Annotated in this window: 57 protein-coding genes, 2 pseudogenes and 1 riboswitch (2 of these 60 cut by a window edge); of the genes and pseudogenes, 34 read left to right on the top strand and 25 right to left on the bottom strand. The window is 72.1% G+C overall.

The window, feature by feature from the left end; translation table 11 throughout:
• From BJ965_RS33625 to BJ965_RS33615, 3 genes are all read left to right on the top strand, one after another.
• On the top strand, window positions 1–190 hold the 3' end of the coding sequence (locus BJ965_RS33625; protein ID WP_184914110.1) for a luciferase domain-containing protein. The gene continues 209 nt to the left of window position 1, outside the view; 190 of the gene's 399 nt are visible here — the last part of the coding sequence; the start codon falls outside the window, past its left edge; it ends in the stop codon at window positions 188–190.
• 3 nt (window positions 191–193) lie between these two features.
• A complete protein-coding gene (locus BJ965_RS33620; RefSeq protein ID WP_184914108.1) occupies window positions 194–1,366 on the top strand; it encodes a bifunctional class I SAM-dependent methyltransferase/NUDIX hydrolase in 1,173 nt (390 codons plus the stop codon).
• A gap of 176 nt (window positions 1,367–1,542) precedes the next feature.
• Entirely contained in the window at window positions 1,543–2,736 is a 1,194-nt protein-coding gene (locus tag BJ965_RS33615) for a phosphodiester glycosidase family protein (protein WP_184917790.1), read from the top strand.
• Between the two features lies 1 nt (window position 2,737).
• Here BJ965_RS33615 and BJ965_RS33610 read toward each other — a convergent pair whose 3' ends face one another.
• The 6 genes from BJ965_RS33610 to BJ965_RS33585 all read right to left on the bottom strand — a co-directional run bounded on the left by BJ965_RS33610 (window position 2,738) and on the right by BJ965_RS33585 (window position 8,043).
• Complete coding sequence (locus tag BJ965_RS33610; RefSeq protein ID WP_030835311.1) at window positions 2,738–2,932, bottom strand: hypothetical protein; 195 nt, start codon at window positions 2,930–2,932, stop codon at window positions 2,738–2,740.
• Window positions 2,933–3,072: 140 nt separating this feature from the next.
• Complete coding sequence (locus tag BJ965_RS33605) at window positions 3,073–3,936, bottom strand: phosphatidylinositol-specific phospholipase C/glycerophosphodiester phosphodiesterase family protein (RefSeq protein WP_184914106.1); 864 nt, start codon at window positions 3,934–3,936, stop codon at window positions 3,073–3,075.
• A 203-nt stretch (window positions 3,937–4,139) separates the two neighbouring features.
• The gene (locus BJ965_RS33600; RefSeq protein ID WP_184914103.1) at window positions 4,140–5,213 is read right to left on the bottom strand and encodes an acyl-CoA dehydrogenase family protein; all 1,074 of its coding nucleotides are present in this window, start codon (window positions 5,211–5,213) and stop codon (window positions 4,140–4,142) included.
• Complete coding sequence (locus BJ965_RS33595; protein ID WP_184914101.1) at window positions 5,210–6,391, bottom strand: acyl-CoA dehydrogenase family protein; 1,182 nt, start codon at window positions 6,389–6,391, stop codon at window positions 5,210–5,212. The genes BJ965_RS33600 and BJ965_RS33595 overlap by 4 nt, the downstream gene beginning before the upstream one ends.
• Window positions 6,388–7,353 (bottom strand): NADPH:quinone oxidoreductase family protein, encoded by a 966-nt coding sequence (locus BJ965_RS33590; protein ID WP_184914099.1) that lies wholly within the window; start codon window positions 7,351–7,353, stop codon window positions 6,388–6,390. The genes BJ965_RS33595 and BJ965_RS33590 overlap by 4 nt, the downstream gene beginning before the upstream one ends.
• 117 nt (window positions 7,354–7,470) lie before the next feature.
• Window positions 7,471–8,043: a helix-turn-helix domain-containing protein gene (locus tag BJ965_RS33585; protein WP_184914096.1), complete on the bottom strand. Its 573-nt coding sequence runs from the start codon at window positions 8,041–8,043 to the stop codon at window positions 7,471–7,473.
• A 76-nt stretch (window positions 8,044–8,119) separates the two neighbouring features.
• Here BJ965_RS33585 and BJ965_RS33580 point away from each other — a divergent pair, with 76 nt between their 5' ends.
• From BJ965_RS33580 to BJ965_RS33560, 5 genes are all read left to right on the top strand, one after another.
• Window positions 8,120–9,145 (top strand): NAD(P)/FAD-dependent oxidoreductase, encoded by a 1,026-nt coding sequence (locus BJ965_RS33580; RefSeq protein WP_184914094.1) that lies wholly within the window; start codon window positions 8,120–8,122, stop codon window positions 9,143–9,145.
• 29 nt (window positions 9,146–9,174) lie between these two features.
• Window positions 9,175–10,713 (top strand): ATP-dependent DNA ligase, encoded by a 1,539-nt coding sequence (locus BJ965_RS33575; protein WP_184914092.1) that lies wholly within the window; start codon window positions 9,175–9,177, stop codon window positions 10,711–10,713.
• Window positions 10,710–11,168, top strand: coding sequence for an NUDIX domain-containing protein (locus tag BJ965_RS33570; protein ID WP_184914090.1), 459 nt, complete (start codon window positions 10,710–10,712; stop codon window positions 11,166–11,168). The genes BJ965_RS33575 and BJ965_RS33570 overlap by 4 nt, the downstream gene beginning before the upstream one ends.
• A 76-nt stretch (window positions 11,169–11,244) precedes the next feature.
• On the top strand, window positions 11,245–12,630 hold the full coding sequence (locus BJ965_RS33565) for an NADP-dependent succinic semialdehyde dehydrogenase (protein WP_184914087.1): 1,386 nt from the start codon (window positions 11,245–11,247) through the stop codon (window positions 12,628–12,630).
• 25 nt (window positions 12,631–12,655) lie between these two features.
• Complete coding sequence (locus BJ965_RS33560) at window positions 12,656–12,892, top strand: DUF6213 family protein (protein WP_030835344.1); 237 nt, start codon at window positions 12,656–12,658, stop codon at window positions 12,890–12,892.
• Here the strand turns inward: BJ965_RS33560 and BJ965_RS33555 are convergent, their stop codons facing one another.
• The gene (locus tag BJ965_RS33555; protein ID WP_184914085.1) at window positions 12,893–13,558 is read right to left on the bottom strand and encodes a thiaminase II/PqqC family protein; all 666 of its coding nucleotides are present in this window, start codon (window positions 13,556–13,558) and stop codon (window positions 12,893–12,895) included.
• Between the two features lie 170 nt (window positions 13,559–13,728).
• Here BJ965_RS33555 and BJ965_RS33550 point away from each other — a divergent pair.
• The 3 genes and pseudogenes from BJ965_RS33550 to BJ965_RS33540 form a co-directional block, all read left to right on the top strand.
• Window positions 13,729–14,796 (top strand): annotated as a pseudogene (locus BJ965_RS33550) (type III polyketide synthase); the annotation flags it as partial.
• Between the two features lie 76 nt (window positions 14,797–14,872).
• Window positions 14,873–15,047 (top strand): annotated as a pseudogene (locus BJ965_RS33545) (cytochrome P450); the annotation flags it as partial.
• Window positions 15,048–15,054: 7 nt separating this feature from the next.
• On the top strand, window positions 15,055–15,576 hold the full coding sequence (locus tag BJ965_RS33540) for a cupin domain-containing protein (RefSeq protein WP_184914080.1): 522 nt from the start codon (window positions 15,055–15,057) through the stop codon (window positions 15,574–15,576).
• Here the strand turns inward: BJ965_RS33540 and BJ965_RS33535 are convergent.
• Window positions 15,573–16,799, bottom strand: coding sequence for an acyl-CoA dehydrogenase family protein (locus BJ965_RS33535; RefSeq protein WP_184914078.1), 1,227 nt, complete (start codon window positions 16,797–16,799; stop codon window positions 15,573–15,575). The genes BJ965_RS33540 and BJ965_RS33535 overlap by 4 nt on opposite strands.
• Before the next feature lie 172 nt (window positions 16,800–16,971).
• Here BJ965_RS33535 and BJ965_RS33530 point away from each other — a divergent pair, with 172 nt between their 5' ends.
• Window positions 16,972–17,616 (top strand): TetR family transcriptional regulator, encoded by a 645-nt coding sequence (locus tag BJ965_RS33530; RefSeq protein ID WP_030835357.1) that lies wholly within the window; start codon window positions 16,972–16,974, stop codon window positions 17,614–17,616.
• A 69-nt stretch (window positions 17,617–17,685) separates the two neighbouring features.
• On the opposite strand, the gene def is transcribed toward BJ965_RS33530, so the two are convergent.
• Complete coding sequence (gene def / locus BJ965_RS33525; protein ID WP_184914075.1) at window positions 17,686–18,225, bottom strand: peptide deformylase; 540 nt, start codon at window positions 18,223–18,225, stop codon at window positions 17,686–17,688.
• A gap of 158 nt (window positions 18,226–18,383) precedes the next feature.
• On the opposite strand from def, the gene BJ965_RS33520 reads away from it, so the two are divergent.
• The 5 genes from BJ965_RS33520 to BJ965_RS33500 all read left to right on the top strand — a co-directional run bounded on the left by BJ965_RS33520 (window position 18,384) and on the right by BJ965_RS33500 (window position 22,998).
• Window positions 18,384–19,622: a MurT ligase domain-containing protein gene (locus tag BJ965_RS33520; protein WP_184914073.1), complete on the top strand. Its 1,239-nt coding sequence runs from the start codon at window positions 18,384–18,386 to the stop codon at window positions 19,620–19,622.
• Between the two features lie 23 nt (window positions 19,623–19,645).
• A complete protein-coding gene (locus BJ965_RS33515) occupies window positions 19,646–20,374 on the top strand; it encodes a type 1 glutamine amidotransferase (RefSeq protein ID WP_184914071.1) in 729 nt (242 codons plus the stop codon).
• A 203-nt stretch (window positions 20,375–20,577) separates the two neighbouring features.
• Window positions 20,578–21,603: a 6-phosphofructokinase gene (locus BJ965_RS33510; protein WP_184914069.1), complete on the top strand. Its 1,026-nt coding sequence runs from the start codon at window positions 20,578–20,580 to the stop codon at window positions 21,601–21,603.
• 184 nt (window positions 21,604–21,787) lie between these two features.
• Complete coding sequence (locus tag BJ965_RS33505) at window positions 21,788–22,738, top strand: cytochrome c oxidase assembly protein (protein ID WP_184914067.1); 951 nt, start codon at window positions 21,788–21,790, stop codon at window positions 22,736–22,738.
• Window positions 22,739–22,818: 80 nt separating this feature from the next.
• A complete protein-coding gene (locus tag BJ965_RS33500) occupies window positions 22,819–22,998 on the top strand; it encodes a hypothetical protein (protein ID WP_184914065.1) in 180 nt (59 codons plus the stop codon).
• 32 nt (window positions 22,999–23,030) lie between these two features.
• On the opposite strand, the gene BJ965_RS33495 is transcribed toward BJ965_RS33500, so the two are convergent.
• Genes BJ965_RS33495 through BJ965_RS33480 form a run of 4 tightly spaced genes read right to left on the bottom strand, consistent with a single transcriptional unit; the run spans window position 23,031 to window position 27,081 of the window.
• On the bottom strand, window positions 23,031–24,245 hold the full coding sequence (locus BJ965_RS33495) for a sensor histidine kinase (RefSeq protein ID WP_184914062.1): 1,215 nt from the start codon (window positions 24,243–24,245) through the stop codon (window positions 23,031–23,033).
• Window positions 24,242–25,957 (bottom strand): sodium/solute symporter, encoded by a 1,716-nt coding sequence (locus tag BJ965_RS33490; protein WP_184914060.1) that lies wholly within the window; start codon window positions 25,955–25,957, stop codon window positions 24,242–24,244. The genes BJ965_RS33495 and BJ965_RS33490 overlap by 4 nt, the downstream gene beginning before the upstream one ends.
• Window positions 25,958–25,967: 10 nt before the next feature.
• Complete coding sequence (locus BJ965_RS33485) at window positions 25,968–26,330, bottom strand: hypothetical protein (protein ID WP_097222873.1); 363 nt, start codon at window positions 26,328–26,330, stop codon at window positions 25,968–25,970.
• Between the two features lies 1 nt (window position 26,331).
• Window positions 26,332–27,081: a LytR/AlgR family response regulator transcription factor gene (locus tag BJ965_RS33480; RefSeq protein WP_184914058.1), complete on the bottom strand. Its 750-nt coding sequence runs from the start codon at window positions 27,079–27,081 to the stop codon at window positions 26,332–26,334.
• Between the two features lie 121 nt (window positions 27,082–27,202).
• On the opposite strand from BJ965_RS33480, the gene BJ965_RS33475 reads away from it, so the two are divergent.
• The 5 genes from BJ965_RS33475 (at window position 27,203) to BJ965_RS33455 (ending at window position 34,384) form a co-directional block, all read left to right on the top strand.
• Window positions 27,203–27,718 (top strand): Lrp/AsnC family transcriptional regulator, encoded by a 516-nt coding sequence (locus tag BJ965_RS33475; protein WP_030835389.1) that lies wholly within the window; start codon window positions 27,203–27,205, stop codon window positions 27,716–27,718.
• Between the two features lie 126 nt (window positions 27,719–27,844).
• Entirely contained in the window at window positions 27,845–28,675 is an 831-nt protein-coding gene (gene ddaH / locus BJ965_RS33470; protein ID WP_184914055.1) for a dimethylargininase, read from the top strand.
• Entirely contained in the window at window positions 28,672–29,925 is a 1,254-nt protein-coding gene (gene rocD / locus BJ965_RS33465) for an ornithine--oxo-acid transaminase (RefSeq protein WP_246546114.1), read from the top strand. Before ddaH ends, rocD begins: the two co-directional genes overlap by 4 nt.
• A 697-nt stretch (window positions 29,926–30,622) precedes the next feature.
• Window positions 30,623–33,079, top strand: a complete 2,457-nt coding sequence (locus BJ965_RS33460; RefSeq protein WP_184914053.1) for a SpoIIE family protein phosphatase — start codon at window positions 30,623–30,625, stop codon at window positions 33,077–33,079.
• Between the two features lie 66 nt (window positions 33,080–33,145).
• Window positions 33,146–34,384, top strand: coding sequence for a PP2C family protein-serine/threonine phosphatase (locus BJ965_RS33455; RefSeq protein WP_184917784.1), 1,239 nt, complete (start codon window positions 33,146–33,148; stop codon window positions 34,382–34,384).
• Here the strand turns inward: BJ965_RS33455 and BJ965_RS33450 are convergent, their stop codons facing one another.
• On the bottom strand, window positions 34,385–34,840 hold the full coding sequence (locus BJ965_RS33450) for an RpiB/LacA/LacB family sugar-phosphate isomerase (protein WP_184914051.1): 456 nt from the start codon (window positions 34,838–34,840) through the stop codon (window positions 34,385–34,387).
• A gap of 355 nt (window positions 34,841–35,195) precedes the next feature.
• On the opposite strand from BJ965_RS33450, the gene BJ965_RS33445 reads away from it, so the two are divergent.
• Entirely contained in the window at window positions 35,196–35,915 is a 720-nt protein-coding gene (locus BJ965_RS33445) for a lysophospholipid acyltransferase family protein (RefSeq protein ID WP_184914049.1), read from the top strand.
• Between the two features lie 58 nt (window positions 35,916–35,973).
• The gene (locus BJ965_RS33440; protein ID WP_184914047.1) at window positions 35,974–37,005 is read left to right on the top strand and encodes an NAD-dependent epimerase/dehydratase family protein; all 1,032 of its coding nucleotides are present in this window, start codon (window positions 35,974–35,976) and stop codon (window positions 37,003–37,005) included.
• Between the two features lie 56 nt (window positions 37,006–37,061).
• On the opposite strand, the gene BJ965_RS33435 is transcribed toward BJ965_RS33440, so the two are convergent.
• The 8 genes from BJ965_RS33435 to BJ965_RS33400 all read right to left on the bottom strand — a co-directional run bounded on the left by BJ965_RS33435 (window position 37,062) and on the right by BJ965_RS33400 (window position 44,143).
• Window positions 37,062–38,663 carry an alpha/beta hydrolase gene (locus tag BJ965_RS33435; RefSeq protein WP_184914045.1) on the bottom strand — a complete coding sequence of 534 codons (1,602 nt, stop codon included), beginning with the start codon at window positions 38,661–38,663 and terminating at the stop codon, window positions 37,062–37,064.
• A gap of 138 nt (window positions 38,664–38,801) precedes the next feature.
• On the bottom strand, window positions 38,802–39,575 hold the full coding sequence (locus BJ965_RS33430; protein WP_376777957.1) for an urease accessory protein UreD: 774 nt from the start codon (window positions 39,573–39,575) through the stop codon (window positions 38,802–38,804).
• Complete coding sequence (gene ureG, locus BJ965_RS33425) at window positions 39,572–40,249, bottom strand: urease accessory protein UreG (RefSeq protein ID WP_184914041.1); 678 nt, start codon at window positions 40,247–40,249, stop codon at window positions 39,572–39,574. Before ureG ends, BJ965_RS33430 begins: the two co-directional genes overlap by 4 nt.
• 114 nt (window positions 40,250–40,363) lie before the next feature.
• Window positions 40,364–41,038 (bottom strand): urease accessory protein UreF, encoded by a 675-nt coding sequence (locus BJ965_RS33420; RefSeq protein WP_184914039.1) that lies wholly within the window; start codon window positions 41,036–41,038, stop codon window positions 40,364–40,366.
• Window positions 41,039–41,048: 10 nt separating this feature from the next.
• Window positions 41,049–42,770: an urease subunit alpha gene (locus BJ965_RS33415; protein ID WP_184914037.1), complete on the bottom strand. Its 1,722-nt coding sequence runs from the start codon at window positions 42,768–42,770 to the stop codon at window positions 41,049–41,051.
• Window positions 42,763–43,074 (bottom strand): urease subunit beta, encoded by a 312-nt coding sequence (locus tag BJ965_RS33410; RefSeq protein ID WP_097215330.1) that lies wholly within the window; start codon window positions 43,072–43,074, stop codon window positions 42,763–42,765. Before BJ965_RS33410 ends, BJ965_RS33415 begins: the two co-directional genes overlap by 8 nt.
• 12 nt (window positions 43,075–43,086) lie before the next feature.
• Window positions 43,087–43,389 (bottom strand): urease subunit gamma, encoded by a 303-nt coding sequence (locus BJ965_RS33405; RefSeq protein ID WP_184917781.1) that lies wholly within the window; start codon window positions 43,387–43,389, stop codon window positions 43,087–43,089.
• 112 nt (window positions 43,390–43,501) lie between these two features.
• A complete protein-coding gene (locus tag BJ965_RS33400) occupies window positions 43,502–44,143 on the bottom strand; it encodes a TetR/AcrR family transcriptional regulator (RefSeq protein WP_184914034.1) in 642 nt (213 codons plus the stop codon).
• 125 nt (window positions 44,144–44,268) lie between these two features.
• Here BJ965_RS33400 and BJ965_RS33395 point away from each other — a divergent pair, with 125 nt between their 5' ends.
• Window positions 44,269–45,261 carry an ABC transporter permease gene (locus BJ965_RS33395; protein WP_184914032.1) on the top strand — a complete coding sequence of 331 codons (993 nt, stop codon included), beginning with the start codon at window positions 44,269–44,271 and terminating at the stop codon, window positions 45,259–45,261.
• Between the two features lie 94 nt (window positions 45,262–45,355).
• On the opposite strand, the gene BJ965_RS33390 is transcribed toward BJ965_RS33395, so the two are convergent.
• The gene (locus tag BJ965_RS33390; RefSeq protein ID WP_184914030.1) at window positions 45,356–45,643 is read right to left on the bottom strand and encodes a type II toxin-antitoxin system Phd/YefM family antitoxin; all 288 of its coding nucleotides are present in this window, start codon (window positions 45,641–45,643) and stop codon (window positions 45,356–45,358) included.
• 89 nt (window positions 45,644–45,732) lie between these two features.
• On the opposite strand from BJ965_RS33390, the gene BJ965_RS33385 reads away from it, so the two are divergent.
• From BJ965_RS33385 to BJ965_RS38785, 4 genes are all read left to right on the top strand, one after another.
• The gene (locus BJ965_RS33385; RefSeq protein WP_184914027.1) at window positions 45,733–46,368 is read left to right on the top strand and encodes an ATP-dependent Clp protease proteolytic subunit; all 636 of its coding nucleotides are present in this window, start codon (window positions 45,733–45,735) and stop codon (window positions 46,366–46,368) included.
• 8 nt (window positions 46,369–46,376) lie between these two features.
• Window positions 46,377–46,685 (top strand): hypothetical protein, encoded by a 309-nt coding sequence (locus tag BJ965_RS33380; RefSeq protein WP_184914025.1) that lies wholly within the window; start codon window positions 46,377–46,379, stop codon window positions 46,683–46,685.
• Window positions 46,686–47,032: 347 nt separating this feature from the next.
• Window positions 47,033–47,234, top strand: a riboswitch (cyclic di-AMP (ydaO/yuaA leader).
• A gap of 4 nt (window positions 47,235–47,238) precedes the next feature.
• Window positions 47,239–47,712 carry a C40 family peptidase gene (locus BJ965_RS33375; protein ID WP_184914023.1) on the top strand — a complete coding sequence of 158 codons (474 nt, stop codon included), beginning with the start codon at window positions 47,239–47,241 and terminating at the stop codon, window positions 47,710–47,712.
• Window positions 47,713–47,751: 39 nt separating this feature from the next.
• Window positions 47,752–48,243, top strand: coding sequence for a DUF6328 family protein (locus tag BJ965_RS38785; RefSeq protein WP_221513280.1), 492 nt, complete (start codon window positions 47,752–47,754; stop codon window positions 48,241–48,243).
• Here BJ965_RS38785 and BJ965_RS33365 read toward each other — a convergent pair whose 3' ends face one another.
• Window positions 48,244–48,702 carry an ATP-binding protein gene (locus BJ965_RS33365; RefSeq protein ID WP_030835447.1) on the bottom strand — a complete coding sequence of 153 codons (459 nt, stop codon included), beginning with the start codon at window positions 48,700–48,702 and terminating at the stop codon, window positions 48,244–48,246.
• A gap of 213 nt (window positions 48,703–48,915) precedes the next feature.
• Here BJ965_RS33365 and BJ965_RS33360 point away from each other — a divergent pair, with 213 nt between their 5' ends.
• Together BJ965_RS33360 and BJ965_RS33355 are read left to right on the top strand one after the other, a co-directional pair.
• Window positions 48,916–49,776, top strand: coding sequence for a helix-turn-helix domain-containing protein (locus BJ965_RS33360; RefSeq protein ID WP_184914020.1), 861 nt, complete (start codon window positions 48,916–48,918; stop codon window positions 49,774–49,776).
• Between the two features lie 9 nt (window positions 49,777–49,785).
• Window positions 49,786–50,016 carry a DUF397 domain-containing protein gene (locus BJ965_RS33355; RefSeq protein ID WP_184914018.1) on the top strand — a complete coding sequence of 77 codons (231 nt, stop codon included), beginning with the start codon at window positions 49,786–49,788 and terminating at the stop codon, window positions 50,014–50,016.
• A gap of 87 nt (window positions 50,017–50,103) precedes the next feature.
• Here the strand turns inward: BJ965_RS33355 and BJ965_RS33350 are convergent, their stop codons facing one another.
• Window positions 50,104–51,231 carry an 8-amino-7-oxononanoate synthase gene (locus tag BJ965_RS33350; protein ID WP_184914016.1) on the bottom strand — a complete coding sequence of 376 codons (1,128 nt, stop codon included), beginning with the start codon at window positions 51,229–51,231 and terminating at the stop codon, window positions 50,104–50,106.
• Window positions 51,232–51,381: 150 nt separating this feature from the next.
• Here BJ965_RS33350 and bioB point away from each other — a divergent pair, with 150 nt between their 5' ends.
• The 3 genes in view from bioB to bioD are tightly spaced (at most 1 nt apart) and all read left to right on the top strand, a layout consistent with a single transcriptional unit that may run on beyond the window.
• Window positions 51,382–52,554 (top strand): biotin synthase BioB, encoded by a 1,173-nt coding sequence (gene bioB / locus BJ965_RS33345; RefSeq protein ID WP_184914014.1) that lies wholly within the window; start codon window positions 51,382–51,384, stop codon window positions 52,552–52,554.
• The gene (locus BJ965_RS33340) at window positions 52,547–53,845 is read left to right on the top strand and encodes an adenosylmethionine--8-amino-7-oxononanoate transaminase (protein WP_184914011.1); all 1,299 of its coding nucleotides are present in this window, start codon (window positions 52,547–52,549) and stop codon (window positions 53,843–53,845) included. Before bioB ends, BJ965_RS33340 begins: the two co-directional genes overlap by 8 nt.
• A 1-nt stretch (window position 53,846) precedes the next feature.
• Window positions 53,847–54,216, top strand: partial view of a dethiobiotin synthase gene (gene bioD / locus BJ965_RS33335; protein ID WP_184914009.1) — the 5' portion only. It continues 356 nt past the right edge of the window; 370 of the gene's 726 nt are visible here — the first part of the coding sequence; the start codon lies at window positions 53,847–53,849; its stop codon lies off the right edge, out of view.

Genomic DNA, 54,216 nt, shown 5'->3' with positions numbered 1-54,216 from the left:
GCTGCCCGGATCGTGCTGGGTGACGGTCCACCTCGACTGCGAGGCGGACGTCGACCTGCTGCTGAGCCTGGTGAGCATCGCCCTCAAAGCCCACCAGACCCCGCCGGCCGACGAGGGCGAGCCGCGGCTCACCGGATGCAACTTCCACCGGGTCACGGTGCTGCCGCGTGACGCGGTGGCGGGCGGCTGAGCCGTGGCGGAGGAGCCGGAGGCGGTCAACGCCGAGGCCTGGGAGGCGTACGGGGCGCACCACGTACGACGGGGTACGGCGCTGCCCGAGGCGGTCCGGATCGACTGGGGGTTCGAGGGCGGCGGGCCGGGCAGCGAGGTGCTCGGGGAGCTGACGGGCCGACGGGTGCTGGACCTCGGCTGCGGTCCGGCCCGGCACGCGGCCCATCTGGTCCGGGCCCACGGTGCGCTGGTGGACGCGGTCGACGCCTCGGCGGGGCAGTACGAGCGGGCCCGCGCCCGGTACGGCTCGCTCCCCGGACTGCGGCTGGTCCTGGGCGACGCGGTGGACCATCTGCGCGCGGCCGAGCCGTACGACGTCGTCTACTCCGTCAACGGCGTTCCGTACATCGACCCGTACCGGCTGCTGCCCGCTCTCGCCGGGGCGCTGAAGCCGGGTGGGCGGCTCTGCTTCACGGTCCTGCACACGAACAGTCGTGGTGACGGGCCGTCGGACCGGGTCGTCGCCCGCCCGGAGATCCTGCGGCCGGCGGGCGGTGAGGAGGTCACCGTCCACATGTGGGTCCTCACTCCGGAGCTCTGGACGGCGTTGCTCACCGAGTCCGGGCTGCGCGTGGAGGGGGTCGACGTGATTGACGCCCCGGAGGACGGCAATAAGGCCTCCTACCGGCTCTTCCGGGTGACCCGGCCGGTCCGGGTCTCCTCCCGGCCGCGCGTCGGCAAGCCGCCGCCCGCGCACGCCGCGCTCGGGGTGGGCGCCATCCTGTACGGGCCTCGCGGGCTGCTTCTGGGCCGGCACCGGCGCGGAACGTGGGAGCTGCCGGGCGGGACGGTGGAGCCCGGGGAGTCGTTGCAGGAGACGGTCGTGCGGGAGCTCGGCGAGGAGACGGGGCTCGAGGCGCGGCCCGAGGACGTCCGGCTGCTCGGGACGCTGCTGGACGACGCGGGCGGTGTCGTCCGCATGACCGTGGCCGCCCGGGTCATCGCCTGGCGGGGCGAGCCCTCCGACCAGCCCGGGGAGAGCGTCGGGCGCTGGCGCTGGTTCGGTCTGGACCGGCTGCCGGAGCAGCTGTTCGTGTGCAGCGCGCAGGCCCTCACCGCCTGGCGGCCCGGCCTGCCCATCGACCACACTCCCGCGCACCGCACGCCGTACGCCACCGGAACGGGCGACGGGTGAAGCACCCAGAGGGGTGCGATTTTTCAGCCGTTCCCGCGTAGTCCGCGCTCAGCCACCCTGCCGGACCCCTGAGGTCTGGTGCACTGCCCCTGAGGATCCCGACAGTTGACGAGGCATCAGGGGGCACGGTGGCAGGTCGTCGCAGGCGACGGGGAGCAGGAGCAGGCAGAGCGGCACTGGCGTTCCTCACGGCGTTCGCCGCACTGACCGGTGCGGCCCTGGCGGGGGCGGCTCCGGCCGGCGCCGTCCAGAAGGGCGGACGGGTCGCGCCGGGCGTGACGTACGAGGAGTTCGACATTCAGGCGGCGAAGGGGGTGGCGCACGCGCATCTGCTGAGGGTCGACCTCGGCAACCCGAAGGTACGGGTCGATCTGCTGTATCCGGGGGCCGTCGCCTCACGGGCGCGGGTCTCGGCGATGGCGAACACCCAGGGCGCGGTCGCCGGTGTCAACGGTGACTTCTTCAACATCACCGAGACGCAGCACCCGGGCGTCGAGGCGACCGGAGCGAGTGTGGGTCCGGCGATCGCGGCCGGACGGGCGCTCAAGGCGGCTGTCCCGACGGGCCAGCGTTTCGGGCCGGCGCTGCCGCCAGGCACGACCACCGAGGACGTCTTCGGCGTCGGCACGGACGGACGGGCGCGTCTGGACCGGCTCGCGCTCGCCGGTTCCGTCCGTACGGCCGAGGAGCAGCTGCCCTTGGGCGGGCTCAACCAGTACGCGCTGCCGGTGGGTTCCGTCGGCGCGTTCACCTCCGAGTGGGGCAGTGTCTCCCGGGTGCGCTCCACATGCGGCACGGACACCGACCGGGCCGCTCCGTGCAGCACGGACACCTACGAGGTGACGGTCCGCGACGGCAAGGTCGTCTCCGCCGCCGACGCTCCGGGCAGTGGTCCCATCGCCGCGGGGACCACGGTGCTGGTCGGCCGGGAGGCGGGCGCCCAGCAGCTGCGCAAGTTCTCCACCGGTGAGCCGGTCGAGGTCGAGCACAGCCTCGTGGCGGCCACGGACGGCGTCGCGTACCGCCTTGCTCTCGGGGGCTACCCGGTGTTGTCGGGCGGGCAGCCGCTGCCGGGGCTCGACGACACGACGTCGGCCGTCCGCACGGCCGTGGGGATCGCCGACGGCGGGCGGCGCGTGCTGCTGCTCGCCCTCGACGGCGCCGCCGCCTACCGCAGCGGTCTGACGATCGCCGAAGTCGCCGGCACCATGCGGAAGCTGGGCTCGGAGGACGCCTTCAGCCTGGACGGCGGCGGGTCGTCGACCCTGGTCGCGCGGAAGGCGGGCGCGAGCACGGTCTCCGTGCGCAACCACCCCAGCGGCGGCGCCGAACGCCTCGTGCCGAACGGTATCGGCGTGTTCTCGGGGTGACTCAGGGGCGCAGACCGCTGACGATGTCCGCCGTCGCCGAGACGCCACTGTGGATGGTGGGGGCGATGCTGGTGCTGGCCAGGTAGAAGCCGAGCAGCAGGCAGACCAGCGCGTGGGAGACCTTCAGCCCGCCGTTGCGCAGGAAGATCACTGCCAGGATCACGAGCAGCAGCACCACAGAGATGGAAATGGCCATCGTCAACTCCTCCGCCACGCCGCCATGTCCGGTTCACGGCGTTCGCGCAAGTGTGGCGTAGCGGAGGGTTCGTCCGGGCGGCTGACCTGTCCGCCGAACGTGTGGTGTTCTCCCGTTCGCCCCGGCCTGCTCTCGTGCGCCTAAGCCGCCCGGCGGGCGTCGAGGAACGCCTCCAGTCCGGCGAGGTCGTCGGTGTTGAGGTGGTCGACGCCGGCGGCGAGCAGTTCGCCCCAGAGCGCTTCGCGGGCGGGGCCGGCCAGGTCCGGAGTCGCCCAGAACCGCATCTTCTGCCCCCGCCTGTGCGCGGTCGCCACGATGCCCCGCAGCTTCTGCCGCTCGGCGTCCGGGAAGGCGCCGACGCCCTGCCAGGTGAAGTTGAGTGTCCAGTTGTCGCTGATCAGCGGGATGAAGGAGGCCGGCGCCTGGCCGCCGAGGTCGGTGAGGCGGCCGTCGTAGAAGGCGCGCCGGACGGTCTGGGCCTCCATGGGCGCGCGGGCCGCGCGGTCGCCGGAGATCACGGCGGTGACCGGCCGGCGGTGAACGCGACCGTGGGCGTAGGTGGTGAACAGGTGCCGGTGACGCCGGAGGTGGCGGTCGAGTTCGAGATACGTCGAGGAGCCCTCGGTCTTGATGTCGATGAGCAGGTGCAGCGAGCCGCGGTACCCCCGGTACACGGAGCCGTGGTGGGCGCGCACACGGGCGGCGAGCGGATCGAGGTAGAGGGACTCGAGGGTGCGGGACGGGTCGAGGTCCTCCGGGTCGTGGGCGACGAGGAGTTGACCGTCGACGAGGTGGATGTCGGCCTCGACGCTTCCGAAGCGGTGGTCGAGAGCGTCGAGCAGCGGGCGCGGGTGCTCGTAGTCGTTGTGGGCGTGGGCCCGCCACAACGGGCGGGGCGTGGGTGTGCGTTCGCCCGCCGGTGCGGGGGCGGCGGGGAGGGCGATCGAGCCCGCGAGGGCTGCGCCGAGGGTGGTGAGGGCCGTGCGACGGGTGGTGAGGGCCATGCTCTGCCTCCCTGGAGGTGCCGTACGGGAACCCTGCGAGTATGGGGTCCCGGCAGGCCCAAGGAGCAGGTCCGTGAGCGGAGTTGGCCGGACCGCCGCCACGCGTTCACCTCTCGGGAGGGGGCCACGACAAGGCCCGCCCCTGGTGGGACGGGCCTTTCGGTCTTTTCCCGGGTGGCTTCCCGGAGTTGAGGAGGTGGACCTCAGGGGGCCCGGAGGTCCACCAGTGCGGCCAGTGCCTCCCGGTGGGCGCCCGGCGTGCCGTAGGCGATCGAGTCGGCCTTGGCACGCTTGAGGTACAGATGCGCGGGGTGCTCCCATGTCATGCCGATGCCGCCGTGCAGTTGAACGGCTTCCTCGGCGGCGTGCACGGCGACGGGCGCCGCGTAGGCCTGGGCGACGGTGACGGCGACGTCCACGTCCTCGCCGTTCGACAGCGCGTCGGCGGCGTTGCGGGCGGCCGCGCGGGTGTTGACGACCTCCAGCCACAGCTGGGCCAGCCGGTGCTTGATCGACTGGAAACCGCCGACGGGCCGGTTGAACTGCTTGCGTTCCTTCAGGTAGCGGACGGTCTCCGTCAGCGTCCACTCGGCCAGCCCGAACTGCTCGGAGGCGAGCAGCCCGGCACCGGCGCGCAGGGCTCGGCGTACGGCGGGTTCCGCGTCACCCAGCAGGCGGCCCCGCGCTCCGTCGAGGGTGACGGCCGCGAGCGGCCGCGTCAGGTCCAGGGAGGTCCGGGGGGTGACGGTCGCGGCGGTGGCGTCGACGGCGTACAGACCGCCGTCGTCGGCGGGCACGAGCAGGACGTCCGCGACGGCCGCGTCCGCGATGCCGGTGAGTTCGCCGTGCAGCAGCCCGTCCTCGTGCCGGACGACCCGGTAGGCGGCGCCCGGTGCGACGTTCAGGGCGACCGCGAGAGCGCCGATGGTCGCCCCGGTCGCGAGGTCGCGGAGCAGGTCGTCGGCGCCACAGGCCAGCAGGGCCTCGGTGGCGACGACCGCGCTCGTCAGATACGGCACGGGCGCGACCGCGCGGCCCAGTTCCTCCAGCACGACCGCGGCTTCGCGGTGGCTGGCGCCCTGACCGTCGAGTTCCTCGGGCACCAGCAGGCCGGCCAGGCCCATGCCCTCGGTGAGGGACTTCCACAGGGCCAGGTGGTGCGGGGTGTCCGACTCGGTGCGGGCGATGACGCCGGGTGCGTCGCAGTGGTCGGTGAGCAGGTCGCGGACGGCGGCGCGCAGCGCCTCTTCCTCTTCCGAGTACAACAGGTCGCTCATCGGGCGAGGTCCTTCCAGGCGACGTCCTTGTCGGTGCGCGGCTCGGCGGGCAGGCCCAGGACGCGCTCGGCGACGATGTTCAGCAGGACCTCGCTGGTCCCGCCCTCGATGCTGTTGCCCTTGGAGCGCAGGTAGCGGTAGCCGGCGTCGCGGCCGGTGAAGTCGACCAGCTCGGGGCGCCGCATGGCCCAGTCGTCGTACAGCAGGCCCTCCTCGCCGAGGAGTTCCACCTCCAGGCCGCTGATCTCCTGGTTGAGGCGAGCGAAGGCCAGTTTCATGCCGGCGCCCTCGGGGCCGGGCTGGCCCGCGACGAGCTGCTGGCGCAGCCGCTCCGCGGTGAGGCGGGAGACCTCGGACTCCACCCAGAGCTTGAGCAGCCGCTGGTGCAGGTCGTGGGTGCGCAGCTCGGGCCGCTCGCGCCAGGTCTTCGAGATCGGGCCGATCATGCCGCCCTCGCGGGGCAGCCGCATGCCGCCGATGGCCACGCGCTCGTTGTTCAGCGTGGTCTGCGCGACCTTCCAGCCCTCGCCGACCGCGCCGAGGCGCCGTGCGTCCGGGATGCGGACGTCGGTGAGGAACACCTCGTTGAACTCGGCCTCGCCGGTGATCTGCCGCAGCGGCCGCACCTCGACGCCCGGGTCGGTCATGTCGCAGACGAAGTAGGTGATGCCCCGGTGCTTGGCCACCTCGGGGTCGGTGCGGGCGATGAGGATCGCCCAGCGGGCGACATGGGCGCTGGACGTCCACACCTTCTGTCCGTTGACGACCCAGTCCTCGCCCTCGCGTACGGCCCGGGTGCCCAGCGCGGCGAGGTCTGACCCGGCCCCCGGCTCGCTGAACAGCTGGCACCAGACCTCCTCGCCGGTCCACAGGGGCCTGAGGAAGCGCCGCTTCTGCTCCTCGGTCCCGTACTGGAGGATCGTCGGCGCGGCCATGCCGAGGCCGATGCCGATGCGCCGCGGGTCGTTGTCGGGTGCTCCGGCGGCCTCCAGCTCGGCGTCCACCACGGCCTGGAGAGAGCGGGGAGCGCCGAGCCCGCCGAGGCCCTCCGGGTAGTGCACCCAGGCGAGTCCGGCGTCGAAGCGGGCCCGCAGGAAGTCCAGGCGGTCGGTGGAGGCCGGCGGATGGGCCGCCAGCAACTCCCGGGTGCGGGTGCGCAGTTCCTCGGCGTCGGTCATGCCGTCTCCTCCATGACGACCGCGATGCGGCCGGTGGTCAGGCCGTCCGCCACCTTCTGCACGGCGTCGGCCGCACCGCCGAGCGGCACCCGCTCGCTCACCAGCGGCTTGATGGCGCCCCGGGCGGCCAGCTCGGTGAGCTGCTCGTGGCAGTGCTGGACGAGCTTGGGGTTCTTGGTGTTGTACAGGCCCCAGTGCAGGCCGAGGATCGAGTAGTTCTTCACCAGGGCGTGGTTCAGGCCCGGGCTGGGGATCGTGCCGCTGGCGAAGCCGACGACCACGATGCGCCCCTCGAAGGCGACGGTCTTGGCGGACTGGGTGTAGGCCTCGCCGCCGACCGGGTCGTAGATCACGTCGGCGCCCCGGCCGCCGGTGGCCTCCTTGACGGCGGCGACGACGTCCTCGGAACGCCGGTCGATCACGACGTCGCAGCCCAGCTCCCGGGCGACGGCCGCCTTCCCGGAGCCGCCGACGACACCGATGACGGTGGCGCCGGCGGCCTTCCCGAGCTGCACGGCCGCGCTGCCGACCCCTCCGGCGGCAGCGTGGACGAGCAGAGTCTCGCCGGCCTCCAGACCGGCCCGGCGGTGCAGACCGAACCAGCCGGTCTGGTAGCCGATGTGCAGGGCCGCGGCCTCGGCGTCGTCGAGGGCGTCCGGCGCCGGCAGCAGCGCGGCGGCGTCCGCGACGGCGTACTCGGCGAAGCCGCCGTGGGGCAGCGCCGGGTTGGCGATCACCCGGCGGCCGTCCTCGGTCTCAGCGCAGATCTCCACGCCCGGGGTGAACGGCAGCGGCGGCCTGACCTGGTATTGACCGCGGCACAGGAGGGCGTCCGGGAAGTTGATGTTGGCCGCCCGTACCTTCAGCAGGACCTGGCCGTCACCGGGCGTGGGCGGCTCCACGTCCTCGAGCCGCATCACCTCGCCCGGCTCGCCGTTCTCGTGCACTTGCCATGCCTGCATGCGGGGCCTCCACGGGGGACTGCTTCGTCTGACCGGGGTCTGTCCGCATACTAAGCGGTCGCTTGCCTATCAGGGAACAGTCTCCGGGGAAAGTCCCGCACGGAGGCCTCCTGCCTGTCACGCGCGCTTCGGCCGGGCCCGCACGTGCATCCGCTCGCCCTGCGGTCCGAACAGGCTGAGAAACTCCACAGGCCCCTCCCCCGTCGACCCGAACCAGTGCGGCACCCGGGTGTCGAACTCGGCCGCCTCCCCCGCCGTGAGCACCACGTCGTGCTCGCCCAGCACCAGGCGCAGCTTCCCGGACAGCACGTACAGCCACTCGTAGCCCTCGTGCGTGCGCGGATCCGGCTCCTGCCTGCGCTTCGGTTCGAGGACCTTGTAGGCCTGCAGGCCGCCGGGCTGGCGGGTGAGGGGCCAGTGGGTGCGGCCGCCCATGACGATCGGCTTCGACCGCACACGCGGATCACCGGCGGACGGGGTGCCGACCAGCTCGTCCAGCGCCACCTGGTGGGCGCGCGCGATGGGCAGCAGCAGTTCCAGACTGGGTTTACGCAGGCCGGACTCCAGCCGCGAGAGGGTGCTGACGGAGATGCCGGTGGTCTCGGAGAGCGCCGCCAGGGTCACCTCCCGGTCCTTCCGCATCTGCCGCAGCCGGGGACCCACGCCCGCGAGTACTTCGTCCGTCGTCATGCCCGTATTGCAGGTTCGGCAAAGACGTTTGTCAATCCCGCAGGGCAGGGCGACGCTCGGCAGCGGAGGTGGTCACATGACCGAGAAGTACGCAGTGGTCGTCATCGGCGGGGGTGCGGCGGGCCTGTCCGCGGCGCTGGTGCTGGGACGCGCCCGGCACCGCACGCTGGTGGTCGACGCGGGCGAGCCGCGCAACGCGCCCGCCGCGCACATGCAGGGCTACCTGACGCGGGACGGCATGCCGCCCGCCGAGTTCCTGGCGCTCGGCCGGGAGGAGATCGCCCGCTACGGCGTGGAGCTCGTGCGGGACCGGGTGGTGGCGGTGACGCGCGGCGAGGGCCTCACCGGGGTGCCGGGCGGGGACCCCACCGGGGTACAGGACGAGGAGCTCTCCGGAGTACAGGACGAGAGCCTCTCCGGGGTGCCGGGCGAGGGCTTCACCGTGATGCTGGCCGGCGGCCGGACCGTACGGGCCCGGCGGCTGGTCGTCGCAACGGGGCTGAAGGACGAGCTGCCCGCGGTCGCCGGGGTCGCCGAGCGGTTCGGCCGGGACGTGCTGCACTGCCCGTTCTGCCACGGCTGGGAGGTGCGCGACCAGCCGTTCGGGGTGCTGGCGTCGAGCCCGGCGAGTGTGCACCAGGCGTTGATGGTGTCCCAGTGGTCGAAGGACGTGCGGCTCTTCCTGCACACGGTCGCCGAGGCGGAGCTGTCCGACGAGGATCTGCGCCGGCTCGCCGCGGCCGGGGTGGAGGTGGTGCCCGGCGAGGTCGCGGGGCTGGTGGTCGAGGACGACCGCCTCACCGGCGTCCGGCTCGCGGACGGCACGACCCACGCCCGCTCGGTGCTGTTCCTCGCACCCCGGGCCGTTCCGCAGACCGGCCTGCTGGAAGGGCTCGGCGCCGAGCTGCACGAGACGCCGTTCGGCGCGTACCCGGTGGTCGACGCGACCGGTCTGACGACGGTGCCGGGCGTGTGGGCCGCGGGCAACGCGATCGGCTTCGCCGAGCAGGTCGTGCACGCGGCCAGCGGCGGATACCGGGCCGCGTCGGCGATCGTCGGGGATCTGCTGATGTCCGACCTCGACGCGGCCGCCCAGGTGTAGAGGCACCGCCTCCGGTGCACCATGGCTGCATGCTGCTGCACCGGCTGGCCCGAGTGTCCCAGGAGGTCGCCGCCACCTCGGCGCGGTCCCGCAAGACGGCCCTGCTCGCGGAGCTCTTCCGGGACGCCGAGGCCGAGGACGTGCCGATCGTCATCCCGTACCTGGCGGGACGGCTGCCGCAAGGGCGGATCGGCGTCGGCTGGAAGGTGCTGGGCCGCCCGGTCGACCCGGCGGCCCAGCCGGGCCTGACCGTACGGGACGTGGACGCCCGGCTGGCGGAGCTCGCCAAGGTGTCCGGCCCCGGCTCGCAGGCGGAACGGGCCCGGCTGGTCGGGGAGTTGATGGGCGCGGCCACCGTGGACGAGCAGCGGTTCCTGCTCGGGCTGCTCACCGGCGAGGTGCGGCAGGGCGCCCTGGACGCCGTGGCCGTGGAAGGGCTGGCCCAGGCGACCGGGGCGCCGCCCGCGGACGTACGGCGGGCCGTGATGCTCGCGGGCTCCCTCCAGACGGTCGCGCAGGCCCTGCTCGCGGACGGGCCCGCCGCCCTGGACCGCTTCCGTCTCACCGTCGGACGTCCGGTCTGGCCGATGCTCGCGCACAGCGCCTCCTCCGTGGCCGAGGCGGTGGACAAGCTGGGCGCCTGCGCGGTCGAGGAGAAGCTGGACGGCATCCGCGTCCAGGTGCACCGGGACGGCGACACCGTGCGGCTCTACACCCGCACCCTCGACGACATCACCGACCGGCTGCCCGAAGTAAGCGCCGCCGCACTGGAGTTGCGGGGCGAGCGGTTCATCCTGGACGGCGAGGTGATCTCCTTCGACGAGGCCGGGCGCCCGCGGTCGTTCCAGGAGACCGCCGGCCGCGTCGGCTCCCGCACGGACGTGGCGACGGCCGCCCGGGCCGTACCGGTCTCCCCGGTCTTCTTCGACGCGCTGTCCGTCGACGGCCACGACCTGCTCGACCTGCCCTTCGCCGAGCGGCACGCCGAGCTGGCCCGGCTGGTGCCCGAGCCGATGCGGGTGCGGCGCACCCTGGTGTCCGGGCCGGACGACACGCCCGCCGCGGAGGAGTTCCTCGCCGAGACGCTGAAACGCGGCCACGAGGGCGTCGTCGCCAAGGCGCTCGACGCCTCCTACAGCGCGGGCCGACGCGGGGCCTCCTGGCTGAAGGTCAAGCCCGTCCACACCCTCGACCTGGTCGTCCTGGCCGCCGAGTGGGGCCACGGCCGCCGCACCGGCAAGCTCTCCAACCTCCACCTGGGCGCCCGCACCGCCGACGGCGGCCTCGCCATGCTCGGCAAGACGTTCAAGGGCATGACCGACGCGATGCTCACCTGGCAGACCGAGCGCCTCCAGCAGCTCGCCGTCGAGGACGACGGCCACGTCGTGACCGTCCGCCCCGAACTCGTCGTCGAGATCGCCTACGACGGGCTGCAGCGCTCCACCCGCTACCCGGCCGGCGTCACCCTCCGCTTCGCCCGCGTCGTCCGCTACCGGGAGGACAAGCGCCCCGAGGACGCCGACACGGTCGAGACACTGCTCGCCGCGCACCCGGAGGTGGCGCCGTGAAGCGCAGTGCCGGTCTGCTGCTCTTCCACCCCGGCGACGACGGCCTCGACGTGCTGCTCGGCCATATGGGCGGGCCGTTCTTCGTCCGGCGCGACGCCGGGGCGTGGACCGTGATCAAGGGCGAGTACGAGCCGGACGAGCCCGCCTGGGAGGCCGCGCGCCGCGAGTTCCAGGAGGAAGTGGGACTGCCCCCGCCCGACGGCGAGGCCATCGACCTCGGCGAGGTCCGTCAGACCAACGGCAAGATCGTCACGGCGTGGGCGATCCGGGCGGACCTCGACCCGGCGACCATCACGCCCGGCACCTTCCGGATGGAGTGGCCGCCGAAGTCGGGGCGGCTCCAGGAGTTCCCCGAGCTGGACCGGGTGGCCTGGTTCGGCCTCGACCGGGCTCGCGCCGTGATCGTCAAGGCGCAGGCGGCGTTTCTCGACCGGCTGGCGGAGCACTCGCCCTGAGGAGACGCTCCCGCGTTGCGGTCCCCTCCGCCACGCGGGAAGGTCGAGACACAGCCCGCTCCGAGGGAGGTCAGCCATGCCCATCGCAACGGTGAACCCGGCGAACGGCGAGACGCTCAAGACGTACGAGGCCATGGACGAGCAGGAGATCGAGCGCCGGCTCCAGCTCGCGGAGGCCACGTTCCGCACGTACCGGACGACGACCTTCGACGAGCGCGCCCGGCTGCTGCACCGGGCCGCCGACCTCCTCGAAGAGGACCAGCAGGACATCGCCCGCGTGATGACCACCGAGATGGGCAAGCCGGTCCAGCAGGCCCGGGCCGAGGCGGCGAAGTGCGCCAAGGCGATGCGCTGGTACGCCGACCACGCCGAGGAACTCCTCGCCGACGAGGAACCCTCCGCCTCCGACGTGAAGGACTCCGGCGCCTCACACGTACGGGTCCGCTACCGGCCGCTCGGTCCGGTGCTCGCGGTGATGCCGTGGAACTTCCCGCTCTGGCAGGTGATCCGCTTCGCCGCGCCCGCGCTGATGGCGGGCAACGTGGGCCTGCTCAAGCACGCCTCGAACGTCCCGCAGACCGCCCTCTACCTGGAGGACCTCTTCCACCGGGCGGGCTTCACCGAGGGCACCTTCCAGACCCTGCTGATCGGTTCCGGGGCGGTCGACGAGATCCTGCGCGACGAGCGGGTCAAGGCCGCCACACTCACCGGCAGCGAGCCGGCGGGCCGCGCGGTCGCCTCCACCGCCGGAGAGATGATCAAGAAGACGGTGCTTGAGCTGGGCGGCAGCGACCCGTTCGTCGTGATGCCCTCGGCCGACATCGACCGGGCCGCCAAGGTCGCGGTGACCGCGCGGGTGCAGAACAACGGGCAGTCCTGCATCGCCGCGAAGCGGTTCATCGTGCACACGGACGTCTACGACGCCTTCGCCGAGCGGTTCACCGCGGGCATGAAGGCACTGAAGGTCGGCGACCCCATGGCCGACGACACCGAGGTCGGACCGCTCGCCAGCGAGCAGGGGCTGCGGGATCTGGAGGAACTGGTCGACGACGCGGTACGCAGTGGAGCGCAGGTGCTGTGCGGTGGCGAACGGCCGGACGGGCCCGGCTGGTACTACACGCCGTCGATCCTCGCCGGCGTCACCCGCGAGATGCGGATCCACCGGGAGGAGGCGTTCGGGCCGGTCGCCACGCTGTACCGGGCGGCCGACCTGGACGAGGCCGTGCTGATCGCGAACGACTCTCCGTTCGGGCTGAGTTCGAACGTCTGGACGCGGGACGAGGCGGAGGTCGACCGGTTCGTACGGGATCTGGAGGCCGGCGGGGTGTTCTTCAACGGCATGACCGCCTCCCATCCGGCGTTCCCGTTCGGCGGGGTGAAGCGGTCCGGGTACGGACGTGAGCTGTCCGGGCACGGAATCCGCGAGTTCTGCAACATCACCACTGTTTGGCATGGTGCGTGAGTGTTGCGGGGCTACGATCCCGTCTGTGAACCGCGAAGTGACTCTGCCTCTGATCGTCGACGACCGCGGGACCCTGCAGGTGTCTGCGGCGGATGTCAGCAAGCTCTTGCGGACCGTGGGGGGGCGATGGGTGCGGCTGGTGGAGGGCGGGGAGTCGGGGCTGGACGAGGACACGGTCGCCGAGCTGGCCATCGAGCTGGCGAAACTGGCCGATCGCATCGACGTGGCCTGTATCGCGCACAGCAGTGGGACGGCGACGTAGTCAGGGCACTCGGGTCAACGCGTCCCAGAACATCGCCTCGTAGTGCTGCAGGAGGCGGCCGTACGTGTGAGCCCGCTCCGCGTCGAGGCGTCCGGTGTCCAGCGCCTCCTGCACCGCCGCCACCGCCAGCCGGTCCAGCTCCGGCGCCGGCTGCGCGAAGAAGTCGAAGAAGGCGCAGGACTCGTCGGTGAAGCCGTACCGCTCGCGCAGCGCGGCCGCGATCGTCGCGCAATAGCCTCCCCACGCCGAGAAGTTGGCCGTCAGCGCCAGGACCACGTCCGCCGGTGAGGCGTTCAGGGCCAGCCAGGCCACGTAGGCGGGGTATGCCTGGCAGCCCGGCAGGGGTTCGTACGACGCCTCCCCCGGCTCGTCCACTCCGCACGCTCGGGTGAACGCCGTCAGTCGCTCACCCGCCAGCGCCTCGCCCTCGGCCAGCGCCGTGAAGAAGGCCGCGGCCTGCGGGCCGGTCGCTTCACCGCGCGCCGACAGGAACTCGAACGCCCTGCGGTCCGCGGGAATCACCCAGGTCTGTTCCAGGGCGAGCGCGGCGAGGGTGGTGAGGGGAGCCGTGCCGTCGGCGATCCGGGGGACCAGGGGGCTGGCGTGCGGATCGGGGGCGAGGGCCGCGGTGGTCGTCTCCAGCAGGTACCGGGCCGGGTGCGTCATCGCGTCCTCCGTCGTCGCCGTGTCTGGACGAGCCTGGCACGGCCATCCCTGATACGGAGTAGTCCGGCGCGAAGTCGGCGAACGGGCGGGTGATCGTGGGGGGACCACCCTTGTGGTGAACCACCTTCTGACCGGGGGCCGAAGGGCCGTCCGGGAGGCGAAAGCAGGCACGGTTCATGGCGACTTTGTGCAGACCCTCGGTGTCCGTTCCAGAGCACGTGATCACGATGGAGGAGACGCTGGAGCTGGCGCGCGAGCGCCACGCCGGCCACCCCCAACTGCCGCTGGCCCTCCGGCTGATACAGAACACCGGTGTGCGCACGCGGCACATCGTGCAGCCCATCGAGGAGACGCTGAAACACCCCGGCTTCGAGGACCGCAACAAGCTCTACGAGGCCGAGGCGAAGGCCCGGGTGCCCGCGGTCGTGCAGCGGGCGCTGGACGACGCGGAGCTGCTCACCACCGAGGTGGACCTGATCATCTACGTGTCGTGCACGGGCTTCATGATGCCCTCGCTCACCGCCTGGCTGATCAACGAGATGGGTTTCGACCCGACCACCCGTCAGCTGCCGGTGGCCCAGCTGGGTTGTGCGGCCGGCGGCGCGGCGATCAACCGCGCCCACGACTTCTGCACGGCGTATCCCGAGGCCAACGTGCTGATCGTGGCCTGCGAGTTCTGCTCGCTGTGCTACCAGCCGACCGACATCGGCGTCGGCTCGCTGCTGTCGAACGGTCTGTTCGGTGACGGCATCGCCGCCGCCGTGGTCCGCGGCCGGGGTGGCGAGGGCATCCGCCTGGAACGCAACGGCTCGTACCTGATCCCCAAGACCGACGACTGGATCATGTACGACGTGAAGGCGACCGGCTTCCACTTCCTGCTGGACAAGCGGGTCCCGTCGACCATGGAGCCGCTCGCGCCGGCGCTGAAGGATCTGGCCGGTGACCACGGCTGGGACGCCTCCGGGCTGGACTTCTACATCGTCCACGCGGGCGGGCCCCGCATCCTCGACGACCTCAGCACCTTCCTGAAGGTCGACCCGCACGCCTTCCGCTTCAGCCGGGCCACGCTCACCGAGTACGGCAACATCGCCAGCGCCGTCGTCCTGGACGCGCTGCGCCGGCTGTTCGACGAGGGCGGCCCCGGGGACGAGGCGCGCGGGCTGCTCGCCGGGTTCGGTCCCGGTATCACCGCCGAGATGGCGCTGGGCCGCTGGCACAGCCCGGGCGAGACGATGTGACATGAGCCAAGAGACGATCGCCGAAACCCTGCAACCGGTCCGGGACCGGCCCGCGGCCGACCTGCCCGGCGCGGACTTCGACCCGCACGACCGCCCCGGCGGCCTGCCGGCCCGGATGGAGCCGAAGTTGCTGGTGGACGCGCTCCTGGACGGGGTACCGGGCCCGCGGCTCGCCGTCCCGGCCGAGGCCGTGCCGTTCCCGGAAGGGCACGCTGATCCGCGGGCCCGAGGCCCTGCCCGTGACGTGGTGAGCCCGCGATGACGGCGACCGAGGGGCTGCTCGTCCCGCCCGGCCAGGGCCGGATCATGGAGACCCCCGCCCAGCGCGTCACCTTCAAGGTGACCGGCACCCACTCCCGCGCGGCGTCCACGTTCGAGGTGGTCGTGCCGCCGGGCTTCGACGTCGGCGCCCATGTGCACACGCGCAGCGAGGAGTTGTTCTACGTGCTCGAGGGCGAGCTGGACGTCCTCGCCTTCGAGCCGCGGATCCGCACCCCCGACCACTGGCAGAGATGGGAGTCCGCTTCGGGCAACCGGGTGGTACGGGCGACACCGGGAACGGTCATCGTCGTACCCCCGGGGTGCCCGCACGCCTTCGCCAACCCGACGGACACCCCGGCGAAGGTGTTCTTCCAGGCGAGCCCGCCGCCGGACCACGAGCGGTACTTCGAGGAACTGCTGGAGATCCTCGGCAGCGGGGGCGCGCCGGACCACGCGGCGATCCGGGAACTGCGGGCGCGCTACGACATCGAGCAGCTGACGCCGCTCAGACATCGTTAGCGGATCGGCACACCGGCGAGGGTGCGGGCGATGACCAGGCGCTGGATCTCGCTCGTGCCCTCGAAGATGGTGTAGATGGCCGCGTCGCGGTGCATCCGCTCGACGGGGTACTCCCGGGTGTAGCCGTTGCCGCCGAGGATCTGGATCGCCTGGCCCGTGACCTTCTTGGCCGTCTCGCTCGCGAACAGTTTGGACATCGAGCCCTCGGCCGCCGTGAACGGCCTGCCGTTGACCGCCATCCAGGAGGCGCGCCACACCAGCAGCCGGGCCGCGTCGATGGACGTCCGCATGTCCGCCAGCTGGAAGGCGACACCCTGGTTGTCGATGATCGGCCGTCCGAACTGCTCCCTGGTCTTCGCGTAGTCGAGGGCGACCTCGTAGGCGGCCCGGGCGGTGCCGACCGCCATGGCGCCGACCGCCGGACGCGAGGCCTCGAACGTGGCCATCGCCGCGTTCTTCACCCGCTCGCCGCCCTGCTTCGCCTTCTCCCGAGCGCGGGCCAGCCGCTCGTCCAGCTTCTCCTTGCCGCCGAGCAGGCAGGAGCCGGGAACGCGCACGTTGTCGAGGATGACCTCGGCGGTGTGCGAGGCGCGGATGCCGTGCTTCTTGAACTTCTGGCCCTGGGCCAGACCAGGCGTGCCCGGCGGGACGATGAAGGAGGCGTGCCCCTTGGAGCCGAGCTCGGTGTCGACGACCGCGACGACGACGTGGACGTTGGCGATCCCACCGTTGGTCGCCCAGGTCTTGGTGCCGTTGAGCACCCACTCGTCCTTGGCCTCGTCGTACACGGCCCGGGTGCGCATGGAGGCCACGTCGGAGCCGGCGTCGGGCTCGGAGGAACAGAACGCGGCGACCTTGACGTCGTTGGCGTCGCCGTACATCTGGGGGATCCAGGTGCCGATCTGCTCCTCGGTGCCGTTGGCGAGAACGCCGACGGCGGCGAGGCCGGTGCCGACGATGGACAGGGCGATACCCGCGTCGCCCCAGAACAGCTCCTCCATCGCCATGGGGATGCCGAGTCCGGTCGGGTCGAAGTACTGCTGGGCGTAGAAGTCCAGGGAGTAGATGCCGACCTTGGCGGCCTCCTGGATGACCGGCCAGGGAGTCTCCTCACGCTCGTCCCATTCGGCGGCCGCGGGGCGGATCACATCGGCCGCGAAGCCGTGCAGCCAGTCCCGGACCTCCTTCTGTTCGTCGTTGAGCTCCATGGTGAACTCGGCCATGTCGTCCCCTCCAGCGGCACACGTGCATGTTACTTGCGGTAACACCAGTCTGTTACCGGTGGGTAGTCGAAGTCAACTCCTACCGACCGGTCGGCACCCGTTCGGTGCCCTGGGCATGCTTCAGTGTTACTTTGCGCAGGCGTCATCGAAACAGCACGGGTGGGGAGAGATCATGGACACCACGCAGCGGACCGATCAGCAACGGTCCGCCGACCGCCGCCGGCGTGAGCTGCTGGAGGCCGCCGACCGAGTGGTGCTGCGCGACGGCCCGCAGGCCTCGATGAACGCGATCGCGGCGGAAGCCGGCATCACCAAGCCCATTCTCTACCGGCACTTCGGCGACAAGGGCGGACTTTACGCGGCCCTTGCCATGCGGCACACCGACGCACTGCTGGACTCGCTGCGGGCGGCGCTGGACGCCCCGGCGGACCGACGGGAGCGGGTCGAGGCGACGTTGGACACGTACCTCGCGGCGATCGAGGCGCGGCCCCAGGTGTACCGGTTCCTGATGCACCCCGCGGAGGGGGGCCAGCCGGGGGACGCGGGCTTCGATGTCGGCAAGCACAGCGCGCCGTTGCTGCGGCGGATGGGCGAGGAACTGGCGCAGGTCATCGAGGAGCGGCTGGATCTCGGGCCGGGCGGGCAGCAGCTGGCGCGGGTGTGGGGGCACGGGATCGTCGGCATGATGCATGCGGCCGGGGACTGGTGGCTGGGGGAACGGCCGTGTTCCCGTGCGGAGTTGGTGCGGAGTCTGGCTGATCTGTTGTGGGGGCGTCTTGCGGCGGCCGGGGACAGGGTCGGGGGTCCGGGGTTCTGATCGTTGTGTTCGGCTGACCGCCCGTGGGGGTTGTTCGCGCAGTTCCCCGCGCCCCTGAGGGACATACGCTCACCGGCGCCATGAAGCCCTGGCCACTTGGCGCATCAGCCTGCGGTGGCGCCAGCCGCTCAGGTGGTCCGCGTAGACGCGGCCCTCCACGTGGTCGCACTCGTGCTGCAGGCAGCGGGCGAAGAAGCCCGTGCCGTGAACGGTGACGGGATCGCCGGTCATCGTGAAGCCCTCGACGACCGCGTGGTCGTGGCGTTCCGTACCCGCTTCCAGGCCCGGCAGGGACAGGCAGCCCTCCGGGCCCCGGATCACCACGCCGTCCTGCTCGGTCAGGCGGGGATTGATCACATGGCCGACATGGCGGACGTCCTCGTCGTCCGGGCAGTCGTAGACGAAGACCCGCAGGGACTCGCCGACCTGGTTGGCGGCGAGGCCGACGCCCTGGGCTGCGTACATCGTCGCGAACAAGTCCTCGACGAGCCGGGCCAGTTCGGGGCCGAAGTCGGTGACCTCCGCGCAGGGGGTGTGCAGGACCGGATCGCCGTGCAGGGTGAGGGGTCTCACGCGGCCGTGGGCGCCGGGGATGGAGCTCTGTCGCATGGCGGCAAGAGTAAGGTCCTGTCGGTCCGCGTCTCCCACACGAGTTCGCCACAGTGCCGCGGTTCGGGAGTGCGAATGGATCTCGATAGGCTGAGGTCCACACCACGTGGCCGTCAGGCTTCAAGGCGCGGCGCGTACGCAAGGAGGATCGAGAACTGATGGCAGGCAACTCGGACCCGCTCTCGCCGCGGGCCAAGCTGGCCGTGACCGCGGGCAAGGCGGTCGCGGCGGCGTCACGCGCCGCAGGGCGCGGCAGCGGTTCGGTGATCGGCGGCCGGGTCGCGCTCAAACTCGACCCCGACCTCCTCGCCCGGCTCGCCCAGAACCTGGACGTGATCCTGGTCTCCGCGACGAACGGCAAGACCACCACCACCCGGCTCATCGCCGAGGCACTGCGCGCGGCGGGCCCCGTCGTCTCCAACGCGCTCGGCGCCAACATGCCGGCCGGCATCACCTCGGCCCTCGCCGGCAGCTCCGACGCCCGCTACGGCGTCATCGAGGTCGACGAGAAGTACCTCGCCGGCGTCGCCCGGGACACCGCCCCGAAGTGCATCGCCCTGCTCAACCTCTCGCGCGACCAGCTCGACCGGGCCGCCGAGACGCGCATGCTCGCCGAGAACTGGCGGGAGGGACTCGCGGGTTCCAAGGCCGTGGTCGTGGCCAACTGCGACGACCCGCTGGTGGTGTGGGCGGCGTCGTCCTCCCCCAATGTGATCTGGGTCGCAGCCGGGCAGATGTGGAAGGACGACGCCTGGTCCTGCCCGTCGTGCGGTGGCGTCATGCAGCGCCCGGGCGACGACTGGTTCTGCGGCGAGTGCGGCTTCCGCCGTCCGACGCCGAGCTGGGCGCTCTCCAACGACCACGTCCTCGACCCGCACGGCTCGGCCTGGCCGATCCACCTCCAGCTGCCCGGTCGCGCCAACAAGGCCAACGCCGCCTCCTCGGCCGCCGTCGCCGCCGTGTTCGGGGTGCCGCCGCAGGTCGCGCTGGAGCGCATGTACCAGGTGCAGGCGGTGGCCGGACGCTACGACGTCGTCCAGTTCCAGGGCCGTGACCTGCGACTCCTGCTGGCGAAGAACCCCGCCGGCTGGCTGGAGACGTTCTCCCTGATCGACCCGCCGCCCACGCCGGTCATCCTCTCCGTGAACGCGCGCGGCGCCGACGGCACCGACACCTCCTGGCTGTGGGACGTCGACTACACGCGTCTGACCGGTCACCCGATCTGCGTCGTCGGCGACCGGCGACTGGACCTGGCGGTGCGCCTGGAGGTCGCCGACCAGCACTTCCAGGTCTACGAGAACCTCGACCAGGCCGTGGCGGCGTGCCCGCCGGGGCGCATCGAGGTCATCGCCAACTACACGGCGTTCCAGGACCTGCGCCGCCGCGTCGGCAACTGAGCACGAGACGTCAGGGGACTTTTGTGAGCGACAACCAACTGCGGGTCGTCTGGATCTATCCCGACCTGCTCAGCACCTACGGCGACCAGGGCAACGTCCTCGTCGTGGAGCGCCGGGCGCGGCAGCGCCGCCTGGACGTGGCCCGGCTGGACGTGCGCAGCGACCAGCCGATCCCGACCTCCGGCGACATCTACCTGATCGGCGGCGGCGAGGACCGGCCGCAGCGGCTCGCCGCCGAGCGGCTGCGCCGGGACGGCGGACTGCAGCGGGCCGTGGAGAACGGCGCCATCGTGTTCTCCGTGTGCGCCGGCTACCAGATCCTCGGCCACGAGTTCATCAACGACCTCGGCCAGCGCGAGCCCGGCCTCGGCCTGCTGGACGTGGTGTCGGTGCGCGGCGAGGGCGCGCGGTGCGTCGGTGACGTGCTGGGCGACGTCGACGCCCGCCTCGGCCTGCCCCCGCTGACCGGGTTCGAGAACCACCAGGGCGTCACCCACCTCGGCCCCACCGCCCGCCCGCTCGCCCAGGTGCGTTTCGGCAACGGCAACGGCACGGGAGACGGCACGGAGGGCGCGTACAACGACACCGTCTTCGGCACGTACATGCACGGGCCGGTGCTCGCGCGCAACCCGCTGATCGCGGACCTGCTGCTGAAGCTGGCCCTCGACGTCAACGCGCTGCCGCCGACCGACGACCACTGGTACGAGGCCCTCCGTAACGAGCGCATCGCGGCTGCTCAGCAGCCTGCCTGAGCGCTTCCGGGCAGCGTGCCGGGAGCACGCGTCAACCTGCTGGTCAACAGCCCGTATGTCGGCTCATCCGCACAGGTGAGCGGGGTCGTCCAGCAGGCGGACGCGTGCTTCGGTCCGGCCCCTCGATGCCGCTAGGGTGGCGGGGATTCCAGCCGGACAACGTGGTCCGGTCCCCGGCCCACGTTGAGAAGGTATTTCGGGCTATGCGCATTGGTGTCCTCACGTCCGGCGGCGACTGCCCCGGCCTGAACGCCGTCATCCGGTCCGTCGTGCACCGCGCCGTCGTCGACCACGGCGACGAGGTCATCGGCTTCCGGGACGGCTGGAAAGGCCTCCTGGAGTGCGACTACCTCAAGCTCGACCTCGACGCGGTGGGTGGCATCCTCGCCCGCGGCGGCACGATCCTCGGTTCCTCCCGGGTCCAGCCCTCCCATCTGCGGGACGGCGTGGAGCGGGCCAAGGGCCATGTCGAGGAGCTCGGCCTCGACGCGATCATCCCCATCGGCGGCGAGGGCACGCTCAAGGCCGCCCGGCTGATGTCGGACAGCGGTCTGCCCGTCGTGGGCGTGCCGAAGACCATCGACAACGACATCGCCGTCACGGACGTCACGTTCGGCTTCGACACGGCCGTGGGGGTTGCGACCGAGGCCCTGGACCGGCTGAAGACCACCGCAGAGTCCCACCAGCGGGTCCTGGTCGTCGAGGTCATGGGCCGGCACACCGGCTGGATCGCCCTGCACTCCGGCATGGCGGCCGGCGCGCACGCCATCGTGGTGCCCGAGCGGCCCTTCGACATAGAGGAGCTGACCCGGCGGGTCGGCGAGCGGTTCGAGGCGGGCAAGCGCTTCGCGATCGTGGTGGCGGCGGAGGGGGCCAAACCCCGCGCCGGGAGCATGGAGTTCGACGAGGGCGGCAAGGACATCTACGGGCACGAGCGGTTCGCCGGCATCGCCCGGCAGCTGTCCGTGGAGCTGGAGGGACGGCTGGGGAAGGAAGCCCGGCCGGTGATCCTCGGACACGTGCAGCGGGGCGGTACGCCGACGGCCTACGACCGGGTGCTGGCCACGCGGTTCGGGTGGCATGCGGTGGAGGCCGTGCACCGGGGTGAGTTCGGGCAGATGACGGCGCTGCGCGGGACCGACATCGTGATGGTGCCGCTGGCCGAGGCCGTGAAGACGCTCAAGACCGTGCCGGACGAGCGGTATGCCGAGGCGGAGACCGTTCTCTGAGGTTGTGCTCGTTTGCCGGGTGCGGGTTGTGTGTGGCTGGTCGCGCCCACGCGGCAGAGCCGCATGGTGAACACAGCCCCGCGCCCCTGGAACCTTGCCCCCGGTCACTGGTGTGGCCGGGGGCGGTTCTACTCTTGTGGGCGGACAGATGGCTGCACACCCCCACGAAACAGGAGCCGGCGGAATGGATCACAGCGGGCACGGCATGACCATGGATCTGCCGCCGTTCACGCTGGGGCGAGGGCTTGAGTGGTCCACGGACCCGTTCTTTCTCGTCGCCTGCCTGGCCGGGCTCGCCCTGTACGGGTGGGGAGTCGTGCGGCTCGTCCGGCGCGGGGACAAGTGGCCCGTGGGGCGGACGGTGGCCTTCACCATCGGCGTGCTGAGCATCGTGCTCATGATGTGCACCCGACTGAACGACTACGGCATGGTCATGTTCAGCGTGCACATGGTGCAGCACATGGTCATCAGCATGGTGTCGCCCATCCTCATCCTGCTCGGGGCGCCGATCACACTGGCGCTGCGGGCGCTGCCGCCGGCCGGGCGGGGGCGCAAGGGGCCGCGTGAGCTGCTGCTGATGTTCCTGCACAGCCGTTACATGCGGATCATCACGCACCCGGCGTTCACGATCCCGCTGTTCATCGCGAGCCTGTACGGGCTGTACTTCACGCCCCTCTTCGACACCCTGATGGGCTCCAAGACGGGCCACATCGCGATGATGGTGCACTTCCTCGCCGTCGGCCTGGTGTTCTTCTGGCCGATCATGGGCGTCGACCCGGGCCCGCACCGCCCGGGCTACCTGATGCGGATGCTGGAGCTGTTCGCGGGCATGCCGTTCCACGCGTTCTTCGGGATCGCGTTGATGATGGCGTCCGAGCCGATGGTCGCGACGTTCAAGAACCCGCCCGGTTCGCTCGGCATCGAGGCACTGTCCGACCAGAACGCGGCGGGCGGCATCGCCTGGGCGTTCAGCGAGATCCCCTCCGTGCTGGTGCTGGTCGCCCTGCTGTTCCAGTGGTACGCCTCGGACCAGCGGCAGGCCAGGCGCACCGACCGGGCCGCGGACCGCGACGGGGACAAGGAACTGGAGGCGTACAACGCCTATCTGGCCTCGCTGAACACGCAGGGGCGCTGAAGACCTCTTCGGTACGGGCCGTGCGCGCCGGGCTTCCGCCGGGCACCATGGAGGGACCGAACCATGAGGAGGGTGTTGCGATGCCCGGTTCCACGAACGGTTCCAACTCTACGAAGACCATGGGAGCGCTCACGCTGGGCGGGCTGGTCGTGGTGACGGCCTACACAGTGGCGCTCGGCAGCAACGGCTGGCTGTGGTTCGGCTGGGTCGTACTGGGTCTGATCACGCTGGGACTGGTGGTCACCGCGCGCAGCACCTGACGGCTCACCGCCCGGTCGGCCCTTGGGGCGGCTCACTCCCTGGTCAGCCGCCCCGCCGAGTGCACGCCGGGCTGGTATTTCGGGAGCCGGACGGTGATCTTCATGCCGGCTCCCGGGGCGGTCTCGATGACGAGCCCGTGGTCGTCGCCGTACACCTGGCGGAGCCGGTCGTCGACGTTGGAGAGGCCGATGCCGCCCGAGGGGCTGACCTCGCGGGCGAGGATGCGGCGGAGCAGGCCGGGGTCCATGCCGGCGCCGTCGTCCTCGATGACGACGAGGGCCTCGGCGCCCGCGTCCTGGGCGGTGATCTGGATGCGGCACTTGCCGGAGGGCACGGCCTTGCCCTCCAGACCGTGCTTGACGGCGTTCTCCACGAGCGGCTGCAGGCACAGGAACGGCAGGGTCACCGGCAGCACCTCCGGCGCTATCTGGAGGGTCACGGACAGGCGGTCGCCGAAGCGTGCCCGCACCAGCGCCAGGTAGTGGTCGATGGCGTGCAGTTCCTCGGCGAGGGTGGTGAAGTCGCCGTGCCGCCGGAACGAGTAGCGGGTGAAGTCGGCGAACTCCAGCAGCAGCTCGCGGGCGCGCTCGGGGTCGGTGCGGACGAACGAGGCGATCACCGCGAGCGAGTTGAAGATGAAGTGCGGGGAGATCTGGGCGCGCAGGGCCTTGATCTCGGCCTCGATGAGGCGGGTGCGGGACTGGTCGAGATCGGCCAGTTCCAGCTGGACCGAGACCCAGCGGGCGACCTCGCCGGCGGCGCGGACGAGTACCGCCGACTCGCGGGGCGCGCAGGCGACCAGGGCGCCGTGCACCCGGTCGTCGACGGTGAGCGGGGCGACGACGGCCCAGCGCACCGAGCAGTCGAGGCTGTCGCAGGTGAGCCGGAAGGCCTCGCCGCGGCCGGTCTCCAGGGAGCCCGCGAGGCGTTCCATGATCTCGGTGCGGTGGTGGGCGCCGTCGCCGTCCCAGACCAGGACCTGCCCCCGGTCGGTGAGGCAGAGGGCGTCCGTGCCGAGGAGGGAGCGCAGTTTGCGGGCGGACTTGCGGGCGGTCTCCTCCGTCAGTCCGGAGCGCAGCGGGGGCGCGGCGAGGGACGCGGTGTGCAGGGTTTCGAAGGTGGCGTGCTCGACGGGGGTGCCGAGGCCGGCGAGGCTCTTGGCGCGTGCGGTACGGCGGCCGAGCCAGACTCCCAGGGCGAGCACCGGGAGCACGGCGACGCACAGGCCGGCCAGGAACCCGCTCATGCCGGCACCTCCGTGCGCAGCTCCTCGGGCAGGTGGAACCGGGCCAGGACCGCGGCGGTGCCGGGCGGTACCCGGCCGGGGGTGGCCAGGGAGACGAGGATCATGGTCAGGAAGCCCAGCGGCACCGACCAGAGCGCGGGCCAGGCGAGCAGGGCGTGCAGGGGGGCGCCCTCGCCCGGGTAGCCGGCCATGGTCGCGGCGACGGCGAGCAGGGCGGATCCGCCGCCGACCAGCATCCCGGCGGCGGCGCCGGGCGGGGTGAGCCGCCGCCACCAGATGCCGAGGACGAGCAGCGGGCAGAACGAGGACGCCGAGACGGCGAAGGCGAGCCCGACGGCGTCGGCGACCGGCAGCCCGCCGACCAGGACGCTCGCCCCGAGGGGCATGGCCATGGCGAGGACGGTCCCGAGCCGGAAGTGCCGTACGCCGCGGGCGGGCAGGACGTCCTGGGCGAGAACGCCCGCGACCGCCATGGTCAGGCCCGAGGCCGTGGAGAGGAACGCGGCGAAGGCGCCGCCTGCGACCAGTGCGCCCAGCAGGTCGCCGCCCACTCCCCCGATCATGCGGTCGGGCAGCAGGAGGACGGCTGCGTCCGGGTCTCCGGTGAGGGTGAGTTCGGGGGCGTACAGGCGGCCGAGCGCGCCGTAGAGGGGTGGCAGGAGGTAGAAGGCGCCGATCAGGCCGAGGACCGCGACGGTGGTGCGGCGGGCGGCGACGCCGTGCGGGCTGGTGTAGAAGCGGACCACGACGTGCGGCAGGCCCATGGTGCCGAGGAACGTGGCGAGGATCAGCCCGTACGTGGCGTACAGCGGGCGTTCCTCGCGGCTCTCGGCCTGCGACGGGGAGAGGTCACCGCCGCCGCTGCGCTCGGCCCGGGGCACGGGTGCGCCGGCGGGGAAGGTGAGGCGGGTGCCGCTTTCGATGCGGTGGGTGCCGGCGGGGAGGTCGAGGCGGGTGCCGGTGTGTGTGCGGCCGTCCACGGTGCCGGACGCGGTGACGCTCAGGGGCCGGTCGAGGGTGAGGTCGATGCTGTCGTCGACCCGGACGACGCGCTGCTCGCGGAAGGTGGCCGGTTCGTCGAAGGCGTGCCGGGGTGCTCCGTCGCTCTGCCAGGTGAGGACCAGGAACAGGGCGGGGACGAGCAGGGCGGTGAGCTTCAGCCAGTACTGGAAGGCCTGTACGAAGGTGATGCTGCGCATGCCGCCGGCCGCGACGGTGGCGGTGACGACGACGGCGACGATCACTCCGCCGAGCCAGTCGGGCGCGCCGGTCAGCACCGTCAGGGTCAGTCCGGCGCCCTGGAGCTGGGGCAGCAGATACAGCCAGCCGACACCGACGACGAAGGCACCGGCCAGCCGCCGCACGGCCTGGGAGGCGAGGCGGGCCTCGGCGAAGTCGGGGAGCGTGTAGGCGCCGGAGCGGCGCAGCGGGGCGGCGACGAAGAGCAGCAGGACCAGGTAGCCGGCGGTGTAGCCGACCGGGTACCAGAGCATGTCGGGGCCCTGGACCAGGACGAGGCCCGCTATGCCCAGGAACGAGGCGGCGGAGAGGTACTCCCCGCTGATGGCGGCGGCGTTGAGGCGGGGGCCGACGGTCCGGGAGGCGACGTAGAAGTCGGAGGTGGTGCGGGAGATGCGCAGACCGAAGGCGCCGACGAGGACCGTCGCGACGACGACGAGGGCGACGGCGGGGATGGCGTAGCTGGAGTTCATCGGTGGGGCTTCAGCGGTCTTCCACGAGGCGTATGAAGTCGCGTTCGTTGCGCTCGGCCCGGCGGACGTACCAGCGGGCGAGCAGGACGAGGGGGGCGTACAGGCCGAAGCCGAGGACGGCCCATTCCAGGCGGCGGGCGTCGGGCATCGCCGCGAACAGCAGCGGGAGCGGTCCGACGAGCAGGCCGAGGATGGCGAACACGGTGAGGGCGGCGCGCAGTTGGGTGCGCATCAGGGAGCGGACGTAGGTGTGGCCGAGGGTGGTCTGCTCGTCGATCTCGGTGCGCGGGCGGTAGTAGCCGGAGGAGGTCCGGCTGCTCTGCCGGGGCGGGCCGGTGACGACGACGCGGCGTTCGGTGTGGTCGGGGGGCACGTCACGGCCTCCTCATGAGCAGGTCGCGCAGTTCACGCGTGTGGCGCCGGCTGACCTGGAGCTCCTCGGAGCCGACGAGGACGCTGACGGTGCCCGCGTCGAGGCGGAGTTCGCCGATGTGGTGCAGGGCGACGAGGTGGCGGCGGTGGATGCGGACGAAGCCGCGGGTGCGCCAGCGCTCCTCCAGGGTGGACAGCGGGATGCGGACCAGGTGGCTGCCCTTGACGGTGTGCAGGCGGGCGTAGTCGCCCTGCGCCTCGACGTGGGTGATGTCGTCGACGGCGACGAAGCGGGTCACTCCGCCGAGTTCGACGGGTATGTGGTCCGGGTCGGGTTCGTGCACGGGGATGCGCGGGGCGGCGCCGCGCAGCTCGGCGGCCCGGCGGACGGCCTCGGCGAGCCGTTCCTTGCGGACCGGTTTGAGGACGTAGTCGACGGCCTTGAGGTCGAAGGCCTGCACGGCGAAGTCCTCGTGGGCGGTGACGAAGACGACGAGCGGCGGCCGGGCGAAGCCGGTGAGCAGCCGGGCGAGGTCGAGGCCGTCCAGGCCGGGCATCTGGATGTCGAGGAAGACCACGTCGATGGCCTCGGGCCCTTCCGGGCCGGACTCCAGGGCACGGTTCATGCGACGCAGCGCCTCGGTGGCGTCACCGGCGCCCTCCGCGCTGCCGATGCGGGGGTCGGCGTGCAGGAGGTAGAGCAGCTCCTCCAGGGAGGGGCGTTCGTCGTCGACAGCCAGGGCGCGCAGCATGAACCCGGAGTGTAGGGGTGATCCGTACGTCTGGACACGTGCCGGGGGCGGACGTTCGTGCTGGTACACGGTGCCCGCGCGGGCGGGCGCGGTCCGGGACGGCGGTGGATACAGTGCCCGCATGAACAGCAGGTCCACGCCGTTCGACGAACTCGACCGGAAGATCATCACGGCGTTGATGGCGAACGCCCGGACGTCGTTCGCGGAGATCGGCACGGCGATCGGGCTGTCGGCGACGGCGGTCAAGCGGCGGGTCGACCGGCTGCGCGAGACCGGTGTGATCACCGGGTTCTCGGCGACGGTGAAGCCGTCGGCGCTGGGCTGGCGCACGGAGGCCTACGTCGAGGTGTACTGCGAGGGCGCCGCCCCGCCGCGGCGGCTGGCCGAGGTCGTGCGCGACTACCCGGAGATCGCCGCGGCGATGACCGTGACCGGTGGGGCGGACGCGCTGCTGCACGTGCGGGCGCGGGACGTGGAGCACTTCGAGGAGGTGCTGGAGCGGATCCGGCAGGAGCCGTTCATCCGGAAGACGATCAGCGTCATGGTGCTGTCCCATCTGCTCCCCGAGAGCCCGGAGGCGGGAGCCAGCCAGCCGGCCCCGGCGGAGTCGCGAGGCGGCGCAGCAGACGTGCGCTGAGCCGCCGTAAGACGCAGCGTTCCTGCGTGAACGCGCAACCTTTGTTTCTTGTCGGGCACCGCCGTCAGTTCCTACCGTTGTGTCAACCCCCAGTCACACACCGTGAGGAAGCGGAGGGACCCCTCTGTGCCCGACTCCCGTGTGCCGCGCCGGCGGCGCTATCTCGTCTGCGAACCCAGACACTTCGCCGTGCAGTACGCGATCAACCCGTGGATGCATCCCGACGAACCCGTCGACGTTCTCCGCGCCCTCGACCAGTGGCAGGCGCTGGTCGACACCTACCGTGCCCACGGCCATACCGTGGACAGTGTGAAACCCGTTCCCGGCCTGCCCGACATGGTTTTCGCCGCGAACGCGGCGGTCGTCGTCGACGGCCGCGTCTTCGGCTCGCTCTTCCACGCGCCCGAGCGCCGTCCCGAGTCCGTGCCCTTCGAGGCGTGGTTCAAGGCGGAGGGCTACGAGGTGTACCACCCCGAGTCGGTATGCGAGGGCGAGGGCGACCTGGTCCCCGCCGGCCGCTGGATCCTGGCCGGGACGGGCTTCCGTACGACCCGGGAGGCCCACAGCGAGGTACAGGAGTACTTCGGGACGCCGGTGATCAGCCTGACGCTGGTGGATCCGTACTTCTACCACCTGGACACGGCGCTGTTCGTCCTCGACGACGGGCCCGACGGGAACATCGTCTACTACCCCGAGGCGTTCTCGCCGGGCAGCCGTGAGGTGCTGGCCCGGCTGTACCCGGACGCGGTGCTCGCCACCCGCGAGGACGCCATGGCGTTCGGGCTCAACTCCGTCTCCGACGGGCGCCACGTGTTCATCTCACCGGGGGCGACGGCCCTGGCCGACCAGCTGGCCGGCCGCGGCTACGTCCCCGTCCCCGTCGACCTGTCCGAATTCCAGAAGGCCGGTGGCGGCATCAAGTGCTGCACCCAGGAGATCCGGGAGATCCGCTCATGACCGCACCCGTCCGCACCGAGGACTCGCAGGGGGCCCGTGGCTCGCGGGAGACCCGTGGCTCGCAGGAGCTGATCCGCGCGGAGGAGCCGGTCCTCGCGCACAACTACCACCCGCTGCCGGTGGTCGTCGCCCGCGCCGAGGGCACCTGGGTGGAGGACGTGGAGGGGCGGCGCTACCTCGACATGCTCGCCGGGTACTCGGCCCTCAACTTCGGCCACCGGCACCCGGCGCTGATCGAGGCGGCCCATCGTCAGCTCGACCGGCTGACCCTCACCTCGCGCGCTTTCCACAACGACCGGCTCGCCGAGTTCGCGGAGCGGCTGGCCGCGCTGACCGGCATGGACATGGTGCTGCCCATGAACACCGGCGCGGAGGCGGTGGAGAGCGGCGTGAAGGTGGCCCGCAAGTGGGCCTACGACGTGAAGGGCGTGCCAGCCGACCGGGCGACGATCGTCGTCGCGGCGGACAACTTCCACGGGCGTACGACGACGATCGTCAGCTTCTCGACGGACGAGACGGCCCGGGCGGGCTTCGGGCCCTTCACGCCGGGTTTCCGGGTGGTGCCGTACAACGACCTGGCCGCGATGGAGGAGGCGGTCGACGAGACGACGGCGGCGGTGCTGATCGAGCCGATCCAGGGCGAGGCGGGGGTGATCATTCCCGACGACGGCTATCTCGCCGGTGTGCGGGAGCTGACCCGCCGCAAGGGTTGTCTGTTCATCGCGGACGAGATTCAGTCCGGGCTCGGCCGCACGGGCCGCACGCTGGCGGTCGAGCACGAGCCGGTGGTGCCGGACGTGCTGCTGCTGGGCAAGGCGCTGGGCGGCGGCATCGTGCCGGTGTCGGCGGTGGTCGGACGCCGGGAGGTGCTCGGGGTGCTGCACCCGGGTGAGCACGGCTCGACCTTCGGCGGCAATCCGCTGGCCGCCGCGGTCGGTACGGCGGTGGTGGAGCTGCTGGAGACGGGCGAGTTCCAGCGCCGGGCGGCCGAGCTGGGCGAGATCCTGCGCGACGGTCTGACGGGGCTGGTCGGCAAAGGCGTCGTCGGGTTCCGCTCGCGTGGCCTGTGGGCGGGCGTCGACATCGACCCCGCGCTCGGCACCGGCCGCGAGATCAGCGAACGCCTCATGCGGGAGGGAGTCCTGGCGAAGGACACCCACGGCTCCACGATCCGCCTGGCCCCGCCGCTCACCATCACGGGCGAGGAACTGACGGGGGCGCTGGCGGCGCTGGAGAAGGCGCTGGGGTAAGGGTCGGCCGAGGTCACGGGGGCAGGGGCGGAGGACCCCAGACGGGTCGACCGCCCCTCCCTGCGTGCGGGCGACCCAGGAGACCGGCCACCAGGACGCGACTGCCCGGTACCGGCCGAAGGGGCGGGGCGGGGCGGGGGCTGAGGGTCGCGCGGGCGGCCGGAGCTGGACGGCCGCTCGCACAGGGCCGCCGGAACCGGAAGGAGACTCACACAGGGCCGCCACAGCAGAGCCGAGGCCCGCACGGGCCGCCGGAGCTGGACGGAGGCTCGGCACAGAGCGGCACTCGGTCGCCGCACCGGCCCCAGCCGGGCAGGCAGCCCTGCCACCCTGTCCGACCCGCGCCGGTCGTCCCTCCTGCGCGCCGGCGACTCCGGGTGCCTGCTCAACCCGGACGGCGCCCCTGGCCGCTCCCCGTCCCAACGGGAACGGTCGCGGCCTCCCCGGCCTCACGGTGAGTGCTGCCCCGCGCCGAGCCGCTTCTCCCACGCCGGCGAAGGCCGGGCAGTGCGTTCCCTCCCCGCCGGCCGTCCTCCTCCGCCCTTCAACCGGAGCGTCCCCGACACCGCCCGGCTCCTTCGCCTCAGCCGCCTCCCGTGCGCCCCGACCGGCCCTGCACAAGCCGCCCCTCGGCGCCAGAAGGGTGAAGATTGGGGCAAGAGGTGGTAGACCACTCTCAGCGACAGAGAGGTCGGCCGTGGGCGCAGACGAGGTGCACGGCGTTGCCCGGCAGCGGTTCGACGTGGCCGACGCGGCGCCCCTGTTGCTCGATCCACAGGGCGTGGTGACGGGCTGGACCAACGGTGCCCGGCGCCTGCTCGCGTACCCGGCGTCCGAGGCGGTCGGCAGGAAGCTGGCCGACCTGCTGGCCGCCGAGGACGCCGAGCGCGTGCCGGACCTGGTCGAGCGGTGCCGCAGGGACGGTGGCTGGACGGGACTGCTGACGGCCCGCCGCCGGGACGGGCGGCCGGTGAAGGTCGCGGCCCGGATCACCTGGGCCGAGGAGGCGCACGGCAGCTCGCGCTGGCTCATGCTCCTGTCGGAACTGGCCGACGCCCCCGGCTGGGACATGAGCCGCACGGTCCTGGAGCAGATGGCGGCGGGCGCCCCGGTCGGTATCGCGATCGTGGACACGGACCTGCGCTTCGTGTGGTCGAACGCCGCTCTGGAGCAGTTCGGCGGCGGCCCGGCGGCGCGCCGGCTCGGGCTGCGCTTCGCGGACGTCCAGCCGGGCATGGACGGGCAGGCGGTCGAGGCCCAGATGCGGCACGTGCTGGAGACCGGCGAGGCGGTGGTCGGCTACGAGCACGTGGGGCATGTGCGCTCGGCCCCGTTGCGCGAGACGGCGCACATGCTGTCGTTCACCCGGCTCGAGGACGACCGGGGCCATCCGATCGGCGTGTACTACACGGTCGTGGACATGACCGACAGGCACCGTGCGCGGCAGCGGCTGGCGCTGCTCGACCGGGCCGGCGAGAGCATCGGCCGCAGCCTGGACCTCACGCGCACCGCGCAGGAGCTCGCGGACGTGGCCGTGCCGGGGCTTGCCGACTTCGCCACCGTGGACCTGCTCGAGTCGGTGCTGCGGGGCGCCGAACCGGCCCCCGGCCCGCTCGCGGACTCGGAGGAGCCGGTGGAGCTGCGCCGCGCCGGGTACCGGTCCGTGCAGGACCTCACGGAAGCCGTCATCGAGATCGGCGAGGTGGTGGCCTTCCGGGCCGGAACGCCGCCCTTCCGCTGTCTGGCCACGGGGCGGTCCTGGCGCGCCGAGCGGCTCGACCCGCTGACCCGGGACTGGACCACGGACACTCCGAGCGGCCGCCGGGCCACGTTCCGGGAGCTGGGTCTGCACAGCGTGATGACCGTGCCGATCCGTTCGCGCGGCATCACCCTGGGCATCACGACGTTCTACCGGCGCCAGGACCGGGAGTTCTTCGACGAGGAGGACCTGCGGCTGGCGGAGGATCTCGTCGCCCGTGCGGCCGTCTGCGTGGACAACGCCCGCCGCTACACCCGTGAGCGGGATGCCGCGCTCGTCCTGCAACGCAGCCTGCTCCCCCACCGGCTGCCCGAGCAGGACGCCGTCGAGGCGGCCGCGTGCTACCGGCCGGCCGACGAGCTGACCGGCCTCGGCGGCGACTGGTACGACCTCATCCCGCTGTCCGGGGCGCGTGTCGCGCTGGTCGTGGGCGAGGCGCCCGGGCACGGCATCGACGCCGCCGCGGCCATGGGGCAGCTGCGGACCGCCGTACGGACCCTGGCGGCTCTGGATCTGCCGCCCGAGGAGGTGCTGGCGCACCTCGACGACCTGGTGGCGCGGTCGGCGCGGGAGGAGGGCGCGGAGCCCGGGACGGTGGGCTCCGCGGGCACGCAGTGCGTGGGCTCGGGGTGCCTGTACGTCGTCTACGACCCGGTGGACGGCGGGTGCTCGATGGCCGCGGCGGGGCATCCCGCCCCGGCCGTGGTGCAGCCCGACCGCTCGGTCGTGTTCGTCGACCTGCCCCAGGGACCACCGCTCGGCGTGGGGGGCCCGCCGTTCGAGGCGGTCGAGCTGCCCCTTGCGGAGGGCAGCACGCTCGCGCTGCACACCGACGGGCTGCTGGCCCACGGCGAGACCTGGGCCGTCGACGCGGGCAGGGAGCGGCTGCGCCGGGCGCTGGAGCGGGCGGGCCCGCTCGACTCGCACTGCCGGTCCGTGGTCGAAGCGCTGGTACCGGACCGGCCGTACGACGACGTGGCCCTGCTGATGGCCCGGACGAAACGTCTCGGCACCGGGCAGGTCGCGGCCTGGGAGCTGCCCTCGGACCCGGCCGTGGTCGCCGACGCCCGCCGCACGGCCACCCGGCAGCTGGCGCACTGGGGCCTGGAGGAGCTGGCCTTCACGACGGAGCTGGTGGTGAGCGAGCTGGTCACCAACGCCATCCGGTACGCCGACGGGACCATCCGGCTGCGGCTGATCCGGGAGCGCGCACTGGTCTGCGAGGTCCTCGACGGCGGCGCCACCGCGCCCCATCTGCGCCATCCCCGTACGACGGACGAGGGCGGGCGCGGGCTGCTGCTGGTCTCCCAGCTCACGCAGCGGTGGGGCACGCGGTTCGTCCCCGAGGGGAAGATCATCTGGGCCGAGCAGGCCTTGGCGGACCTCCCGGAATGAAGCCGGTCGAGGTTTGCTCATACCGTGCGAAACTGGTGTGACCCCGGCAGCGGTGAGGCGGCGGCCATGGCGGAGACGGCGATCGACTACGGTGCGGTGTTCAAGGCTCTGCCCGGCATGGTGGCGCTCCTGACACCCGAGCTGGTGTACGCGGACGTCAACGAGGAGTTCGTCCGTACCTCCGGCCGCTCGCGAGATCAGCTCGTCGGCAAGTATCTGTTCGACGTCTTCCCGGACAACCCGAACGACCCGGCCGCGACGGGCATGCGCAATCTGGAGGCCTCGCTGTACCGCGTCCTGGCCACCGGAGAGCGCGACACCATGGCCCTGCAGCGCTACGACGTCGAGGACCCGGAGCGGCCCGGCGAGTGGCAGAAGCGCTACTGGAGCCCGGTGAACGCGCCGCTGCTCGGCTCGGACGGCAAGGTCGTGCTGATCCTGCACCGGGTGGAGGAGGTCACGGAGCTGATCAGGGCCCGGGGCGGCACTCCGGGGAACCAGGGCAGCCGGGCCAGCGTGCTGGAGGCCGAGCTGTACACCCGCGCCCGTGAGCTGCAGGAGCTCAACGAACGGCTGCGCCAGGCGCACTCCCGGGAGCGGGAGGTGGCGCTGGCATTGCAGAAGGCGATGCTGCCCGCGCCCCGGCAGGTCCGCAATCACCCGGCCGCCGTCCGCTACCGCCCCGCCGTGGGCGCGCTCAACGTGTGCGGGGACTGGTACGACCTGGTCGACCTGGTGGGCGGCGACCGCATCGGTGTGGCCGTGGGCGACGTGGTCGGGCACGGGCTGGAGGCCGCCGGGGTGATGGGCCAGTTGCGCAGTGCGCTCAGCGCGGCCTCCCGGGTCGCCGCGGGGCCGGCCCAGGCCCTGGACGTGCTGGGGCGTTACGCCCACGTGATCGACGGGGCCGAGTCGGCGACCGCCGTGACGACCTTCATCGACTGCGACAGCCACGTCATCACGTACAGCAGCGCCGGCCATCCCCCGCCCGTGCTCGTCCATGCCGACGGGCGCACGGAGTTTCTCGACCAGGCCACGGACACGCCGCTCGATGCCCGCCCGGACCCGATCCCGAGACCCCAGACCGAGACCACGTTCACGCCGGGCGCCACGCTCGTGCTCTACACCGACGGCCTGATCGAACGGCGTGGCGAGGACATCGACAAGGGGCTGGAGCGGCTCGCCGACGCCCTGCGCGACCATCGGGCCCAGGATCCCGAGACCCTCGCCGACACCGTGCTGTCGGAATTGCTGCCGCCCGGCGGCGCGACCGACGACACCGCGCTGATCATCGTGCGGCTGTGACTACATGCGGGTCTTGCCGTGGTCGAGCAGCCGGACGCGGTCCACGTTCTGCCGGTCCTCGGCGTCCGCGCTGGGCTCACCGGCGAACCACGCGTCGAGGATCTCCGTCAGCAGCGGCTCCGACGTCAGCCGCAGGCTGAGCGCGAGTACGTTGGCGTCGTTCCAGCGGCGCGCCCCGTCGGCCGTGTAGGCGTCCGTGCACAGGGCGGCCCGCACACCGGGCACCTTGTTCGCGGCGATCGAGGCGCCCGTGCCGGTCCAGCAGCACACCACCGCCTGGTCGGCCGTGCCGTCGGCGACCTCGCGGGCCGCGGCCTCGGAGCACACCGCCCACTGGGGGTCGCCGTCCGGGCGCAGCGCGCCGTGCGGGTGCACCTCGTGCCCTCGCTCGCGCAGGGCGGCCACGAGGGAGCGGGCGACGGGTTCGTCCATGTCGGAGGAGACAGAGATCCGCATGCCAGGCAGGTTACTCGCCGGAGCGACCCGGCCACCGGCGGCCCACAGCGGCCGTCCGCCCGCAAGGGCCACCGGTCCGCCACGCACCCCCGCTATCGCGCCAGGCCACCCGTTCGGCTTGCCCGTCACCCGGGCGGCGCAGCACGCTGGTCCCGCGGCCCTCCCCAGCCGCATGAGCACCACCGGACACCCACGCCTGACTGACCATCAGTCAATTGGCGAAGGATCTGTGCGGTCCGCCCGCGCGAGGTGCCCGGCGGCCGTGCCTGCACCTACACTGGCACCCCACGACATGCCGGTTGACCTGCTGGAACGCGGTGGTTGAGGCCGCCGCGGGAGTCGAGGAGCGCCCGCTTTGTTCTACTACCTGCTGAAATACGTGCTGCTGGGCCCGCTGCTGAGACTGGTCTTCCGGCCTCGCATCGAGGGCCTGGAGCACGTTCCCGCGGAGGGCGCCGCCATCGTCGCCGGGAACCACCTGTCGTTCTCGGACCACTTCCTGATGCCCGCGATCCTCAAACGGCGCATCACCTTCCTCGCGAAGGCCGAGTACTTCACGGGCCCGGGCCTCAAGGGCCGCCTGACGGCCTTCTTCTTCCGCAGCGCGGGGCAGATCCCGGTCGACCGTTCCGGCAAGGACGCGGGCCAGGCCGCGATCCGCGAGGGCCTCGGTGTGCTGAGCAAGGACGAGTTGCTCGGCATCTACCCCGAGGGCACCCGGTCGCACGACGGGCGGCTCTACAAGGGCAAGGTCGGCGTGGCGGTGATGGCCCTCAAGGCGGGCGTCCCGGTGATCCCCTGCGCGATGATCGGCACCTTCGAGGCCCAGCCGCCCGGCAAGGTCATCCCCAACATCCACCCCGTCGTGATCCGCTTCGGCGAGCCCCTGGACTTCTCCCGCTACGAGGGCATGGAGAACGAGAAGGCCATCCTGCGCGCCATCACCGACGAGATCATGTACGCCATCCTCTCCCTGTCGGAGCAGGAGTACGTCGACCGGTACGCGGCCGTGGTGAAGGCCGAGGAGGCCGCCGCCGCCAAGGAGCGGAAGTTCCGGCGCATGCCCCTCAGTTGAGCTCTGCTGTCGGCAGAGGCCGGTTCCCGGCCGGCCTCCGGCGATCTACGGTCGCGGCATGAGACGTGCTGTGGTGATCGGGGCGGGCGGGCAGATCGGGAAACCGGCGGTGGAGGCGCTGGCGCGGGACGGCTGGGAGGTGACGGCCGCCTCGCGCGGCGGCGCACGGCACGAGAACTGGCCCGCCGAGGTGCGGACACGGCGACTGGACCGCGAGGACGACGCGGCGCTCGGCGCGCTGATCGGCGACGGCTGCGACCTCGTGGTCGACATGGTCGCCTACGGGGCCCGGCACGCACGGCAGTTGACGGGTCTGGCGGACCGGATCGGCGCGGCCGTGGTGGTGTCGTCCGTGTCGGTGTACGAGGACGGCAAGGGCCGCGGCTTCGACACCATGGGCGAGCCGGACGGTCTCCCGCACTACCCCGTGCCGATCGCGGAGGACCAGGCGACGGTCCCGCCGGGGGACGCCACCTACAGCACCCGCAAGGTGGCCCTGGAGCATGAACTCCGCGCGGTGGGCGACCGGTTGCCCACCACCGTGCTGCGCCCGGGCGCGATCCACGGTCCGTACAGCCCACTCCCCCGCGAGCTGTACTTCGTCAAACGCAACCTCGACGGCCGGCGCAGGCGGGTGCTCGCCTTCCGGGGCGAGAGCCTGTTCCACACCTCGGCGGCGCGCAACATCGCCGAACTGATCCGGCTGGCCGCGGCCCGGCCGGGCTCCCGGGTCCTCAACGCCTGCGATCCACTGCCGCCGGCCGCGTCGGAGATCGGGGCCGCCGTGGACGCGGTCATGGGAGTGGAGACGGAGACCGTCCTGCTGGACGGGCCGGCCCGGGGGTCCGTGGGCAGTTCCCCCTGGTCGGTGGAGCTGCCGGTGGTGTGCGACCTGTCGGCCGCCGAGCGGGAGCTGGGGTACCGGCCGGTCGTGTCCTACCCGGAGAGCCTGCCGGAGACGGTCGAGTGGCTCGTCCGCCGGCTGTCCGGGCAGGACTGGCGCGAGGCGTTCCCCACTCTCGCCCGCGCCTACCCGGACCTCTTCGACTACGCGGCGGAGGACGCCTGGTTCGGGGCACGGCCCGCATGAGTGAGGGGCGGCCGGTGTCCCGGCCGCCCCTCACCACCGTACGGAAACGGCTCCGACTACGGCTTCGGCGTGGCGTGCGGCGCGCAGGTCACGTCCGCGCCGTCCAGCTTGCCGGTGAGCAGGTAGCTGTCCACCCGGGGGTTGATGCACGGGTTGACCAGGCCGGTGACGCCGTGGGAGCCCGCACCCTTCTCCGTGATCAGACGGGAGCCCTTGAACCGCTTGTGCAGTTCCACGGCGCCCTCGTACGGAGTGGCCGCGTCCCGCTCGGACTGGACGATGAGCACACCGGGCAGGCCCTTGCCGGTCTTGACGTTCACCGGCGTCTGCTGCTTGGCCGGCCAGGTGGCGCACGGCAGGTTCATCCAGGCGTTGGCCCAGGTCATGAAGGGGTGGTCCTTGTGGAGCCGGGTGTTGTCCCGGTCCCAGGTGCGCCAGCTGGTGGGCCATTTGGCGTCGGCGCACTCGACGGCCGTGTAGACGGCGTTGCCGTTCTCCGAGGACGCGTTGCCCGCCGTGTCGGACAGGTCGGGGGCGGCGGCGTCGACGAGCGCCTGGGTGTCGCCGGCGACGTACTTGCTGAAGACCGAGGCGGTCGACGCCCAGGCCGAGTCGTAGTACGGGGCGCTCTGGAAGAAGGAGATGAGCTCGGCCGGGCCGACGACCCCGCCGATGGGGCTCTTCTTCGCGGTGGCGCGCAGCTCGAGCCACTTCGCCTGGACTGCGGCGCGGGTGGTGCCGAGGTGGTACGTCGCGTCGTTCGCGGCGACCCAGTCCTGCCAGTCCTTCCAGCGGCTCTCGAACGCGACGTCCTGGTCCAGGTTGGCCTGATACCAGATCTTCTCGCGGGAGGGGTTGACGACGCTGTCGACGACCATGCGGCGCACATGGCCCGGGAAGAGCGTGCCGTAGACGGCGCCCAGGTAGGTGCCGTAGGAGACGCCGAGGAAGTTGAGCTTCTTCTCGCCGAGGGCGGCGCGGATGACGTCGAGGTCACGCGCGGTGTTCGGCGTGGTCATGTGCGGCAGCATCGCGCCGCTGCGCTCCTGGCAGCCCTCGGCGTACTCGCGGGCCGACTTGCGCTGGGCGAGCTTGTCGGCCTCGGAGTCGGGCACCGGGTCGACCTTGGGCGCCTTGACGAACTCCTGCGGGTCGACGCAGGAGATGGGCGTGGACTTGCCGACGCCGCGCGGGTCGAAGCCCACGAAGTCATAGGCCTTGGCCGCGTTGGCCCACACGGGGTTCTTGCCGGTGACCCGGGCCGGGAAACGCAGTCCGGAGCCGCCGGGGCCGCCGGGGTTGTAGACGAGCGCGCCCTGCCGCTCGGCCTTGGTGCCCGTGTTGCCGATGCGGTCGACGGCGAGCTTGATCTGCTTGCCGTAGGGCTTGGCGTAGTCGAGCGGCACGGTGACGTACCCGCACTGGATCGGCTTGGCCAGGTTCCAGTCGGCGGGGCAGTCCTGCCAGTCGATGCCGGCCTTCGCGGCCCGGGCGGCGGCGATCGCTGCGCCCCGGGCCTCGCGGTCCTGGCCGTATCCGCTGCCCGCGCTCGCGTTCGCGGTGGGCGCCGCGACGGCGCCGGCTATCAGCGTGGCCGTGACGAGCGCGCCGGCCGAACCGAGCGCCGCCACCCGCTTCTTCGGTCTCGAACCCCTCAAGGGGGACCTCCCCGTACCTCGTTGCGATCAGTACGGGGATCCTCCCGGTTGTGAGGTCCCTGACAACAGGGCCGGGCGCTCTTCTTTGCCAATCCGATAAACGGAGATGCCGTACTGCTCTACGGACGCCCAGGGGCCTCAACTCCGCGGGAGCGACGCCAACGCCTCGTCGAGCAGCCGCCGCAGCCTGAGGGCGTCCGGCGCCACCGCGGTCACCAGTGCGGCGGGCCCGGCGAGCGGCACCACCGACGCCCCCTCCCCCAGCACCGTCGCGGTCACCGGTTCGGCTGCGAACTCCGGGCGTACGACGACCAGTTGCCCGACGGCGCGATGTCCCGCCAGGACTGCGGGCCCGTCCCAGCCGCCCGGCGCGCCGGGCCCGCAGGCCAGTTCCTGGTCGAGCACGGCACGCCCGGCGATCCGCACGGTCAGACGGCTCGCGAGACGCCCGGGTTCCTCACCGACGCGTCCGAGTACCTGTTCCTCGCGCAGCACGAGCCGGGCGGTGGGTGCGAGCTCGACGCGGGTGGTGACGGACAGGTCACTGCCCTGGGCGGAGATCAACTGCTCGGGCAGCCAGTGCAGTTCGCCATGATCGGCGACATCGAGCCGGACGTCGTAGCGGGCCTCGCCCTTCGCCTGCCCGGGCAGCGCGATGGTGGCGGCGGCCGAGCCGACGGACAGCCGCGCCCCCTCCTCCACCCGTCCCTCCACGGTGAAATGGTCGCCGCCGAGCGGCCCGCTCATCGCGCCGACGAGCATGACCCGGGCCTCGGAGCCCGTGGCCCGGGTGCGCCGCAGCGCCAGGGGCCCGTCGCTCTCCAGCACGGGCAGCGAGGTCCCGCCGCGCCCGTCGTCGCGGGCGACGATCCGTGCGAGGGACCGCACGCCGGCACCGGCACGCACGCTCACGCGGTCCACGCGGCGAGCTGCGCACGCACCCAGGCGGCAACGTCCGTCACTCCGGCCTCGCTCCGCAACGACTGGAAGACGACCGGCAGTTCGGCACGCTGAGCCTTGGCGTCGGCGGCCATCCGGGCGAGATCGGAGCCGACGTACGGTGCGAGGTCGGTCTTGTTGACGACGAGCAGGTCGGCGGTGGTCACGCCCGGCCCGCCCTTGCGCGGGATGTCGTCGCCCCCGGCCACGTCGATCACGAAGATCTGCGCGTCGACGAGCCCCTTGGAGAAGGTCGCGGTGAGGTTGTCCCCGCCGGACTCCACGAGCACCAGGTCCAGCGGTCCGACCGCGTCCTCCAGGTCCTCCACCGCCTCCAGGTTCGCGGAGATGTCGTCGCGGATCGCGGTGTGCGGGCAGGCGCCCGTCTCCACGGCGGTGATCCGCTCCGGCGGCAGCACGGCCTCGCGGAGCAGGAACTCGGCGTCCTCGCGCGTGTAGATGTCGTTGGTGACGACGGCGAGCGCCAGTTCGTCCCTGAGCGCCCGGCAGAGCGCGGCGACGGTGGCGGTCTTGCCGGATCCGACGGGGCCGCCGAGTCCGATGCGGAGCGCTCTGCGGGTGCCGTCGGGACGGTGGGCGTCCGCACTGAGGGCGGCAGGGCCGTGGTTGGTTTGGTCGAGGTGCATGTGCGGCTCCTTGGGGTGGGGGTGGGCGCTGGTCTGGAGTGCGGGTGGGTGGGGGCTGGTCGCGCAGTTCCCCGGGCCCCTGAGCGGGGCGGTCTGCACGGGTCCGGAGAGCGGCTACGAGGCGAACAGCCGTACAGGCCACCCCGCGTGCGTCTCCGCCCCGATCTCCAGCAGAGGGGCCGACCCCGCCGGCAGGGCGTCGACCCCCTCGCCGACCGCCGTCCGGGCCGCCTCCACCGCCCGGTCCGCGACCCGGTCCACCTCCGGTGCCAGCCGGGCCAGCGCCCGTGTCGCGTCGAACGGATCCAGGCTCAGCAACCGCACGGTCGCCGACGCCGGCCCGCTCACGCTTTCGTACGCCGCGCAGTACGCCGCGTCCACCGGCCCCAGCCCCGCCGCCCGGGCCGCCAGCCCCAGCACCACCGGCTGATGCGCCCCCTTGGGGAACTCCCTGCCGAGCGCGTCCAGTTCTGCGGACGGCCAGGTCGCACGGGCGGCCCGCAGCAGCTGCCGTCCCAGCTTCCGCGCGGCGACCCGCAGCGCGGGCGACGGCGTCCGCGCGTCCGCCGCCCGATCCAGCGCGACGGGATCGATCCCGAGCGCCGCGGCCGCGGACAGCCCCGCCGCCATCAGCCCCGCCGTGTGCAACCGCCCGCGGCAGAACTCCTCCAGGCTCGTCGCCCCACTGATCCGCCCGGCTTTGACCGCCGCCTCGGCACCGCCGGAGTGCGCGTGCCCCCCGGCGGGAAACCGCCCGTCGGCCAGGACGAGAAGCGCTGCACGCGACATCAGACCACCCTCAGAACAGGAAGTACCGCTGGGCCATGGGCAGTTCGGCCGCCGGCGCCGCCTCGACCAGCTCCCCGTCGATGTGCACGGCGAAGCTGTCGGGATCGACCCGGACCTCGGGCCGGGCGTCGTTCTCGCGCATGTCGGCCTTGGTGACCCCGCGCGTCGACTCGATCTCGGCGAACCGCTTGCCGAGCCCGAGCCGTTCCGGCAGGCCCGCCTCGACGGCCAGGGGTGCGACGAAGTTGACGGAGTTGGAGGCCGGCGCCCGCCCGATCGCCCCGTACATCGGCCGCGGCAGGATCGGCTGCGGTGTGGGGATGGAGGCGTTCGCGTCGCCCATCTGCGCGTAGGCGATCTGCCCGCCCTTGATGACCAGCTGTGGCTTGACGCCGAAGAACGCCGGCTCCCACAGCACCAGGTCGGCCAGCTTGCCGCTCTCCACCGACCCGACCTCCCTGGCCAGGCCCTGGGCGAGCGCCGGGTTGATCGTGTACTTGGCGACATAGCGACGTACGCGGCGGTTGTCGGCCCGTCCGTCCCCGGGCAGGGCGCCCCGCCGCCGCTTCATCACGTGCGCGGTCTGCCAGGTGCGCATGACGACCTCGCCGACGCGCCCCATGGCCTGGGAGTCGGAGGAGATGATCGAGATCGCGCCCAGGTCGTGCAGCACGTCCTCCGCGCCGATCGTGGAGGGCCGGATTCGGGACTCGGCGAACGCCAGGTCCTCCGGCACGGCCGGGTTGAGGTGGTGGCACACCATCAGCATGTCGAGGTGTTCCTCGGCGGTGTTGACGGTGAACGGCCGGGTCGGGTTGGTGGAGCTGGGCAGCACGTACGACTCGGAGACCACGGTCATGATGTCCGGCGCGTGCCCGCCTCCGGCGCCCTCGGTGTGGTAGGCGTGGATGCCCCGCCCGGCGATCGCGGCCAGGGTGTCGCCCACGAATCCGGCCTCGTTGAGGGTGTCGGTGTGGATGGCGACCTGGATGCCGGTCCGTTCGGCGACCGTCAGCGAGGCGTCGATGACGGCCGGGGTGGAGCCCCAGTCCTCGTGCAGCTTCAGACCGAGGGCGCCACCGCGGATCTGGGACAGCATCGCCTCGTGGGAGACGGTGTTGCCCTTGCCGAGCAGGCCGATGTTGAGCGGGAAGGCCTCCATCGCCTCCAGCATCCGGGCGAGATGCCAGGGGCCGGGCGTCACGGTGGTGGCCTTGGAGCCCTCCGCGGGGCCCGTGCCGCCGCCGACGAGGGTGGTGATGCCAGAGGAGAGCGCCTCGTCGGCGATCTGCGGGCAGATGAAGTGGACGTGCGCGTCGATCGCGCCCGCCGTGAGGATCCGCCCGTTGCCGGCGATGATCTCGGTCTCCGGGCCGATGACCAGGTCCGGGTGGACGCCGTCCATGGTGTCGGGGTTTCCGGCCTTGCCGATGCCGGTGATCCGGCCGTCGCGGATGCCGACGTCGGCCTTGACGATCCCCCAGTGGTCGATGATCACCGCACCGGTGACGACGGTGTCCGGGGTGCCGTCCGCCCGCGTGGCCCGGGCCTGGCCCATGGACTCGCGGATGACCTTGCCGCCGCCGAAGACCGCCTCGTCACCGGCGAGTCCGGGGCCGCCGGAGCGGTCCTCCTCGATCTCGACCAGCAGGTCGGTGTCGGCGAGCCGGATCCGGTCGCCGGTCGTCGGGCCGAACAGGTCGGCGTACGCGGCACGCGAGATCTCAGGCATCGAGGGCACCTCCGGTCTCCCCGCGCAGTCCGGGCACCACACGGGCGCCGGCCAGCGGCACGAGTTCGACGTCGACGGGGATCCCGGGCTCGAAGCGCACGGCCGTGCCGGCGGCGACGTTGAGCCGCCTGCCGCGCGCGGCTGCGCGGTCGAACTCCAGGCCGGGGTTGGCCTCGGCGAAGTGGTAGTGGGAGCCGACCTGGACGGGCCGGTCGGCGGCGTTGAGGACGGTGAGGCGGACGACCTCACGGCCCTCGTTGTAGGCGATCGGCCCGTCGGCGAAGAGGATCTCTCCGGGAATCACGGCGGCTCCCCGTCAGACGATCGGGTCGTGGACGGTGACGAGCTTGGTGCCGTCCGGGAAGGTGGCTTCGACCTGGACGTCGTGGATCATCTCCGGGATGCCCTCCATGACGTCGTACCTGGTCAGGAGCTTGCGTCCGGAGGACATGAGTTCCGCGACGGTACGGCCGTCACGGGCGCCCTCGAGGATGTGCGAGGTGATGAGCGCGACCGCCTCGGGGTGGTTGAGCTTCAGCCCGCGGGCCCGGCGCTTCTCGGCCACGTCGGCCGCCACGTGGATCAGCAGCCGTTCTTGCTCGTGCGGGGTCAGTTGCACGTCCACCTCACAGTCGTCACTCCGGGCCGTGCGGGGCCCGGTTGCCGCGGCCACGGGGCAAAGTGCCAGGTGGCGTGGACCGGCAGGCTAATTGCGCCGCGTTTCGGGCACGTTAACCGACCTGTGATCCACCGGCGTCCCCGCCACGCATGCCCGTCAGGGCCCGCAGACCGTCCCGGAGCACCTCGACCGGGGCGGGTCCGAAGAGGGACTGCTGCGCGATGAACCCGAGCACCGAGGCGATCATCGTGCGGGCCACATGGTCCGGCGCCACGTCCGCCCGCATCATGCCGGCCTCCTGATACCCCTCGACGATCCTCCCCCAGGCCGCGCGGACCGAGCCGTAGCCCTCCCTCAGGAGGGCCGCCAGCTCCTCGTTGCGCAGGGTCTCCGTCCACACCTGGATGACGAGCCGCGGAAAGGCGGGCCGGCCGTCCACGACCAGGGACTCACGGGCGGCGAGCGTCCGGCCGAGGACCGAGGCGACGAGTTCGTCCGGCGGCGGGGGCGGGCTCTGCCGCGCCGCCTCCTCGAAGGCCTCGCGGACGGAGCCGAGCGTCTCCGCGACGATCGCGCCGATCAGCTCCTCCTTGCCGCTGAAGTAGCGGTACACCGCCCCCGCCGAGAGGTCGACCTCCTTCAGCACGTCCTGCATGGACGTGGCGTGGAAGCCGTTGCGGGCGAAGCAGAGCGCGGCGCCGTCGAGGATCTGGCGGCGGCGAGCGTCGAGATGTTCCTGGGACACGCGAGCCATGATCCCAAAGTAAAACGAATATTCATTCTTGACAAGACGCCGCGACCGGAGCACGGTGAGGACGCATCAAAAACGAACGATCCTTCTTTTTAATGTTCCGGTCCCGCCAGCCCCAGGAGACCCTCATGCCTTCCCGCAACCGCCATGTGATCGCGGTCGTCGTCCTCGTGCCCGTCCTGGCCGCCCTCGCCCTGTGGGCCTTCGCCTGGCCGGCCTCCCGTATCGCGCCCCGCGACCTGCCGCTGGGCGTGGCCGGACCGGCCGCCGCCGCGACCCAGGTCGAGCGGCAACTGGAGGGGCACGAGGGCGCCTTCGAGATCCACCGCTACGCCGACGAGGCCGCCGCCCGGGACGCCATCGAGGACCGGAGCGTGTACGGCGCGGTCGTGGTCACCGCGCAGGGACCCGAACTGCTCACGGCTTCCGCGGCCGGACCGGTCGTCGCCCAGTTCCTCCAGCAGGCCGTGGCCCACCAGGCCGGCGCCGAGGGAACACAGGTCAAGACGGTCGACGTCGTGTCCACCCCGGCCGGCGATCCGCGCGGCGCCGTGCTGAACGCCGCCACACTGCCGCTGGCCCTGGCCGGTATCGCGGCGGGCGCGGTCGTCACCCTGCTGGGGCTGCGCGGCTTCCGGGCCGTGACCGCGCTGCTCGGCGCGTCAGCCCTGGTGGGTGTGATCGCGGCCGGGATCGCGCACAGCTGGCTCGGGGCGCTCGGCGGGGACTGGTGGACGGAGGCGTCGGTACTCGGTCTGTCCACGCTGGCCGTCGGCGGTGCCGTCGCCGGTCTCGCCGCCCTGATCGGCCCCGCCGGCACGGGTGTCGGAGCCGCCCTGGTGATGCTGATCGGCAACCCCTTCTCCGGCGCCACCTCGGCCCCTCAGATGCTGCCGGAGCCGGCCGGGGCGATCGGGCAGTGGCTCCCGCCGGGCGCGGGTACGACCCTGCTGCGCTCGGTGTCGTACTTCGACGGCGCGGCGGCGACCGGGCCCGCCCTGACCCTGGCCTGGTGGGCGGTTCTCGGCCTGGGTGCCGTACTGCTCGGCGGCTCGCTCCGGGCCCGGAAGGCGGGCGGCGGACCCGCGGCCGAGCGGCGGGAACTCTCCGCCGTCGCCTGACCGCCGACCGACGCGCCCGAGCGCCGTCACACAAAGCGACCGTGCATCCCGCCCTAGTGGACGGGGACGCACGGTCTTTTCCGTGTGTCCCGCCCTAGGCGGGGCCGGCCCCGCGGTGCTGCGCCGCGATACCGAACCGCCGGGGTTCGCCAGGGGCGGACGCGACCTCGCGGACCGTGGAGAGCGCGCTGACCACCTGCTCCTCCGCCACCTCCGCAGGCTCCTGGGTCTCTTCGAGTCGCCGCAGGTCATCGGCCGATACGAGGGCGACGAGAGGCTTGCCGTGCCGGGTGACGACGACGCGTTCACCGGCGTACACCACGCGGTTGATCAGGTCGGCGAGCTCAGCCCTGGCTTGCGTCACCGGAATCTCGTAGGCCATGTCCCCATCATAACGGCATGTACGTCCTGTACATTTTTTACAGACGAGCTGTCGCCGGAGACGGCTCTGCCCGCGAGGAGGGGTTCGTCATGACCCGACCGTCCGCCCGCCATGTGCTGCCCGAGTTCACCGAACGCACGGGGTCCGGGCAACGGACGATGGATCCGTACTCGAAGCTTCTGGAGGAGCGGATCGTCTTCCTCGGGGCACCGGTGGACGAGACCTCGGCGAACGACGTGATGGCCCAGTTCATGCACCTGGAGCACCGGGCCCCGGAGCGCGACATCTCGCTCTACATCAACTCCCCCGGCGGCACCTTCCACGCGATGACGGCCCTCTACGACACGATGCGGTACCTCTCCTGCGACGTGGAGACCATCTGCCTGGGCCAGGCCGGTGCCGCGGCCTCGGTGCTGCTGGCGGCGGGCACGCCCGGCAAGCGGTTCGCGCTGCCCGACGCCCGCCTGGTGATCCATCAGCCCGCCCTGCCCGAGCCGGTCCGGGGGCAGGCCGGTGATCTGGCGATCCAGGCCGACGAGTTGACGCGCGTCCGGAGCCGGATGGAGGAGATGCTCGCGCTGCACTCGGGCCGCACCCGGGAGCAGGTGAGCGCGGACATCGAGCGGGACATGATCCTCACCGCCCAGGAGGCGGTGGAGTACGGCTTGGTGGACGGGGTCATCCCCAACCGCAAGGCCACTCCGGCCCCGTCGACCGGTCGGTGAGGCCCCCGGTGCTCCCGCCCGAACTGCCGCCGCTGCCCGCCCTGACACGCGCCGAGGCGGAACTGATCGACCGTTACCTCGATGTCGTCGACCTGCTCGGCCGCATCAACCCGGCCCAGGAGGGCGACACCTACCGCGGACTGCGCGCCGCTCAGGCCCTGGTGGGCAAGGCGACCGCGCTGCGTGACGCGTTGGCCCTGATGCACCGGCGAGGCGAGACGGAACTGCACGCCGGCACGCTGGCCCGGGCCCTGCGGGTGCTGGACGGTGAGCGGCGCACCGCCCGGCTCACCCTGCCCCCGGAGTCCGTCAGTTGACGCGGAACCGTCGACTCCGGACGCACGCACCGCCGGCGACGCGCCCGGAGCTGAGTTGAAACGGACCAAAAGACGTACCCCTGTTCGGAGTAGGCGGGAGACCGATTTTGGAGCCGCTCCGGTTGCGCAACGCGCGTAGCCGATGGACGGAATGGGGCATTCCGTCGCTGGTCCGGAGCTCCGCGAACCCGTGGACAGTGGCTCGAACGCACACGTGTCCACCCGAACGGGTGAGTGGTGAGTAACAACACAAATCCCCGGTTCCGTTGGGAAATCCGGACAGGCATGCGCCAAGATCCCTGTCTGACGACAAGCCCCCGCCGCTGTGGCGGGGCGATCCGGGCGGACGCCGAGTCCTGCCGCCGCCCGGATGACCGGTCGACAGGAGTGGATCGGCAGGAGTGGAGGACCCGAGCACGACGGGTCGCCGGGACGGTCACGCCATGACCGCCCCCGAGCAGCCCTTGGGGTGAAGCCGCGTCAGCGGCCGGGCAACTTTGTCAGCCCGAATCCGACAGGTCATCCTTCACAGGCGGCTGACGAAGGGTTGCGCATGACTGCGCTCAATCGTGTCCCGTCGCTCATGGCCCGGGCCGGCACGGCCTCGGCGCTCACCATCGCCGCGGTGAGCGGCTCCATCGTGGCGCCCGGCTTCGCATCCGAAGCCGCTGCGGCCACACCGGCGACCAAGGCACTCCAGATAGCGGCCTCCAAGAAGGGTTCGCCCTACAGGTACGGGGCCACCGGTCCGCACCGGTTCGACTGCTCCGGGCTCACGCTCTACTCGTTCAAGAAGGCCGGCAAGAAGCTCCCCCGCACGGCTGCCCAGCAGTACAACAAGACGAAGCACATCTCCGCCAAGAGCCGCAAGGCGGGGGACCTGGTGTTCTTCCACTCGGGCAGCAACGTGTACCACGTCGGTATCTACGCGGGTAAGAACAAGCTCTGGCACTCCCCGAAGAGCGGGGACGTGGTGCGACTGCAGAAGATCTGGACCAAGAGTGTCTGGTACGGACGCGTGAAGTGATCCGCCCGGCGTGCGGCGGCGTCCTTGACGCGCCGCCGCATGCCGGAGCGTGACACGGGCTCATGTGCATACCCGTGCTCCCATGGCCGAGCACCGCCCTGCACCGCGCGCAACGAGACGCCGCTGCGACGCGCCGACCGCACCTTCGTCGAGCTGCTCCAGGAACTGCGCGTCACCCGGACGGGCGTGCAGATCCTCTTCTTCTTCCCGCTGGCGCCGGCTCTCGCCCCGCGCTTCGAGGAACTCGACGCGCTCCAGCGCGTCACCTACGTCAGCGCCCTGCCGCCGGCGATCCTGGCCGCCGCCCTCTTCGCCGCTGCGGCACACCGTCGGACAGCCGTCAGGGCTGCGAGGGGCGGCAGCGCACCGGGAGGCGTCGGCGCGGCGCCGGTGACGGCCGCGGGCTCCGGCGGGGGGCGCGGGGCGCGGAGCGGGCGTCAAGGCCGTGGGGATGGCCCGGATGCGGGTCGCGCGGGCCGGGGCGCGAGGAGGGCGCCGCTGGACACGCCGTGCGGGTCCCGCCGCGTGTGACTACGGCTCCTGCTGCACCGCGGTCGTCACCGGCTGGACCGGGACGACCCAGGGAAGTTCGATCGAGATGGTCTTGCCGCCCTCGCGCGTGGGGCGGATGCGGAGCCTGCCGCCGCATTCCGCGGTCAGCCAGCGGATGATGACCAGGCCGCGGCCGTTGTCCTGCTGGACGGCGGCCGGCAGGCGTCTGGGGAAGCGGGGGTGGCTGTCCGTGACACCGATGCGCAGGTGCTCGTCACGGTCCAGTTCGACGTCCACGGTGAACGTCGGCGACTGGCCGAAGGTGTGCTGGACGGCGTTGGTGGCGAGTTCGGAGATGATGAGTCGGACGGTGTCGGACACTTCCGTGTCCGCCGGCAGGCCCCACTCCGCCAGCGTGCCCACCACGTAGGCACGCGCTGCGGAGACCGAGGCGGGATCGCTCGGCAGAGTGACGGATGCTTCCAGATGGTCTGCCATGGCGACATCGTCCTTTTCCCACGGGACCGGAGCCCGACACGGAGCGGATGGTTCGAGTACGGTCCCGGACTGGTGCTTCGTCGCCAGACTGCCACCAGAGCACCCCTGAAGGACGGCGATCCACCAAGATGTGCATATATCTGTCGCTCAAAGCGGTGAACTCTGCGACGCGAGACCGTATTTGGGTGGCTCGGAAGGAGTAAGGAGGAGCCCATGCAGCACGGTCCCGCGGTGCGCCGCCGGAAACTGGGCGCCGAACTGCGTGCGCTGCGCACCTCTGCGGGGCTCACGAGCGGTGAGGCGGCCCGGCTGGTGAGCTGGCACCAGTCCAAGGTCAGCCGGATCGAGACGGGCACGAGCGGGGTGAAACCGGCCGATGTGCGGTTACTTCTCGACGTCTACGGCGTGACGGACTCCCAACTTCGCGAACTGCTCATGATGTTGGCGGGGTCCGACGACAACGGGGGCCGGCACCACTGGTGGCACGCCTACCGGGGAGTGCTGCCGCCCACCTACCGGGACTTCATCAGCCTGGAGTCGCAGGCCGACACGATGCGCACGCTGGAGACCACCGTCGTCCCCGGACTGCTCCAGACGCCCGAGTACGCCCGTGCGGTGACGAGGGCCGCGGTGGAGGGACTTCCGGAGGACGGGCTCGACACGCTGGTCGAGGTGCGGCTGGCCCGGCAGGACGTTCTGCGTGCGGATCCCCCGCTGGAACTCAGTGCCGTTCTGGACGAGGCGGTGCTGCGCCGGGAGGTGGGCGGCCCCGGGGTCATGGCCCGCCAGCTGGAACGGCTGGTCGAGGCGGCCCGGCTGCCCCAAGTGCGCCTTCAGGTACTGCCGTTCGCCGCCGGGGCACACATCGGCGTCACCGGCCCTTTCGTAATCTTCTCGTTTTCGAGCACTTCTGATCTGGATGTGGTTGTTCTCGACCACTTGACGAGTAGCCTCTACCTCGAACGGAAAGAAGACCTCCAGGCCTACACGGAGGCCTTCAACGCCCTTCAGATCCACGCCCTTTCGCCCGAGGACTCGTTGGATTTCATCGCCGGGACAGCCGCCGGCGCGTAAGGAGGCACCATGCGTGCACTGCCTCGTCACGTCCCCTCAAGCATCGAACTGCACGGTGTGCGGTGGTTGCGCAGCAGCTACAGCACCGGTGCGAACAACTGCGTCGAGACCGCGTGTCCGGACGCCCCGCCCTGGGCCGGGCTGCTCGCCGTGCGCGACTCCAAGGACCCGGCCGGACCCGCACTGCTCTTCTCCCCGGGGAGCTGGGCGGCGTTCGCGGCCGCGGTGGAACGCATGTAACCGCGTTCGATCAGGCCGTCTTCGATCAGACCGTCATCGTGCGACGCACGGCCGTGTCACGCCGACTCATGGCCGCGTCTCGCCGACTCATGGCCGCGTCTCGCCGATCAGTCGTACAGCGCGTTCGATCTGCTGAGCGGTCAGGTCCGCGCGGGCGGTCAGCCTGAGCCGTGAGATGCCGTCCGGCACGGAAGGGGGCCGGAAGCACCCCACGGCCAGGCCCGCCGCGCGGCACCGCGCCGCCCAGCGCACGGCGTCCTCGGGAGAGGGCGCCCGCACCGAGACCACCGCGGCGTCCGGACGCACCGCTTCCAGGCCCTCGGCGGTCAGGCGTGCGTGCAGTTCGCCCGCCACCGCGCGGGCCCGTGCCGCCCGCTCCGGCTCGCGGCGCAGCAGCCGCAGGGCCGACAGCGCCGCCCCCGCCGCCGCGGGCGCCAGTCCCGTGTCGAAGATGAACGTCCGGGCGGCGTTGACCAGGTGGTCGACGACCCGGGCCGGGCCGAGGACGGCTCCGCCCTGACTGCCGAGCGACTTGGACAGCGTGACCGTCGCGACGACGTCGTCCGCGCCCGCGAGCCCCATCTCCTGCGGGGCGCCGCGGCCGCCGTCCCCGAGAACGCCCAGTCCGTGGGCGTCGTCGACGACCAGCCCCGCGCCGTGCGCCCGGCAGGCCTCGGCCAGCGCGGCGAGGGGGGCCGCGTCGCCGTCGACCGAGAAGACCGTGTCGGACACGGTGATCGCCGTGCCCTCGTGGGTGGCCAGTGCCTTGCGCGCGGCGTCCGGCTCGGCGTGCGCCACGACCTGGGTGGTACCGCGGGCGAGCCGGCAGCCGTCGATGAGCGAGGCGTGGTTGCCCGCGTCGGAGACGATCAGGGAGCCGTGCGGGGCCAGCGCGGTGACCGCCGCGAGGTTGGCGGCGTAACCGGAGGAGAAGACGAGAGCCGCCTCGAAACCGCAGAAATCAGCCAGTTCCCGTTCGAGTTCGGCGTGCAGTTCGGTCGTGCCCGTGACGAGCCGGGAGCCGGTCGCGCCGCCGCCCCAGGTCCGCGCCGCCCGGGCCGCGCCCTCGGTGACCTCGGGGTGGCGGGCCAGCCCGAGGTAGTCGTTGCTCGCCAGGTCCAGGAGCGGCGAATCGGCCGGACGGGGGCGCAGAGTCCGTACGAGTCCGGCGCGGGCACGCAGCTCCGCCTGCTCGTCGATCCAGCCGAACGCCATGGGTGGTCCTCCGGAGAATTTGTAGGCAGTGCACAGACACTAGCGGGACCACCAGCAGGTCACTGTGTGGCAATACCCACACCTCGAAGCGACTCTGTTGTGCGAACTCTCCTTTGCCCCGGGCGCCTCCTTAGGACAGGATCGGCTTCCATGGACCTGCTGAACACGCTGGTGGACAAGGGGCTTCGGCGCGAGCTGCCGACCCGTGACGAGGCACTGGCCGTCCTCGCGACGTCCGACGACGACCTGCTCGATGTGGTGGCCGCGGCCGGAAAGGTGCGTCGGCACTGGTTCGGCCGACGGGTGAAACTGAACTATCTCGTCAACCTCAAGTCCGGCCTGTGCCCCGAGGACTGCTCGTACTGTTCGCAGCGGCTCGGCTCGACGGCCGGAATCCTGAAGTACACCTGGCTGAAGCCCGACCAGGCGTCCGACGCGGCGGCGGCGGGGGTGGCCGGAGGGGCCAAGCGGGTGTGCCTGGTGGCGAGCGGACGGGGCCCGACCGACCGGGACGTGGACCGGGTTTCCGAGACGATCAAGACGATCAAGGACAACAACGAGGGCGTCGAGGTCTGCGCCTGCCTGGGACTGCTCTCCGACGGTCAGGCCGAGCGGCTGCGCGAGGCCGGCGCCGACGCCTACAACCACAACCTCAACACGTCCGAGGCGACGTACGGGGAGATCACCACCACGCACACCTACGAGGACCGCGTCGACACCGTCCAGAAGGCGCACGCGGCCGGTCTGTCCGCCTGCTCCGGGCTGATCGCCGGCATGGGCGAGACGGACGAGGACCTCGTGGACGTCGTCTTCTCCCTGCGTGAGCTGGACCCGGACTCGGTTCCGGTCAACTTCCTCATCCCGTTCGAGGGCACGCCGCTCGGCAAGGAGTGGAACCTGACCCCGCAGCGGTGCCTCAGGATCCTGGCGATGACGCGGTTCGTCTGCCCGGACGTCGAGGTGCGGATCGCGGGCGGACGCGAAGTCCACCTGCGCACGATGCAGCCGCTCGCACTGCACCTGGCCAACTCGATCTTCCTCGGTGACTACCTCACCAGCGAGGGCCAGGCCGGCAAGGCCGACCTGGAGATGATCGCGGACGCGGGCTTCGAGGTGGAGGGCACCGGCCAGGTGACGCTGCCGGAGCACCGGGCCGCCGCAGGCTGTCACGACGGTGGCGGAGTCTGCGGTTCCGGCAGCGGGGCGTGCGGCTCCGGCGAAGAGCCGCAGGCCGCTGAGGCGCACACGGGCGCCGAGCCCCGGACCGACCTGGTCGCCGTGCGCCGCCGGGGCGCCGGGACGGACCTCGCGCCCAATGCCTGAGCCGGCCGTTTCCGAGCTGCTGGAGCTCGACCGGCGGCATGTGTGGCATCCGTACGGCCCGATGCCCGGGCGGCAGGAACCGCTCGTCGTGGAGTCGGCGAGCGGGGTGCGGCTGCGGATCGCCGACGGCTCGGGAGTGCCGGACGGTCCGCGCGAGCTGGTGGACGGGATGTCGTCCTGGTGGTCGGCGATCCACGGCTACAACCATCCGGTGCTCAACGAGGCCGCCCGTGAGCAGCTCGGGCGGATGAGCCATGTGATGTTCGGCGGGCTCACCCACGAGCCCGCCGTACGCCTGGCGAAGCTCCTTGTCGACATGTCGCCTGAGGGTCTGGAACATGTCTTCCTCGCCGACTCCGGTTCGGTGTCGGTCGAGGTCGCGGTCAAGATGTGCCTGCAGTACTGGCGTTCGCTGGGCCGTCCCGGCAAGCAGCGGCTGCTGACCTGGCGCGGTGGCTACCACGGCGACACCTGGCAGCCGATGTCGGTGTGCGATCCCGAGGGCGGGATGCACGATCTGTGGACCGGGGTGCTGCAGCGTCAGGTGTTCGCCGGCCCGCCCCCGGCGGAGTACGACGAGGCGTACGCGGAGCAGCTGCGGTCGCTGATCGAGCGGCACGCCGGCGAACTGGCCGCGGTGATCGTCGAGCCGGTGGTGCAGGGCGCGGGCGGGATGCGGTTCCACTCCCCCGCGTATCTGCGCGTGCTGCGCGAGGCGTGCGACGCGCATGACGTGCTGCTGGTGTTCGACGAGATCGCGACCGGGTTCGGCCGTACGGGTGCGCTGTTCGCGGCGGGGCACGCGGCCGTCACGCCGGACGTGATGTGCGTGGGCAAGGCGCTGACCGGCGGCTACCTGACGATGGCGGCCACCCTGTGCACCGCGCGGGTGGCGGACGGCATCTCGCGGGGCGAGGTGCCGGTGCTCGCGCACGGCCCGACGTTCATGGGCAATCCGCTGGCGGCGGCGGTGGCCTGCGCCTCGGTCGAGCTGCTGCTCGGTCAGGACTGGCTCGCCGAGGTCAAGCGGATCGAGGCGGGGCTGCGGGACGGACTCGCGGCGGCCTCGGACCTGCCGGGCGTGACGGACGTACGGGTGCTCGGTGCCATCGGCGTGGTCCAGCTGGACCACGCCGTGGACATGGAGGCGGCGACGGCGGCGGCCGTGCGCGAGGGCGTGTGGCTGCGGCCGTTCCGCGATCTGATCTACACCATGCCGCCGTACGTGACGGGCGAGGAGGATCTGGCCCGGATCGCGCGGGCCGTGTGCGCGGCGGCGCGGGAGGGATGACATGCCGGTACTGGTGATCACGGGCACGGGCACGGAGGTCGGGAAGACGGTCGTGACCGCCGCGGTGGCGGCGTCGGCCCTGGCCGCCGGCCGTTCGGTGGCCGTGCTGAAGGCCGCGCAGACGGGGGTACGGCCGGACGAGCCGGGGGACGCCGCCGAGGTGGAGCGCCTCGCCGGCCCGGTGACGACGGCCGAGCTCGCCCGGTTTCCCGAGCCGTTGGCGCCGGCCACGGCAGCGCGCCGGGCCGGACGGCCCCCGGTCCATCCGCACGAGGTCGCGGAGGCCGCCGCCAAGCTGGCCACCGAGCACGATCTGGTGCTGGTGGAAGGGGCCGGCGGACTGCTCGTCCGGTTCGACGCGGCCGGCGGCA

It is taken from the genome of Streptomyces luteogriseus, assembly GCF_014205055.1.
GTDB lineage: Bacteria > Actinomycetota > Actinomycetes > Streptomycetales > Streptomycetaceae > Streptomyces > Streptomyces luteogriseus.
Note: the sequence above shows the minus strand (reverse complement) of the source record. Positions and strands in the feature narration are given on the sequence as shown.

Excerpts from the sequence above, each read along its gene's own strand:
- BJ965_RS33480 (WP_184914058.1), bottom strand. The coding sequence starts at position 27,081 with ATGCTGCGCGCCCTGGCTGTCGACGACGAACGCCCCTCCCTGGAGGAG.
- BJ965_RS33395 (WP_184914032.1), top strand. The coding sequence starts at position 44,269 with ATGCCTTCCCGCAACCGCCATGTGATCGCGGTCGTCGTCCTCGTGCCC.
- BJ965_RS33585 (WP_184914096.1), bottom strand. The coding sequence starts at position 8,043 with ATGACGACGGACGAAGTACTCGCGGGCGTGGGTCCCCGGCTGCGGCAG.
- BJ965_RS33415 (WP_184914037.1), bottom strand. The coding sequence starts at position 42,770 with ATGCCTGAGATCTCGCGTGCCGCGTACGCCGACCTGTTCGGCCCGACG.
- BJ965_RS33340 (WP_184914011.1), top strand. The coding sequence starts at position 52,547 with ATGCCTGAGCCGGCCGTTTCCGAGCTGCTGGAGCTCGACCGGCGGCAT.
- bioB (WP_184914014.1), top strand. The coding sequence starts at position 51,382 with ATGGACCTGCTGAACACGCTGGTGGACAAGGGGCTTCGGCGCGAGCTG.
- BJ965_RS38785 (WP_221513280.1), top strand. The coding sequence starts at position 47,752 with ATGCCGGAGCGTGACACGGGCTCATGTGCATACCCGTGCTCCCATGGC.
- BJ965_RS33510 (WP_184914069.1), top strand. The coding sequence starts at position 20,578 with ATGCGCATTGGTGTCCTCACGTCCGGCGGCGACTGCCCCGGCCTGAAC.
- BJ965_RS33375 (WP_184914023.1), top strand. The coding sequence starts at position 47,239 with ATGACTGCGCTCAATCGTGTCCCGTCGCTCATGGCCCGGGCCGGCACG.
- rocD (WP_246546114.1), top strand. The coding sequence starts at position 28,672 with ATGACCGCACCCGTCCGCACCGAGGACTCGCAGGGGGCCCGTGGCTCG.
- BJ965_RS33595 (WP_184914101.1), bottom strand. The coding sequence starts at position 6,391 with ATGACCGACGCCGAGGAACTGCGCACCCGCACCCGGGAGTTGCTGGCG.
- BJ965_RS33365 (WP_030835447.1), bottom strand. The coding sequence starts at position 48,702 with ATGGCAGACCATCTGGAAGCATCCGTCACTCTGCCGAGCGATCCCGCC.
- BJ965_RS33555 (WP_184914085.1), bottom strand. The coding sequence starts at position 13,558 with ATGACGCACCCGGCCCGGTACCTGCTGGAGACGACCACCGCGGCCCTC.
- BJ965_RS33540 (WP_184914080.1), top strand. The coding sequence starts at position 15,055 with ATGACGGCGACCGAGGGGCTGCTCGTCCCGCCCGGCCAGGGCCGGATC.
- BJ965_RS33580 (WP_184914094.1), top strand. The coding sequence starts at position 8,120 with ATGACCGAGAAGTACGCAGTGGTCGTCATCGGCGGGGGTGCGGCGGGC.
- BJ965_RS33360 (WP_184914020.1), top strand. The coding sequence starts at position 48,916 with ATGCAGCACGGTCCCGCGGTGCGCCGCCGGAAACTGGGCGCCGAACTG.
- BJ965_RS33450 (WP_184914051.1), bottom strand. The coding sequence starts at position 34,840 with ATGCGGATCTCTGTCTCCTCCGACATGGACGAACCCGTCGCCCGCTCC.
- BJ965_RS33610 (WP_030835311.1), bottom strand. The coding sequence starts at position 2,932 with ATGGCCATTTCCATCTCTGTGGTGCTGCTGCTCGTGATCCTGGCAGTG.
- BJ965_RS33495 (WP_184914062.1), bottom strand. The coding sequence starts at position 24,245 with ATGAGCGGGTTCCTGGCCGGCCTGTGCGTCGCCGTGCTCCCGGTGCTC.
- BJ965_RS33385 (WP_184914027.1), top strand. The coding sequence starts at position 45,733 with ATGACCCGACCGTCCGCCCGCCATGTGCTGCCCGAGTTCACCGAACGC.
- BJ965_RS33420 (WP_184914039.1), bottom strand. The coding sequence starts at position 41,038 with ATGTCGCGTGCAGCGCTTCTCGTCCTGGCCGACGGGCGGTTTCCCGCC.
- BJ965_RS33505 (WP_184914067.1), top strand. The coding sequence starts at position 21,788 with ATGGATCACAGCGGGCACGGCATGACCATGGATCTGCCGCCGTTCACG.
- BJ965_RS33530 (WP_030835357.1), top strand. The coding sequence starts at position 16,972 with ATGGACACCACGCAGCGGACCGATCAGCAACGGTCCGCCGACCGCCGC.
- BJ965_RS33600 (WP_184914103.1), bottom strand. The coding sequence starts at position 5,213 with ATGAGCGACCTGTTGTACTCGGAAGAGGAAGAGGCGCTGCGCGCCGCC.
- BJ965_RS33565 (WP_184914087.1), top strand. The coding sequence starts at position 11,245 with ATGCCCATCGCAACGGTGAACCCGGCGAACGGCGAGACGCTCAAGACG.
- BJ965_RS33490 (WP_184914060.1), bottom strand. The coding sequence starts at position 25,957 with ATGAACTCCAGCTACGCCATCCCCGCCGTCGCCCTCGTCGTCGTCGCG.
- BJ965_RS33520 (WP_184914073.1), top strand. The coding sequence starts at position 18,384 with ATGGCAGGCAACTCGGACCCGCTCTCGCCGCGGGCCAAGCTGGCCGTG.
- BJ965_RS33350 (WP_184914016.1), bottom strand. The coding sequence starts at position 51,231 with ATGGCGTTCGGCTGGATCGACGAGCAGGCGGAGCTGCGTGCCCGCGCC.
- BJ965_RS33440 (WP_184914047.1), top strand. The coding sequence starts at position 35,974 with ATGAGACGTGCTGTGGTGATCGGGGCGGGCGGGCAGATCGGGAAACCG.
- BJ965_RS33500 (WP_184914065.1), top strand. The coding sequence starts at position 22,819 with ATGCCCGGTTCCACGAACGGTTCCAACTCTACGAAGACCATGGGAGCG.
- BJ965_RS33535 (WP_184914078.1), bottom strand. The coding sequence starts at position 16,799 with ATGGCCGAGTTCACCATGGAGCTCAACGACGAACAGAAGGAGGTCCGG.
- BJ965_RS33390 (WP_184914030.1), bottom strand. The coding sequence starts at position 45,643 with ATGGCCTACGAGATTCCGGTGACGCAAGCCAGGGCTGAGCTCGCCGAC.
- BJ965_RS33575 (WP_184914092.1), top strand. The coding sequence starts at position 9,175 with ATGCTGCTGCACCGGCTGGCCCGAGTGTCCCAGGAGGTCGCCGCCACC.
- def (WP_184914075.1), bottom strand. The coding sequence starts at position 18,225 with ATGCGACAGAGCTCCATCCCCGGCGCCCACGGCCGCGTGAGACCCCTC.
- BJ965_RS33590 (WP_184914099.1), bottom strand. The coding sequence starts at position 7,353 with ATGCAGGCATGGCAAGTGCACGAGAACGGCGAGCCGGGCGAGGTGATG.
- ureG (WP_184914041.1), bottom strand. The coding sequence starts at position 40,249 with ATGCACCTCGACCAAACCAACCACGGCCCTGCCGCCCTCAGTGCGGAC.
- BJ965_RS33475 (WP_030835389.1), top strand. The coding sequence starts at position 27,203 with ATGAACAGCAGGTCCACGCCGTTCGACGAACTCGACCGGAAGATCATC.
- BJ965_RS33355 (WP_184914018.1), top strand. The coding sequence starts at position 49,786 with ATGCGTGCACTGCCTCGTCACGTCCCCTCAAGCATCGAACTGCACGGT.
- BJ965_RS33400 (WP_184914034.1), bottom strand. The coding sequence starts at position 44,143 with ATGGCTCGCGTGTCCCAGGAACATCTCGACGCTCGCCGCCGCCAGATC.
- BJ965_RS33605 (WP_184914106.1), bottom strand. The coding sequence starts at position 3,936 with ATGGCCCTCACCACCCGTCGCACGGCCCTCACCACCCTCGGCGCAGCC.
- BJ965_RS33455 (WP_184917784.1), top strand. The coding sequence starts at position 33,146 with ATGGCGGAGACGGCGATCGACTACGGTGCGGTGTTCAAGGCTCTGCCC.